The organism is Streptomyces sp. NPDC031445, assembly GCF_055581365.1.
On the sequence record NZ_JBVIJO010000005.1, the window covers coordinates 1 to 56,027 of the forward strand.

The 56,027-nt window shown below is 72.3% G+C and carries 51 protein-coding genes, 1 tRNA gene and 1 pseudogene (1 of these 53 running past the window's edge); 25 read left to right on the forward strand and 28 right to left on the reverse strand.

Features of this window, described 5'->3' with window-relative positions:
• Positions 1–234 precede the first annotated feature (234 nt).
• From ACZ5DC_RS15140 to ACZ5DC_RS15150, 3 genes are all read left to right on the forward strand, one after another.
• Entirely contained in the window at positions 235–1,422 is a 1,188-nt protein-coding gene (locus ACZ5DC_RS15140) for an LCP family protein (protein ID WP_468652826.1), read from the forward strand.
• A 252-nt stretch (positions 1,423–1,674) separates the two neighbouring features.
• On the forward strand, positions 1,675–3,432 hold the full coding sequence (locus ACZ5DC_RS15145; RefSeq protein WP_468652828.1) for an LCP family protein: 1,758 nt from the start codon (positions 1,675–1,677) through the stop codon (positions 3,430–3,432).
• Between the two features lie 82 nt (positions 3,433–3,514).
• Complete coding sequence (locus tag ACZ5DC_RS15150) at positions 3,515–5,173, forward strand: LCP family protein (protein WP_468652830.1); 1,659 nt, start codon at positions 3,515–3,517, stop codon at positions 5,171–5,173.
• Between the two features lie 58 nt (positions 5,174–5,231).
• On the opposite strand, the gene ACZ5DC_RS15155 is transcribed toward ACZ5DC_RS15150, so the two are convergent.
• The gene (locus ACZ5DC_RS15155) at positions 5,232–6,257 is read right to left on the reverse strand and encodes a glycosyltransferase family 2 protein (protein WP_468652832.1); all 1,026 of its coding nucleotides are present in this window, start codon (positions 6,255–6,257) and stop codon (positions 5,232–5,234) included.
• Positions 6,258–6,385: 128 nt separating this feature from the next.
• Between ACZ5DC_RS15155 and ACZ5DC_RS15160 the strand changes: the two genes are divergently transcribed.
• On the forward strand, positions 6,386–7,906 hold the full coding sequence (locus tag ACZ5DC_RS15160; RefSeq protein ID WP_468652834.1) for an LCP family protein: 1,521 nt from the start codon (positions 6,386–6,388) through the stop codon (positions 7,904–7,906).
• A gap of 82 nt (positions 7,907–7,988) precedes the next feature.
• Here ACZ5DC_RS15160 and ACZ5DC_RS15165 read toward each other — a convergent pair whose 3' ends face one another.
• On the reverse strand, positions 7,989–8,549 hold the full coding sequence (locus tag ACZ5DC_RS15165; protein ID WP_468652836.1) for an acyl-CoA thioesterase: 561 nt from the start codon (positions 8,547–8,549) through the stop codon (positions 7,989–7,991).
• Positions 8,550–8,668: 119 nt separating this feature from the next.
• On the opposite strand from ACZ5DC_RS15165, the gene ACZ5DC_RS15170 reads away from it, so the two are divergent.
• Positions 8,669–9,994: an LCP family protein gene (locus ACZ5DC_RS15170; protein ID WP_468652838.1), complete on the forward strand. Its 1,326-nt coding sequence runs from the start codon at positions 8,669–8,671 to the stop codon at positions 9,992–9,994.
• A gap of 61 nt (positions 9,995–10,055) precedes the next feature.
• Here ACZ5DC_RS15170 and ACZ5DC_RS15175 read toward each other — a convergent pair whose 3' ends face one another.
• A complete protein-coding gene (locus ACZ5DC_RS15175; protein WP_468652840.1) occupies positions 10,056–10,430 on the reverse strand; it encodes a four-helix bundle copper-binding protein in 375 nt (124 codons plus the stop codon).
• Positions 10,431–10,515: 85 nt separating this feature from the next.
• Entirely contained in the window at positions 10,516–11,673 is a 1,158-nt protein-coding gene (locus tag ACZ5DC_RS15180; RefSeq protein WP_468652842.1) for an acyl-CoA dehydrogenase, read from the reverse strand.
• Between the two features lie 190 nt (positions 11,674–11,863).
• Here ACZ5DC_RS15180 and ACZ5DC_RS15185 point away from each other — a divergent pair, with 190 nt between their 5' ends.
• Complete coding sequence (locus ACZ5DC_RS15185) at positions 11,864–13,207, forward strand: UDP-glucose dehydrogenase family protein (RefSeq protein WP_468652844.1); 1,344 nt, start codon at positions 11,864–11,866, stop codon at positions 13,205–13,207.
• Positions 13,208–13,319: 112 nt separating this feature from the next.
• Here ACZ5DC_RS15185 and ACZ5DC_RS15190 read toward each other — a convergent pair whose 3' ends face one another.
• Positions 13,320–13,826 carry a CGNR zinc finger domain-containing protein gene (locus tag ACZ5DC_RS15190; RefSeq protein WP_468652846.1) on the reverse strand — a complete coding sequence of 169 codons (507 nt, stop codon included), beginning with the start codon at positions 13,824–13,826 and terminating at the stop codon, positions 13,320–13,322.
• Between the two features lie 86 nt (positions 13,827–13,912).
• Between ACZ5DC_RS15190 and ACZ5DC_RS15195 the strand changes: the two genes are divergently transcribed.
• Both ACZ5DC_RS15195 and ACZ5DC_RS15200 read left to right on the forward strand, forming a co-directional pair.
• Positions 13,913–14,281: a VOC family protein gene (locus tag ACZ5DC_RS15195; protein ID WP_468652848.1), complete on the forward strand. Its 369-nt coding sequence runs from the start codon at positions 13,913–13,915 to the stop codon at positions 14,279–14,281.
• A gap of 21 nt (positions 14,282–14,302) precedes the next feature.
• Positions 14,303–14,698 (forward strand): VOC family protein, encoded by a 396-nt coding sequence (locus tag ACZ5DC_RS15200; protein ID WP_468652850.1) that lies wholly within the window; start codon positions 14,303–14,305, stop codon positions 14,696–14,698.
• Positions 14,699–14,756: 58 nt separating this feature from the next.
• On the opposite strand, the gene ACZ5DC_RS15205 is transcribed toward ACZ5DC_RS15200, so the two are convergent.
• The 3 genes from ACZ5DC_RS15205 to ACZ5DC_RS15215 are packed head-to-tail and all read right to left on the reverse strand — an operon-like array spanning position 14,757 to position 17,616.
• Entirely contained in the window at positions 14,757–15,950 is a 1,194-nt protein-coding gene (locus ACZ5DC_RS15205; protein WP_468653529.1) for a dipeptidase, read from the reverse strand.
• A 5-nt stretch (positions 15,951–15,955) separates the two neighbouring features.
• Positions 15,956–16,480: a 5-(carboxyamino)imidazole ribonucleotide mutase gene (gene purE / locus ACZ5DC_RS15210; RefSeq protein ID WP_366749618.1), complete on the reverse strand. Its 525-nt coding sequence runs from the start codon at positions 16,478–16,480 to the stop codon at positions 15,956–15,958.
• Complete coding sequence (locus ACZ5DC_RS15215; protein ID WP_366749619.1) at positions 16,477–17,616, reverse strand: 5-(carboxyamino)imidazole ribonucleotide synthase; 1,140 nt, start codon at positions 17,614–17,616, stop codon at positions 16,477–16,479. The genes purE and ACZ5DC_RS15215 overlap by 4 nt, the downstream gene beginning before the upstream one ends.
• A gap of 182 nt (positions 17,617–17,798) precedes the next feature.
• Between ACZ5DC_RS15215 and ACZ5DC_RS15220 the strand changes: the two genes are divergently transcribed.
• Complete coding sequence (locus ACZ5DC_RS15220; protein ID WP_468652853.1) at positions 17,799–18,302, forward strand: GtrA family protein; 504 nt, start codon at positions 17,799–17,801, stop codon at positions 18,300–18,302.
• Between the two features lie 13 nt (positions 18,303–18,315).
• On the opposite strand, the gene ACZ5DC_RS15225 is transcribed toward ACZ5DC_RS15220, so the two are convergent.
• Together ACZ5DC_RS15225 and ACZ5DC_RS15230 are read right to left on the reverse strand one after the other, a co-directional pair.
• Positions 18,316–19,587: an ATP-binding protein gene (locus ACZ5DC_RS15225; RefSeq protein WP_468652855.1), complete on the reverse strand. Its 1,272-nt coding sequence runs from the start codon at positions 19,585–19,587 to the stop codon at positions 18,316–18,318.
• Positions 19,588–19,762: 175 nt separating this feature from the next.
• On the reverse strand, positions 19,763–20,440 hold the full coding sequence (locus ACZ5DC_RS15230; RefSeq protein WP_030653180.1) for a response regulator transcription factor: 678 nt from the start codon (positions 20,438–20,440) through the stop codon (positions 19,763–19,765).
• Positions 20,441–20,931: 491 nt separating this feature from the next.
• Here ACZ5DC_RS15230 and ACZ5DC_RS15235 point away from each other — a divergent pair, with 491 nt between their 5' ends.
• A complete protein-coding gene (locus tag ACZ5DC_RS15235; protein ID WP_468652857.1) occupies positions 20,932–22,437 on the forward strand; it encodes a peptide MFS transporter in 1,506 nt (501 codons plus the stop codon).
• Between the two features lie 547 nt (positions 22,438–22,984).
• On the opposite strand, the gene ACZ5DC_RS15240 is transcribed toward ACZ5DC_RS15235, so the two are convergent.
• Complete coding sequence (locus tag ACZ5DC_RS15240; RefSeq protein ID WP_468652859.1) at positions 22,985–23,563, reverse strand: ATP-binding protein; 579 nt, start codon at positions 23,561–23,563, stop codon at positions 22,985–22,987.
• Positions 23,564–23,942: 379 nt separating this feature from the next.
• Positions 23,943–24,320: an STAS domain-containing protein gene (locus ACZ5DC_RS15245; RefSeq protein WP_171155630.1), complete on the reverse strand. Its 378-nt coding sequence runs from the start codon at positions 24,318–24,320 to the stop codon at positions 23,943–23,945.
• Between the two features lie 248 nt (positions 24,321–24,568).
• Here ACZ5DC_RS15245 and ACZ5DC_RS15250 point away from each other — a divergent pair, with 248 nt between their 5' ends.
• Positions 24,569–25,465, forward strand: coding sequence for an RNA polymerase sigma factor SigF (locus tag ACZ5DC_RS15250; RefSeq protein ID WP_468652862.1), 897 nt, complete (start codon positions 24,569–24,571; stop codon positions 25,463–25,465).
• Between the two features lie 224 nt (positions 25,466–25,689).
• The gene (locus ACZ5DC_RS15255; protein WP_468652864.1) at positions 25,690–27,225 is read left to right on the forward strand and encodes a ricin-type beta-trefoil lectin domain protein; all 1,536 of its coding nucleotides are present in this window, start codon (positions 25,690–25,692) and stop codon (positions 27,223–27,225) included.
• 13 nt (positions 27,226–27,238) lie between these two features.
• Here the strand turns inward: ACZ5DC_RS15255 and hutI are convergent, their stop codons facing one another.
• Genes hutI through hutU form a run of 4 tightly spaced genes read right to left on the reverse strand, consistent with a single transcriptional unit; the run spans position 27,239 to position 32,719 of the window.
• Complete coding sequence (hutI, locus tag ACZ5DC_RS15260) at positions 27,239–28,411, reverse strand: imidazolonepropionase (protein WP_468652865.1); 1,173 nt, start codon at positions 28,409–28,411, stop codon at positions 27,239–27,241.
• 29 nt (positions 28,412–28,440) lie between these two features.
• On the reverse strand, positions 28,441–29,778 hold the full coding sequence (locus ACZ5DC_RS15265) for a formimidoylglutamate deiminase (RefSeq protein WP_468652867.1): 1,338 nt from the start codon (positions 29,776–29,778) through the stop codon (positions 28,441–28,443).
• Positions 29,775–31,058 (reverse strand): allantoate amidohydrolase, encoded by a 1,284-nt coding sequence (locus ACZ5DC_RS15270; RefSeq protein ID WP_468652869.1) that lies wholly within the window; start codon positions 31,056–31,058, stop codon positions 29,775–29,777. Before ACZ5DC_RS15270 ends, ACZ5DC_RS15265 begins: the two co-directional genes overlap by 4 nt.
• Positions 31,055–32,719: a urocanate hydratase gene (gene hutU, locus ACZ5DC_RS15275; RefSeq protein WP_468652871.1), complete on the reverse strand. Its 1,665-nt coding sequence runs from the start codon at positions 32,717–32,719 to the stop codon at positions 31,055–31,057. The genes ACZ5DC_RS15270 and hutU overlap by 4 nt, the downstream gene beginning before the upstream one ends.
• Here hutU and ACZ5DC_RS15280 point away from each other — a divergent pair.
• The 5 genes from ACZ5DC_RS15280 to ACZ5DC_RS15300 all read left to right on the forward strand — a co-directional run bounded on the left by ACZ5DC_RS15280 (position 32,692) and on the right by ACZ5DC_RS15300 (position 36,456).
• Positions 32,692–34,239: a type III PLP-dependent enzyme domain-containing protein gene (locus ACZ5DC_RS15280; RefSeq protein ID WP_468652873.1), complete on the forward strand. Its 1,548-nt coding sequence runs from the start codon at positions 32,692–32,694 to the stop codon at positions 34,237–34,239. The two genes, hutU and ACZ5DC_RS15280, sit on opposite strands and share 28 nt — an antisense overlap.
• 149 nt (positions 34,240–34,388) lie before the next feature.
• Positions 34,389–34,769 (forward strand): hypothetical protein, encoded by a 381-nt coding sequence (locus ACZ5DC_RS15285; protein WP_468652875.1) that lies wholly within the window; start codon positions 34,389–34,391, stop codon positions 34,767–34,769.
• Complete coding sequence (locus ACZ5DC_RS15290) at positions 34,766–35,560, forward strand: transcriptional regulator (protein ID WP_468652877.1); 795 nt, start codon at positions 34,766–34,768, stop codon at positions 35,558–35,560. The genes ACZ5DC_RS15285 and ACZ5DC_RS15290 overlap by 4 nt, the downstream gene beginning before the upstream one ends.
• A 31-nt stretch (positions 35,561–35,591) precedes the next feature.
• On the forward strand, positions 35,592–36,071 hold the full coding sequence (locus ACZ5DC_RS15295) for a roadblock/LC7 domain-containing protein (RefSeq protein ID WP_171155610.1): 480 nt from the start codon (positions 35,592–35,594) through the stop codon (positions 36,069–36,071).
• 10 nt (positions 36,072–36,081) lie between these two features.
• Complete coding sequence (locus ACZ5DC_RS15300; RefSeq protein ID WP_468652879.1) at positions 36,082–36,456, forward strand: roadblock/LC7 domain-containing protein; 375 nt, start codon at positions 36,082–36,084, stop codon at positions 36,454–36,456.
• 7 nt (positions 36,457–36,463) lie between these two features.
• Here ACZ5DC_RS15300 and ACZ5DC_RS15305 read toward each other — a convergent pair whose 3' ends face one another.
• Positions 36,464–37,048, reverse strand: a complete 585-nt coding sequence (locus ACZ5DC_RS15305) for a hypothetical protein (protein ID WP_468652881.1) — start codon at positions 37,046–37,048, stop codon at positions 36,464–36,466.
• Between the two features lie 92 nt (positions 37,049–37,140).
• Positions 37,141–37,983: a MurR/RpiR family transcriptional regulator gene (locus ACZ5DC_RS15310; protein ID WP_468652883.1), complete on the reverse strand. Its 843-nt coding sequence runs from the start codon at positions 37,981–37,983 to the stop codon at positions 37,141–37,143.
• 238 nt (positions 37,984–38,221) lie between these two features.
• Between ACZ5DC_RS15310 and ACZ5DC_RS15315 the strand changes: the two genes are divergently transcribed.
• Positions 38,222–38,671, forward strand: a complete 450-nt coding sequence (locus ACZ5DC_RS15315; RefSeq protein ID WP_468652885.1) for a hypothetical protein — start codon at positions 38,222–38,224, stop codon at positions 38,669–38,671.
• Between the two features lie 307 nt (positions 38,672–38,978).
• Here the strand turns inward: ACZ5DC_RS15315 and ACZ5DC_RS15320 are convergent, their stop codons facing one another.
• Complete coding sequence (locus tag ACZ5DC_RS15320) at positions 38,979–39,740, reverse strand: SDR family oxidoreductase (RefSeq protein WP_468652887.1); 762 nt, start codon at positions 39,738–39,740, stop codon at positions 38,979–38,981.
• 148 nt (positions 39,741–39,888) lie between these two features.
• On the opposite strand from ACZ5DC_RS15320, the gene ACZ5DC_RS15325 reads away from it, so the two are divergent.
• Positions 39,889–40,743, forward strand: coding sequence for a helix-turn-helix transcriptional regulator (locus ACZ5DC_RS15325; protein ID WP_468652889.1), 855 nt, complete (start codon positions 39,889–39,891; stop codon positions 40,741–40,743).
• A 343-nt stretch (positions 40,744–41,086) separates the two neighbouring features.
• On the opposite strand, the gene ACZ5DC_RS15330 is transcribed toward ACZ5DC_RS15325, so the two are convergent.
• Positions 41,087–42,478 (reverse strand): cystathionine beta-synthase, encoded by a 1,392-nt coding sequence (locus ACZ5DC_RS15330; protein ID WP_468652891.1) that lies wholly within the window; start codon positions 42,476–42,478, stop codon positions 41,087–41,089.
• A 157-nt stretch (positions 42,479–42,635) separates the two neighbouring features.
• Between ACZ5DC_RS15330 and ACZ5DC_RS15335 the strand changes: the two genes are divergently transcribed.
• From ACZ5DC_RS15335 to ACZ5DC_RS15345, 3 genes are all read left to right on the forward strand, one after another.
• Positions 42,636–43,652, forward strand: coding sequence for an SGNH/GDSL hydrolase family protein (locus ACZ5DC_RS15335; RefSeq protein WP_468652893.1), 1,017 nt, complete (start codon positions 42,636–42,638; stop codon positions 43,650–43,652).
• A gap of 144 nt (positions 43,653–43,796) precedes the next feature.
• Positions 43,797–45,017 carry an acetyl-CoA C-acetyltransferase gene (locus ACZ5DC_RS15340; RefSeq protein ID WP_468652895.1) on the forward strand — a complete coding sequence of 407 codons (1,221 nt, stop codon included), beginning with the start codon at positions 43,797–43,799 and terminating at the stop codon, positions 45,015–45,017.
• A gap of 319 nt (positions 45,018–45,336) precedes the next feature.
• Positions 45,337–46,119 carry a hypothetical protein gene (locus tag ACZ5DC_RS15345; protein ID WP_468653531.1) on the forward strand — a complete coding sequence of 261 codons (783 nt, stop codon included), beginning with the start codon at positions 45,337–45,339 and terminating at the stop codon, positions 46,117–46,119.
• Positions 46,120–46,140: 21 nt separating this feature from the next.
• Here the strand turns inward: ACZ5DC_RS15345 and ACZ5DC_RS15350 are convergent, their stop codons facing one another.
• The gene (locus ACZ5DC_RS15350; protein WP_468652897.1) at positions 46,141–46,452 is read right to left on the reverse strand and encodes a hypothetical protein; all 312 of its coding nucleotides are present in this window, start codon (positions 46,450–46,452) and stop codon (positions 46,141–46,143) included.
• 99 nt (positions 46,453–46,551) lie between these two features.
• On the opposite strand from ACZ5DC_RS15350, the gene ACZ5DC_RS15355 reads away from it, so the two are divergent.
• A complete protein-coding gene (locus tag ACZ5DC_RS15355) occupies positions 46,552–46,782 on the forward strand; it encodes a DUF4287 domain-containing protein (RefSeq protein ID WP_189814252.1) in 231 nt (76 codons plus the stop codon).
• A 56-nt stretch (positions 46,783–46,838) separates the two neighbouring features.
• Here ACZ5DC_RS15355 and ACZ5DC_RS15360 read toward each other — a convergent pair whose 3' ends face one another.
• From ACZ5DC_RS15360 to ACZ5DC_RS15380, 5 genes and pseudogenes are all read right to left on the reverse strand, one after another.
• Complete coding sequence (locus ACZ5DC_RS15360) at positions 46,839–47,693, reverse strand: Bax inhibitor-1/YccA family protein (RefSeq protein ID WP_468652899.1); 855 nt, start codon at positions 47,691–47,693, stop codon at positions 46,839–46,841.
• A gap of 148 nt (positions 47,694–47,841) precedes the next feature.
• Positions 47,842–49,017, reverse strand: a complete 1,176-nt coding sequence (locus ACZ5DC_RS15365; protein ID WP_468652901.1) for a 4-hydroxybenzoate 3-monooxygenase — start codon at positions 49,015–49,017, stop codon at positions 47,842–47,844.
• Positions 49,018–49,359: 342 nt separating this feature from the next.
• Positions 49,360–50,493: a hypothetical protein gene (locus tag ACZ5DC_RS15370; protein WP_468652903.1), complete on the reverse strand. Its 1,134-nt coding sequence runs from the start codon at positions 50,491–50,493 to the stop codon at positions 49,360–49,362.
• A gap of 337 nt (positions 50,494–50,830) precedes the next feature.
• Positions 50,831–51,418 (reverse strand): annotated as a pseudogene (locus tag ACZ5DC_RS15375) (lactate/malate family dehydrogenase); the annotation flags it as partial.
• The gene (locus ACZ5DC_RS15380) at positions 51,415–52,635 is read right to left on the reverse strand and encodes a phosphotransferase (protein ID WP_468652905.1); all 1,221 of its coding nucleotides are present in this window, start codon (positions 52,633–52,635) and stop codon (positions 51,415–51,417) included. The gene ACZ5DC_RS15380 and the pseudogene ACZ5DC_RS15375, both read right to left, overlap by 4 nt.
• 609 nt (positions 52,636–53,244) lie before the next feature.
• Between ACZ5DC_RS15380 and ACZ5DC_RS15385 the strand changes: the two genes are divergently transcribed.
• Positions 53,245–54,546 (forward strand): helix-turn-helix domain-containing protein, encoded by a 1,302-nt coding sequence (locus tag ACZ5DC_RS15385; protein WP_468652907.1) that lies wholly within the window; start codon positions 53,245–53,247, stop codon positions 54,544–54,546.
• On the opposite strand, the gene cutA is transcribed toward ACZ5DC_RS15385, so the two are convergent.
• The gene (gene cutA / locus ACZ5DC_RS15390) at positions 54,543–54,872 is read right to left on the reverse strand and encodes a divalent-cation tolerance protein CutA (RefSeq protein WP_468652909.1); all 330 of its coding nucleotides are present in this window, start codon (positions 54,870–54,872) and stop codon (positions 54,543–54,545) included. The two genes, ACZ5DC_RS15385 and cutA, sit on opposite strands and share 4 nt — an antisense overlap.
• 593 nt (positions 54,873–55,465) lie before the next feature.
• A tRNA-Leu gene (locus tag ACZ5DC_RS15395) sits at positions 55,466–55,549 on the reverse strand.
• 427 nt (positions 55,550–55,976) lie between these two features.
• Between ACZ5DC_RS15395 and ACZ5DC_RS15400 the strand changes: the two genes are divergently transcribed.
• Positions 55,977–56,027, forward strand: the beginning of a protein-coding gene (locus ACZ5DC_RS15400) for an ABC transporter ATP-binding protein (RefSeq protein ID WP_468652911.1). The gene runs 720 nt beyond the window's last position; only the first 51 of its 771 coding nucleotides appear in the window; it begins with the start codon at positions 55,977–55,979; its stop codon lies beyond the right edge, outside the window.

Consider the following 56,027-nt stretch of genomic DNA (forward strand, 5'->3'; position numbering starts at 1 on the left):
GACCTGCTGAGGTGCTGGACCGGCACCTGCACCACCTGCGGCCAACCCCTCACCACCAACAGAACCAGACCCAGAACCTAACGAAGCACTACTAGGGCGCTCCGGCGTCTCCCGTCCTGCGGGCGGTCGGCGTCACCCGGGTGGAGCAGCAAAGGGCGCCTCCGCCTCCCCCTCCCCGCCATCGTCGTAAGTGCAGGACGCGACGCTCGTACGCCATGAGGGGATGGCCCTACCGTGACCGACACCGCAGGCAAGCCCGTCGGTCCCGGTCCCGGGGCGGGGGCCTCCGCGACGGGGGAGGGGCTGGTGCGGCGCCGACGGCGGCGGTGGGGGCGGAACTCCACGCTGGGGGCGGCCGTACTCCTCGTCGTGGCCGCCGGTGCCGGGTGGGCCGTCTACGCCAGGCTCAGCGCCAACATCACCGCCGACGAGGCCGCCGCGGCCGAACTGGCCCGGTACGAGCGGGAGCGGCCCACCGCGCTGGTGCGGGACGCCCAGAACATCCTGCTGATCGGGTCCGACACCCGGGCCGGCGACGGCAACGGCAAGTACGGCAAGGACGCCGGCACCGAGCGGTCGGACACGACGATCCTGCTGCACCTGGCCGCCGACCGGCGCAGCGCCACCGCCGTCTCACTGCCCCGGGACCTGATGGTGGACATCCCCGCCTGCGGGGAGAAGGACGGCAGGCGCAGCGATCCGGTGTTCGCGATGTTCAACCACGCCTTCCAGGTGGGCGGTTCGGCGTGCACGATCCGGACCGTCGAGAAGCTGACCGGCATCCGGATCGACCACCACATGGTCCTGGACTTCAGCGGGTTCAAGGAGATGGTGGACGCCGTCGACGGCGTGACGGTGTGCCTGAAGGAGCCCGTGGACGACAAGGCGGCGAAGCTGAGGCTGCCCGCGGGGAAGGTCAGGCTGGACGGGGAGCAGGCGCTCGGGTTCGTGCGCGCCCGCAAGTCGCTGGGGAACGGCAGCGACACCGAGCGCATGGAGCGGCAGCAGCGGTTCCTCGGCGCGCTCGTCAACAAGGTGCGGGGCAGTGACGTCCTGCTGAACCCGGCGAAGCTGTATCCGGTGCTGGACGCGGCGACCTCCTCGCTGACCACCGATCCGGAACTGGCGAGTCTGCGCGGTTTGTACCAGTTAGTCCGCGGGCTGCGTGACATCCCCACCGAACGTGTCCAGTTCCTGACGGTGCCGAGGGAGTCGTACGTCTACGACGCCAACCGTGACCAGCTCGTGGAGCCGGAGGCCGAGAGGCTGTTCGCCCGGCTGCGGGCCGACCAGCCGGTGGTGGTGACACAGGAGGACGCCCAGGAAATTCCTGGCCAGGACACGGGGCCGGGCGCGACGGACGGCCCTTCGCCCGCCCCGACGTTCCGCGGGAGGACAGCCGCCGAACAGACCTGTGAGTGAGCCGCGCACCGGGGTGGTGAACCGTCGTTCGGAAAATCCGTTCAGAAAATGAGGGGGATTGCCCGGTTGTAGGCATGTCGAATTTGTCACCAGCCTCGCTCGACGCTGAACTGGGCGGATAGTGTGAGCGATCCGGTGTACCTGGCCGCGAGGTCCGACGGGCTTTGTCGGGGCCGTGCACTGTTTCAGCGAGACCCGAGCGCCTTGCAGGGGGAAGGCGCCGCGTGGCCCCGACGGAGGATTCGGACAACCGTGGACGCGCAAGGCCGTGGGCGGGCGGACAACATCGACCCCGCAGACCAGTGGGTGCTCAATCCGAACACCGGCGAATACGAACTGCGACTGAGCCCTTCCGCAGCGCAGCCACCGGTTCCCGGGCCGCGCAGACCGTCGCCCGGGGACGGCGGTGACGCGACGGGCGGCCGTACGCGGCAGACGGGCGACCAGACCCCGCGGGCGCCCCGGACGCGCGGCACCGAGGTGCCCGCGCCGCGCTCGGCCCGGCGCCGGGGAGCCGAGCCGGAGGCGCCGCAGGGCAGGCGCGCCTCCCGGCGGCCGGTGAAGAAGAAGTCGACGGCGAAGAAGGTGCTGCTGTGGACCGGCGGGTCCATGGCCTTCGTGCTGGTCGCCGTGTCGGCCGCCGGCTACCTCTACATCAAGCACCTGAACGACAACATCACCTCCGTGTCCGACGACGGCGCCAGCACCGGCGGCTTCCGCAAGGACGAGGCGATCAACATCCTGCTGATCGGCACGGACAAGCGCACGGGCGCGGGCAACGAGGGCTACGGCGACTCGGGCAGCGTCGGGCACGCCGACACCACGATCCTGCTGCACGTCTCCAAGGACCGCTCCAACGCCACCGCGCTGAGCATCCCGCGCGACCTGATCGTGAACGTCCCGGACTGCCCGACCGAGCAGGAGGACGGCACCGAGAAGGTCATCCCGGGCTCGCAGGGCGTCCGCTTCAACACGAGCCTCGGCCAGGACGACCGTACGCCCAGCTGCACCATGCGCACGGTGACCGAGCTGACCGGGATCAAGCCGGACGACTTCATGGTCGCCGACTTCAACGCGGTCAAGACGCTGACCGAGGCGGTCGACGGTGTCGACGTCTGCCTGGCCAAGGACATCGACGACCCGAAGTCGCACCTGAAGCTGTCCAAGGGCACGCACAAGATCTCCGGCGAGCAGGCGCTGGCGTTCGTGCGCACCCGGCACTCCGTCGGCTTCGGCGGCGACCTCAGCCGGATCGGGCTCCAGCAGCAGTTCCTGGGCGCGCTGATGCGCAAGCTGAAGGGCAACGACACGCTCACCAGCCCCACGAAGATGGTGAAGCTGGCGGAGGCGGGCACCAAGGCCCTCACCGTCGACGACAAGCTCAAGGACATCGGCAAGCTGAAGGACCTGGGTCTGGAGCTGGGCAAGCTCAACCCGAAGAACCTGGCCTTCACCACGGTGCCGGTCGTGGACAACCCGGCGGAGAAGGTCCACGCCACGGTCGTCCTCAACGACGCCAAGGCCCCGGCGGTCTTCGACGCCATCAGGAACGACGTCTCCTTCACCGACGTGAAGAAGAAGGAGAAGGCGACGAAGGACGCGCAGGCCGCCCGGCTCAAGGGCACCAAGGCGCCCGCCTCCGAGGTGCGGGTGCGCATCCTCAACGGCGGGGCCCAGGCCGGCAGCGCCCAGGCGGTGCTCAACTGGCTGCAGAACGACGAGGGCGTGAGCAAGTCGGAGAACGCGGGCAACGCGCCGGACCAGTCGGCCAAGACCACACTGGAGTACGCGCCCGACCAGGCGGCCCAGGCACGGCGGCTGGCCGCGATCATGGGCCTGTCCGGTGCCGCGCTGAAGCCGGGCGAGAGCGTGACCAACTCCCAGGGGCTGCCGGCGATGACGCTGACCCTGGGCAAGGACTTCAAGGGAGCGGGGGTCTCCCTCACGGCGCCGACGAAGGCGCCGGACGTCGACAAGTCGACGGCAGACAAGGTGAAGTGCGCCGCGTAGGTAACCCTATGGGCCCGTCAAGCGTCTAACCGGACGCGGGACGGGCCCGTTGCTTGGCGCAAGGGTGGGGAGGGCAGGGAGTTTGGCGCAGAGCGAGGTGCGCGGGGAGGCTCCGGCGGTCGAGGAAACGACGTCGCTCGCGTCGAAGAACTCGGACGCGCGGGTGCGTTCCGGCCGGCACGGCGGCGGGCGCGGCGGCGGACGGCGGGCGGGCGGTTCCAAGACCGAGCGGCGGCGCAGACGGCGCGTGCTGCGCTGGTCGGCCACCGTGCTGGCGGTGGTGATACTCGGCACGGCCGGTGCCGGATACCTCTACTACCAGCATCTGAACGGCAACATCCAGAAGGGCAAGCGGGCCAACGGCGACGACTCCAAGGCGCACCGGACCCGCCCGAACGCGGCCGGCCAGACCCCGCTGAACATCCTGCTGATCGGCTCCGACAGCCGGGGCTCCAAGGAGAACCTGAAGCTCGGCGGCAGCAAGGACCACGCCAGCGACCCGCCGCTCGGTGACGTGCAGATGCTCATCCACCTCTCGGCGGACCGCAAGAGCGCCGCCATGGTGAGCATCCCGCGGGACACCCGGGTGGACATCCCCGAGTGCACGGACCCCAAGACCGACCGCGTCTATCCGGCGACGAACGACATCATCAACGTCAGCCTGGCCCGCGGTGGGGCCGGCTGCACCCTGCTCACCTGGGAGAACCTCACCGGGGTCTACATCGACCACTGGATGACGATCGACTTCGCCGGCGTGGTGCGGATGGCGGACGCCATCGGGGGCGTCGAGGTGTGCGTCAACCAGAACGTCTGGGACCACTCGACACCCCGTCAGCGCGGCGGCTCCGGCCTGAAGCTGAGGAAGGGCTCGCACAAGGTGAAGGGCGAGCAGGCACTCCAGTGGCTGCGCACCCGGCACGCCTGGGGCAGCGACCTGATGCGGGCCCGCGCCCAGCACATGTACCTGAACTCGATGGTCCGCACGCTGAAGCAGCAGAACGTGTTCACCGACACCGGCCGGCTGATGGACCTGGCCGACGCGGCCACCAAGTCCCTGAAGGTGTCGGAGGAGATCGGCACGGTCAAGAAGCTGTACGACCTGGGCATGGAGATGAAGTCGGTGCCGACCGACCGCGTCACCAGCCTGACGATGCCCAACATCCCCGACCCGCACGACCCGGACAACCACGTCGTACCGGACGGCGACAAGGCCGCCACGGTGTGGCGGATGCTCCAGGACGACGTGCCGCTCGACAAGAACGGCGGGGAGTCCGGGCCGAAGAAGGACACGGGCAAGGACGAGCCGGCCAAGAAGCCCTCGCTCGACGCGAGCCGGCTCGGGGTGCTGGTGCAGAACGCCACCCGGACCGACACCGAGGCCCCGGTGCAGCAGCGGGCGTCGGCGATCGGCCAGGTGCTCGTGCAGAAGGGGTACACGCGGGCGCAGGCCGACACCTCGGGGAGCCTGGCCGAGGACAAGACGGTCGTGCGGTACCCGAGCGCGGACCTGGAGGGTGACGCGCAGGCGGTGGCCAAGGCGCTGGGCATCCCGATGAGCGCGGTCAAGAAGTCGACCGACGTGTCGGGGGTCACCGTCGTCGTCGGCGCGGACTGGCGCTCGGGCAGCGCCTACCCCAAGCAGTCCGAACCGGAGGCCGGCGACCTGCCCGAGGGCACCGACGCCGTCAACGCCGCGGACAAGGGGGACTGCATGAACGTGTACGGCCCCTACCAGTGGTAGGACGCCCCGGCGCACGAAGGGGCCCCTCCCGCGCGGGAGGGGCCCCTTCGTGCGCGCGTCAGGCGGCGGCGACCGCGGGCCGCCGGGAGGCGATGACCCTCTTCGCCAGGGACTTCGGGCTGGTCAAAAAGCCCCAGCCCCACGACATGTGCATGGTGGCGAGGGCCACCGGTATCTGGAGCCGGGCCTTCAGCGGCAGCCCCTTGCCGGCCGGGAGGGAGCCCGCGACGATCGCGGCCAGGTAGCCGCCGGGGACCACGAGGCCCCACGGGGTCAGCGCCGCGCCGACGACCAGGCCCGCGGCTATCGCGCACACCGCCGTCGGCGGCGCCAGGTAGCGCAGGTTGATGGAGCCGGAGTGGTAGCGGGCGACGACGTGCCGCCACCGGCCGTAGTCCTTGTACTGCTTGGCCAGCGCCCGCACCGACGGCCGCGGCCGGTACGACACCCTCAGCTCGGGCGAGAACCAGATGAGCCCGCCCGCCTCACGGATGCGGAAGTTCAGCTCCCAGTCCTGGGCGCGGATGAACTCCTCGTTGTAGCCGCCCTGCTGCTCCAGCGCCTCACGGCGGAAGACGCCGAGGTAGACCGTCTCGGCGGGGCCGGCCTGGCCGCCGGTGTGGAACGCCGCGTTGCCGACGCCGATCTTCGAGGTCATCGCGGCGGCCACCGCGTGCTCCCAGTCGGTCTCGCCCTCGGCGTGCATGATGCCGCCGACGTTCTGCGCGCCGGTCTCCTCCAGGAGCCGCACGGCGGTCGCGATGTAGTTCGGCGAGAGCATGCCGTGGCCGTCGACGCGAACCACGATCGGGTGCCGGGAGGCCTTGATCGCCGCGTTCAGCGCCGCGGGCGTGCGGCCGGTGGGGTTCGGGACGGTGTGCACGCGCGGGTCTTCGGCGACCAGCTCGGCGGCGATCTCGTCCGTGCGGTCCATGGACGGACCGAGGGCGATCACGACCTCCAGCTCGCCGGCGTACTCCTGCGCGAGGATCGCTTGGACGGCCCCGCGCAGATGCCGTTCCTCGTTGAGGACGGGCATGATCACGGACACTGCGGGGAGCCGCACGTCGGGCTTGGCGTTCATAGGGGCCTCACGTTACCGCGAACGGGGGATACGGGTGCGCGCCGCCGGGCCTGCGGCGCGGGCTGGAGATCGTATCGGCCTACTGTGCTCACGGATTCCACGTACGGCCTCGTCCGGAGGTGTCCTCCTTGCCCAGCCCGCCCCGGTCCCCCTCCTCCACCACCAGAAGCGTGGCAGGGGCTCCCAGCCCGCAGCGCCGCCCGCGGCCGCCCCGCCGGGTGCCGCGCCCGCCCGAGCGGCGGGTACGGCCGGTCCGGCCGCCGCGGCGGCCCCGCTGGGCCATGCGGGCGGCCACCACGCTGTCGGTCGTGGTGCTCGCCTCCGCCGGGATCGGGCACGCGGTGGTCGCCAGCCTGGACGCGGGCATCGCCCGGATCGACGCCTTCAAGGACATGAAGAACCGGCCGCGGGCCGGGCACGGCATGAACGTCCTGCTGGTCGGCACCGACGGCCGCGACAAGCTCAGCGAGCGGGACCGGCGGGCCTACCGGCTGGGCGGGGCCCCGTGCCACTGCACCGACACCATGATGATCGTGCACATCGCGGAGGACCGGGAGCGGGCCACCGTGGTGAGCCTGCCGCGCGACTCCTACGCCGAGGTGCCCGCGCACGTCGACCAGAACACCGGTCAGCGGCACGGCCCGCACCCGGTCAGGCTCAACGCGGCCTACGCCGAGGGCGGCCCCCAGCTGACCATCCGCACGGTCGAGAGCATGACCCATGTGAAGATCGACCACTATCTGGAGGTCGACTTCACCAGCTTCATGAAGACCGTGGACGTGCTCGGCGGGGTCAAGGTGTGCACGCCGACGCCGCTGAAGGACCGGTACACCGGGCTCGACCTCGCGCCCGGCACCTACACCCTCCGGGGCGGGCAGGCGCTGCAGTACGTACGGGCCCGGCACGTCGACGGGGCCAGCGACCTGGGCCGGATGAAGCGGCAGCAGCGGTTCCTGGCCGCCCTGCTGGACAGGGCGACCTCCTCCGGGGTGCTGCTGAACCCGATGCGGTTCCGGGACGTGACCCGGGCGGTGCTCGGCTCGGTCCGCGCCGACGCGGGCTTCGGCACCGACGAACTGCTCGACCTCGGCCGCGCGATGCGGAACTTCTCGCCGTCGTCTTCGGAGTTCACCACCGTCCCGATCGGCCGGATGGACTACCCGGTCAAGGGCATCGGCTCGACCCTGAAGTGGGACCCCGCCAAGTCGGAGCAGTTGTTCGGGGCGCTGCGGGACGACAAGCCGCTCGCCGGGGAGCGGCCGCGCCGTGACCCGGCGCACGCTCCGGTGCCGGTGGAGGTGGCCCCGGACACGATCCGGGTGCAGGTGGCGAACGGCAGCGGCACGGTGGGGCTGGCCAAGCGGATCGACGCGGAGCTCGCGGCGACCGGCTTCGCCACCACCCGCCGGCCGGTGACCGCGCCCGCCCGGGTGGCGCGCACGCTCGTCTTCTACGACCCCCGCTGGGACCGCTCCGCCCGTTCCCTGGCCGCGGCGCTGCCGGGCAGCGAGCTGCGGGCCGTGCCGGGCCAGGGGCCGCTGCTGAAGGTGACGGCCGGACCGGAGTTCACGAACGTGCGGAAGGTGCGGTTCGAGGACCCGGCCCAGCCGGAGCAGAGTGTCGTGCGGGGCAACGAGGTGACGTGCTGAGGCGGTCTGCCCGGCCCTGGACCGGTCCTCGGGCCGGTCTCCGGAGCAGTCCCTCGGACCAGTTCGCGAATCAGTCCGCGGATCAGTCCTCGAAGCCCTCCGCGGCCCGCTTCTCGCGCAGCTCCCTGATCGCCCGGCGGCGGGCCAGGCGGTGGGTGCGGCGGATCTGGGCCTCCTGGTAGCGGCGGCGGTCGCGGTCGGTCTCGGGTACCACCGGCGGCACCCGGCGCGGCTTGCCGTCGGCGTCGACGGCCGTGAAGACCAGGTAGGCGGAGCCGACCTGGGTGGCCGGGTCCGACTCGTTCCAGCGCTCGGCGAGGACCCGGACGCCTATCTCCATCGAGGTCCGGCCGGTCCAGTTCACCTGCGCCTTGACGTGGACCAGGTCGCCGACGCGGACCGGCTCGAGGAACACCATCTCGTCCATGGAGGCGGTGACGGCGGGGCCGCCGGAGTGCCGGCCGGCCACGGCGCCCGCCGCGTCGTCGACGAGCTTCATGATCACGCCACCGTGCACGGTCCCCAGCAGGTTGGTGTCGTTGTGGGTCATGATGTGGCTGAGGGTGGTGCGCGAGGCGGACGTGGGCTTGCCCGGGATGTCCGGTTCCATCGCCGGATCCGTGTCCGTGGCCTGGTCTGTCATGCCCCCTACCTTATGCCGAAGCCTCATTCGCGGACTTTGTGTCGGGTTCGCAACAGCGAGGCCCTGATTTCCCCACATCCCTTGTCGAGCACATGGCCGCGCCCTGCACACTGGGGCGCATGAATGACTGGCCCGAGGGATGGTCCGACGACAACCGCGGCCCGCGCTACGGACGCGGCAGTGCCGGCGCACAGCCGGAGGGGGCCCGCGTGATGCGTCAGGTGCGGCGCGGCCCGGCGGTACCGCCCGGACCGCGCTCGGCGTACGGCGATTCCGGCCCGGCGGCGCCGCCGTACGGGGCCGGTGTGCCGCGGCAGCCGTCGTACGTCGACGGCCAGGGGCACGAGGAGGGCGCCGGCTACGGCGAGTACGACAGCGGCTACAACACCGGCCAGGTCTACGGCGGCGCCGGCGGCCGGGGCCCGGGCGGCACGGCGGGGGCCCCCACCCGGGCGCCGCGCCCCGCGCCGAACTGGCGGCGCCGGATCAAGTGGACGGCGATCACCCTGGCGACCGTGCTGGTCGTCACCTCGATCGCGACCTACTTCTGGGCCGACTCCAAGCTGCGCCGCGAGGTCGACCTGTCGAAGGTCATCGACCGGCCGGACGGCGGCGACGGCACGAACTACCTGATCGTCGGCTCGGACAGCCGTGAGGGCATGTCCAAGGCGGACGAGAAGAAGCTGCACACCGGCGGTGCCGAGGGCAAGCGCACGGACTCGATGATGATCCTGCACGTCGGCGGCAACGGCGACACGCTGATCTCGCTGCCGCGCGACTCGGACGTGGTGGTCCCCTCGTACCAGGGCTCGACGTCCGGGAAGACCTACCCGGCGCAGGGGCGGCACACGAAGCTGAACGCCACCTACGCCGAGGACGGGCCGACGCTGCTGGTCCGCACGATCGAGGCCAACACCGGTCTGCACATCGACCACTACGTCGAGATCGGCTTCCAGGGCTTCGCCGGCATCGTGGACGCGGTGGGCGGCGTCGACATCACCATCGACAAGGGCTTCAAGGACAAGTGGTCGGGCGCCGACTTCAAGGCCGGCAAGCAGACCCTGAACGGCCAGCAGGCGCTCGCCTTCGTCCGGACCCGGCACGCGTTCGCCGCGTCCGACCTCCAGCGCACCAAGAACCAGCAGAAGTTCCTGGCCGCCCTGGCCCACCAGGTGGCGACCCCGTCGACGATCCTCAACCCGTTCAAGTTCTACCCGACCATGGGCGCGGGCCTGAACTCCCTGATCGTCGACAAGGACATGTCGCTGTGGGACCTGGGCTCGATGTTCTGGGCGATGAAGGGCGTCAGCGGCGGTGACGGCACCTCGATGAACATGCCGATCTCCGGCTCCGTGGGCGGCAACCTCGTCTGGGACAAGGCGAAGGTGAAGACCCTGGTCGACGAGCTGAACAACGACGAGAAGGTCACCGTCTCCGGCAACTGACGCCGTCAGGCACCGGTCCGAGGGCACCCCGCGGGGTGCCCTCGGCCGTGCCGGGGTGGGCTCACATGCCGGCGCCCGCCATCGCCCGGCAGGTCTCCGCGCAGCGGCGACACGCCTCGGCGCAGCGCATCATCATCTGGTCGTCGGGCATGGACATGCACGCCTCGGCGCACATGTCACAGGCGCGCGCGCAGAAGGCGCACATCTCGCCGGCCATGGGCGAGCGCCGCATCATCATGTCGGCGCACATGCGGGTCGTCTCGGAGCAGTCCATGAGCGCGCGCATGACCTGCATCTGCGCCTGGCCGCCCTGCTGCATGCAGGAGCTCATGGCCTCCTCGCAGATGTTGTGGCAGTTCATGCAGGCCTCGATGCAGTCCTGCATCTGCTGCGTGAGGGCGGGCATCGTTCCGGGCCGGGACTGGGACTGGGTCATGGCTCCTCCACGGAGGCAGGTGGGACCCGGGGCGGGCCCCGTGTGCTTCCGTCCTACGCCGGGGAGCGGTGTCCCGCATGTCGGATTACGGCAGGTTGCGGGCCATGACGATGCGCTGGACCTGGTTCGTGCCCTCGTAGATCTGGGTGATCTTGGCGTCGCGCATCATGCGCTCCACCGGGTAGTCACGGGTGTAGCCGTAGCCGCCGAGGAGCTGGACGGCGTCGGTGGTGACCTCCATGGCGACGTCGGAGGCGAAGCACTTGGCGGCGGCACCCAGGTAGGTGAGGTCGGCGTCCCCGCGCTCGGAGGCGGCGGCGGCCTGGTAGGTCAGGGCGCGGGCCGCCGAGATCTTCATCGACATGTCGGCGAGCATGAACTGGATGCCCTGGAAGTCGGCGATCGGCTTGCCGAACTGCTTGCGCTCCTGGACGTAGCCCTTGGCGTAGTCGAAGGCGCCCTGCGCGACACCGAGGGCCTGGGCGGCGATGGTGATGCGGGTGTGGTCCAGGGTCTTCATGGCCGTCAGGAAGCCGGTGCCCTCCTCGCCGATCATGCGGTCGGCGGGGATGCGGACGTTGTCGAAGTAGACCTCGCGGGTCGGGGAGCCCTTGATGCCGAGCTTCTTCTCCGGGGCGCCGAAGGAGACGCCCTCGTCCGACTTCTCCACGACGAACGCGGAGATGCCCTTCGAGCGCTTCGAGGGGTCCGTCACGGCCATCACCGTGTAGTACTCGGAGACGCCCGCGTTGGTGATCCAGCGCTTCACGCCGTTGAGGACCCAGTGGTCGCCGTCGCGGACCGCCTTGGTCTTCATGCCGGCCGCGTCCGAGCCTGCCTCCGGCTCGGAGAGGCAGTACGAGAACATGGCGTCGCCCTTGGCGAGCGGCGTCAGGTACCTCTTCTTCAGCTCCTCGCCGCCGGAGAGGATCACCGGGAGCGAGCCCAGCTTGTTCACGGCCGGGATGAGGGAGGAGGAGACGCAGGCGCGGGCCACCTCCTCGATCACGATGACCGTGGCGAGCGCGTCGGCGCCGGCGCCGCCGTACTCCTCGGGGACGTGCACGGCGTGCAGGTCGTTGGCTACCAGGGCGTCGAGGGCCTCCTGGGGGAAGCGGGCCTCCTCGTCCACCGCGGCGGCGTACGGCGCGATCTTCGCCTCGACCAGGGAGCGGACGGCGTCCCGGAGCATGTCGTGCTCCTCGGACGGGCGGTACAGGTCGAAGTCAGCCGATCCGGCCACGGTCTCTCACGCTCCAAAGACGCAGTGATACTGACGCTAATTACCGTTAAGTAACCGAATTTTAGAGCCCCCGTGTGCACCCGCCTACGTGAGCTTGGCGACAGCGGGGAAATTGCCCGCGGGGCGGCCCGACTATGCTCAGGCACCGCATGACCGAGCAGGACGACGGACCGGAGCTGGAGCGCACCCCATGAGCCTGAAGATCACCGTGATCGGCACCGGCTACCTCGGCGCCACACACGCCGCGGCCATGGCCGAACTGGGCTTCGAGGTGCTGGGCCTGGACGTCGTACCGGAGAAGATCGCCATGCTGGAGCGCGGCGAGACCCCGATGTACGAGCCGGGGCTGGAAGAACTGCTGCGCCGGCACGTGGCCGGGATCGAGGGGTCCACCGGGCGGCTGCGGTTCACCACGGACTGGGCCGAGGCCGGCGCCTTCGGCGATGTGCACTTCGTGTGCGTGAACACCCCGCAGAAGCACGGCGAGTACGCCTGCGACATGAGCTACGTCGACTCCGCCGTGGCCTCCCTCGCCCCGCACCTGCGCGGCCCCGCTCTGGTCGTCGGCAAGTCGACCGTGCCGGTGGGCTCCGCCGACCGGCTGGCCGCCTACCTGGCCGAGCACGCCCCGGCGGGCGGCGACGCCGAGCTGGCCTGGAACCCGGAGTTCCTGCGCGAGGGCTTCGCCGTCCAGGACACCCTGCACCCGGACCGGATCGTCGTCGGCGTGCGCAGCGAGCGCGCGGAGAAGCTGCTGCGCGAGGTGTACGCCGGCCCGGTCGGCGAGGGCGCCCCGTTCGTGGTCACCGACTTCCCGACCGCCGAACTGGTGAAGACGGCCGCGAACTCCTTCCTCGCGACCAAGATCTCGTTCATCAACGCGATGGCGGAGGTGTGCGAGGCCGCCGGCGGTGACGTGGCGAAGCTCGCGGAGGCCATCGGCCACGACGACCGGATCGGCCGCAAGTTCCTGCGCGCCGGCATCGGCTTCGGCGGCGGCTGCCTGCCCAAGGACATCCGGGCGTTCATGGCCCGGGCGGGTGAGCTGGGCGCCGACCAGGCGCTGACGTTCCTGCGCGAGATCGACTCCATCAACATGCGCCGGCGCGGCCAGATGGTGGAGATGACCCGGGAGGCGCTGGGCGGCGGCTCCTTCCTCGGCAAGCGGGTCGCGGTGCTCGGCGCCACCTTCAAGCCGGACTCGGACGACGTCCGCGACTCGCCCGCGCTGAACGTGGCCGGCCAGATCCACCTCCAGGGCGGCCAGGTGACCGTGTACGACCCGAAGGGCATGGCGAACGCCCGCAAGGTCTTCCCGACCCTGGGCTACGCCGGTTCCGCGCTGGAGGCCGCCCGGGGCGCCGACGTCGTCCTGCACCTGACCGAATGGCAGGAGTTCCGCGAGCTGGACCCGGTGGCGCTCGGCGAGGCGGCGGCGGCCCGGGTGATCCTCGACGGCCGCAACACCCTCGACCCCGAGCTGTGGCGCCGGGCCGGCTGGACGTACCGCGCGATGGGCCGCCCCAAGGCGTAGGCGCCCTCCGGGCCCAGGGCCCGCGCCGGGACCCGGGTGGCGACGCCGGTTCGGCCGAGGCTCAGTCGGCCGAACCGGCGTCTGTCCGCATTGTGCACCAAATCGTCGCCGCTCACGCGCCCTTCGCCCGGTAGCGGCGCATCTTCGCGCGCGCCCCGCACACCCGCATAGAGCACCAGCGCCCGCGTCCGGCGGGGCTGCGGTCGTAGAAGGCCCAGTGGCAGGTGTCGGCCTCGCACGCCTTGAGCCGGGTCCAGGTGCCCGCGACGAGTGCCTCGGCGACGGCGGCGGCGACCCGGGACAGCAGCGGCTCGGCGTCGGCCGGGGCGAGGCGGGCCGAGCCGTCGCGGTCGTCGACGGCGACGTACAGCGGGGCCCGGGCCAGCAGGGTGCCCAGCGGGGTCACCGGGCGGTGCGGCGGGTGCCCGGCGTGCGCGAGCAGCGCGGCCCGCAGCGACTCGCGCAGCTCCCGGGCCCCGTCCAGTCCGTCCCGCGTGACGCCGAGGCGGGCGCGGCCCTCCGGCGTGTCCAGCCCGTCCGTGCCCGCCTCGATGTCCAGGGTGTTCACCAGGGACTCGACCAGGGCCAGGCCGCCGGGGGCCGCCGATCTCTCGCTCATGCGTGTGACGTTACCCCCTATGGGGGAGCATGCGGTAACCGTTACTGGTTACCCGTCCTTACAGGTAACGTCACGAGGAGGTAGTCATGGCTCTCGCCAAGCTCGACATCGTCGTCCTGGACTGTCCCGACCCGCACGCGCTGGCCGGTTTCTACGCCGGTGTGCTGGGCGGCACGGCGGAGGAGGACCCCGAGGACAGCGGGTGGGTGGACCTGAAGGTGCCCGGCGGGACGGCGCTGGCCTTCCAGCGGGCGCCGGGGTTCGTGCCGCCGGAGTGGCCCGCGGCGGACCGGTCGCAGCAGTTCCACCTGGATCTGGCGGTGGAGGACCTGGACGCGGCCGAGAAGGGCGTGCTGGAGCTGGGCGCCAGGCCGCTGGACACGCAGGACCGCGAGCGGACCTTCCGTGTCTACGCCGACCCGGCAGGGCACCCGTTCTGTCTCTGCGCCTGCTGACCCGTCCCGGAGGAGGATTCCATGGCGTCCGTGGCCCGTTTCCGCAACGTCGTTCTCGACTGCCCCGATCCGCACGCGCTGGCCGCCTTCTACGCGGCACTCGCCGGGGGGACCCCACACCCCGAGGACGACGACTGGGTCGTGCTCCAGGTGCCGGACGGGCCGCGGATCGCCTTCCAGCGGGCCGAGGGGCACACCCCGCCGGAGTGGCCGCGCGCGGACCGCAACGGCCAGCAGCTCCACCTCGACTTCGACGCGGGCCCGACCTGGGCGGACCTCGACGCGGCGCACGAGCGGGTGCTGGCGCTCGGCGCCCGCCCGCTGGACCTGGAGGACCGCGAGACGAAGGACTACCAGGTGTACGCCGACCCGGCCGGGCATCCGTTCTGCCTGTGCCGGATCGACGAACGGTCGTGACGTCCGGGGCACGCCCGGCCCGGTGATCCGGATCTCCGCCGGGCCGGGCGTACCCTGGTCAGCTCCCGTCGCGCGTGCCGTCCAGCGACTCGATCGTGGCGAGGGACGGCGCGCGGGTGGCCTGGAGGTCCCGGGCGACGTCCTCCGCCGCGCCGAGCACGCGTACCGCGTTCTGCCAGGTCAGCTTGGCCAGGTCGGCCTTGGACCAGCCGCGGTCCAGCAGTTCCGCGAGCAGGTTCGGGTAGCCGGAGACGTCGTTCAGGCCGTCCGGCGTGAAGGCGGTGCCGTCGTAGTCGCCGCCGATGCCCAGGTGGTCGATGCCGGCGACCTCGCGCATGTGGTCCAGGTGGTCGGCGACCGTGGACACCGTGGCGACCGGGCGCGGGTTGCGCTCCTCGAAGGCCCGGTGGATCTTCATGGCCTCGGGGCTGGTGTCCAGGGAGTGCAGACCGTGGGCGCGCAGGTTCTCGCCGGCGGCGGCCGTCCAGTCGACGGCGGCCTGGAGCACGAACTTGGGCACGAACGTCACCATCGCCACGCCGCCGTTGGCGGGCAGGCGTTCCAGGACGTCGTCGGGGATGTTGCGGGGGTGGTCGCACACCGCGCGCGAGGAGGAGTGGGAGAAGATCACCGGCGCGGACGTGGCGTCCAGCGCGTCCCGCATCGTCGTCGCCGCCACGTGGGACAGGTCGACGAGCATGCCGAGGCGGTTCATCTCCGCCACGACCTCGCGGCCGAAGGCGGACAGCCCGCCCGCCCGCGGCTCGTCGGTCGCGGAGTCGGCCCAGTCCACGTTGTCGTTGTGGGTGAGCGTCATGTAGCGCACGCCGAGCGCGTACAGGCCGCGCAGGGTGCCCATCGAGTTGGCGATGGAGTGGCCGCCCTCGGCGCCCATGAGCGAGGCGATACGGCCCTGCCCGCGCGCCTCCTCCATGTCGGCGGCGGTCAGCGCGGGCGCCAGCTCGGCCGGGTAGCGGGCCAGCAGCCGCCGGACGCAGTCGATCTGCTCCAGCGTCGCCGCGACCGGGTCCGGCTGCTCGCACGGCACGTACACCGACCAGTACTGGGCGCCGACCCCGCCCGCGCGCAGCCGCGGCAGGTCGGTGTGCAGCCGCTCGCGCCGGTCACCGGCGATGTCCAGGGCGTCCAGGTCGTATCCGGCCTGCTCGCGCAGCGCCCAGGGCAGGTCGTTGTGCCCGTCGACCACGGGGAACTCGCGCAGCAGCGCGCGTGCTTCGTCCAGGGCGGCCACGGCGGTCACTTCCCGAAGCCGAAGCCGCTGCCCGCGCCCTCGACCTTGGAGCGCAGCCGCTTGCCCTTCTCGGTGGCCTGGTCGTTGAGGTCCTGCTGGAAGTCGCGCATGCGGTGCAGCAGCTCCTCGTCGTGCGTGGCGAGGATGCGGGCGGCCAGGAGGCCGGCGTTGCGGGCACCGGCGACGGAGACCGTGGCGACCGGGACACCGGCCGGCATCTGCACGATGGAGAGCAGGGAGTCCATGCCGTCCAGGTACTTCAGCGGCACGGGCACGCCGACGACCGGCAGCGGGGTCACGGAGGCGAGCATGCCGGGCAGGTGGGCGGCGCCGCCCGCACCCGCGATGATCACCTTCAGGCCGCGGTCGGCGGCCTGCTCGCCGTACGTGACCATCTCGCGGGGCATGCGGTGCGCGGAGACGACGTCGACCTCGTAGGGGATCTCGAACTCGTCCAGGGCCTTGGCGGCGGCTTCCATGACGGGCCAGTCGGAGTCCGACCCCATGACGATGCCAACAACGGGGCTCATTCGGTGATGGTGCCTCTCAGGTAGCCGGCTGCGTGACGGGCGCGCTCCAGCACGTCGTCCAGGTCGTCGCCGTAGGTGTTGACGTGTCCGACCTTGCGGCCCGGCTTCACGTCCTTGCCGTACATGTGGATCTTGAGCTTGGGGTCGCGGGCCATGCAGTGCAAGTACGCCGAGTACATGTCCGGGAAGTCGCCACCCAGGACGTTGACCATCACGGTCCACTTGGCGCGCGGGCGCGGGTCGCCCAGCGGCAGGTCCAGGACCGCGCGGACGTGGTTGGCGAACTGCGAGGTGATCGCGCCGTCCATGCTCCAGTGGCCGGAGTTGTGCGGGCGCATGGCCAGCTCGTTGACGAGGATGCGCCCGTCGCGGGTCTGGAACAGCTCGACGGCGAGGTGCCCGACGACGCCGAGTTCCTTGGCGATGGTCAGCGCCAGCCGCTCGGCGTGCAGCGCCAGGTCCTCGTCCAGGTCGGGCGCGGGGGCTATGACCGTGTCGCAGACGCCGTTGACCTGCTGCGACTCCACCACCGGGTAGGCGACGGCCTGGCCGTGCGGGGAGCGTACGACGTTGGCGGCCAGCTCGCGGACGTAGTCGACCTTCTCCTCGGCGAGGACGGGCACGCCGGCGCGGAACGGCTCGGCCGCCTCCTCGGCGTTGTCCACGACCCACACGCCCTTGCCGTCGTAGCCGCCGCGGACCGTCTTGAGGACGACCGGGAAGCCGTCGCCCTCCTCGGCGAACCGGACCACGTCTTCCGGGTCGCTCACGATCCGGTGCCGCGGGCACGGGATGCCGATCGCGTCGAGCTTCGCACGCATCACCCCCTTGTCCTGGGCGTGCACCAGCGCGTCCGGCCCCGGGCGCACGGGGATGCCGTCCGCCTCCAGGGCACGCAGGTGCTCGGTGGGCACGTGCTCGTGATCGAAGGTGATCACGTCGCAGCCGCGCGCGAACTCGCGGAGCGTGTCGAGGTCGCGATAGTCGCCGACGACGACATCGTTCACGACCTGCGCCGCGGAATCCTGAGGAGTGTCACTGAGAAGCTTGAACCTGATGCCCAACGGGATGCCCGCCTCGTGCGTCATACGCGCGAGCTGCCCCCCGCCGACCATGCCGACTACCGGGAACGTCACACCCCTAGCGTATCGGCCACGCGGCGGATGCCGGATCGCGTCCCTCTCACGGGCTCTTACCCGGTGCTTCCCCACCTCTTCCCGACCTGTTTCCACAGCGTGGGCCGGTCCACGGGCACCGGCGACCCCGCCCGGCTAGCATGGCGGGGTTGAGGAAACCTACCGACGGGAGCTGCACAGCCATGGAACCTCGTTCCTCGGGGCTGCAACGGCTCGTCCGCGAGGTGGCCAAGTTCGGTGCCGTGGGCGGCGCCGGCGTCCTCGTCAATCTCGGTGTGTTCAACCTGGTCCGGCACGTCTCGGACCTGCCGGTGGTGCGGGCCAGCATCGTCGCGACCGTCGTGGCCATCGTCTTCAACTACGTCGGCTTCCGCTACTGGACGTACCGGGACCGCGACAAGGGCGGGCGCACCAAGGAACTGACGCTGTTCCTGCTGTTCAGCGCGATCGGCCTGGTGATCGAGAACGGCGTGCTGTACCTGGCGACCTACGGCTTCGGCTGGGACAGCCCGCTGCAGAGCAACGTCTTCAAGTTCGTCGGCATCGGCGTCGCGACCCTGTTCCGGTTCTGGTCGTACCGCACCTGGGTGTTCCGGGCGCTGCCCGCCCGGGAGACCGTGGCGAGCGCGGAACCGGTCGCGGGGCGGGACCCGGCGAAGCGGGCGCCCAGGCAGCGCGTGCCGTAGCGGCGCGGGGCGGCTAGCGGACCGTCGGCTGGTCGTCGTCCGGGGTGCGCGCCGGAGGCGTGCGCGAGAGGAACAGGCCGAAGACCGGGGGCTGCGCCTGGAGCAGTTCGAGCCGTCCGCCGTCGGCCTCGGCGAGGTCACGGGCGACGGCCAGGCCGATTCCCGTGGAGTTCCGCCCGCTGATCGTGCGCTCGAAGATCCGCGCGCCGAGGTCGGCCGGCACGCCCGGCCCCTCGTCGGTGACCTCGATCACGGCCTGGTTGCCGGTGACCCGGGTGCGCAGGGCGACGGTGCCGCCGCCGTGCATCAGCGAGTTCTCGATCAGCGCGGCCAGCACCTGGGCGACCGCGCCCGGGGTGCCGACCGCCTGGAGGTGCCGCTTGCCGGAGCTGACGATGGCCCGGCCGGCGCTGCGGTAGGCGGGCCGCCACTCGGCGAGCTGCTGCTGGATGACCTCGTCCAGGTCGAAGGTGACGGCGGAGCCGGTCCGCGGGTCCCGTGAGTTCGTCAGCAGCCGCTGCACGACGTCCGTCAGCCGCTCGACCTGCGTCAGCGCGATGGTCGCCTCCTCCTTCACCGTGTCCGGGTCGTCGGTGAGGGTGATCTCCTCCAGCCGCATGGACAGCGCGGTCAGCGGGGTACGGAGCTGGTGCGAGGCGTCGGCCGCGAGCCGCCGCTCGGCCGTCAGCATGCGCCCGATCCGCTCGGCGGAGGCGTCCAGCACGTCCGCGACCCGGTCCAGCTCGGGGACGCCGTACCGCTTGTGCCGGGGGCGCGGGTCGCCGGAGCCGAGGCGTTCGGCGGTCTCGGCGAGGTCGGTCAGCGGGGAGGCGAGCCGGTTGGCCTGCCGTACGGCCAGCAGCACCGCCGCCACCACGGCGAGCAGCGCGACCAGCCCGATGATCAGCAGGGTCCGGCCGACCTCGCGGGTCACCGCGGAGCGCGGCTCCTGCACGGTGACCGTCTCGCCCTCCTCGCCGAGCTGCGTGGAGTGGATGGTGTCGCCCTCGGGCCTGTCGCCGATCTCGATGGGCGGCTTGCCGGGCATCCGGATGACCGCGTACTGGTCCTTGCTGACGGGGTTGCGCAGCACGTCCGCGTTGACGTTCTCGGCGGCGAGGATGCGGCTGTCCACGATGCTGGCCAGCCGCACCGCCTCCGACTCCACCCGTTCCTGGGCGCTGTTGCTGATCGTCCGTGTCTCGACGATCACCAGGGACACGCCGAAGACCGCGATCACCACGAGGACGACGGCGAGGGTGGACTGGATGAGACGTCGGCGCACGGGGATCTCCGGGGGGCTTTGTCAGTACCTTCGGGGGCAACGTCCCGAAGGGGCACGGGGAACCGAGCGGCCGGCCACGGCGGACCGGCGGCCGGACGTCCGCCGAGCCCTCTTCGGCACGACCCGTCATGTCGGCCGAGCCCCAGCGGCTGGGGGTACCCCCCTCCGGGGGAGCTCAGCTCTTCTCGAACCGGAAGCCCACGCCACGCACCGTCGCGATGTACCGGGGGTTCGCCGCGTCGTCGCCCAGCTTCTTGCGCAGCCAGGAGATGTGCATGTCCAGGGTCTTGGTGGACGACCACCACGTGGTGTCCCAGACCTCCCGCATCAGCTGGTCCCGGGTCACCACCCGGCCCGCGTCCCGCACCAGCACCCGCAGCAGGTCGAACTCCTTGGCGGTCAGCTGGAGTTCCTCGTCGCCCATCCAGGCCCGGTGCGACTCGACGTCGATCCGCACCCCGTGCGTGGCCGGCGGCTGCTGCGGTTCGGCGGCGCCGCGCCGCAGCAGGGCCCGCACCCGGGCGAGCAGTTCGGCGAGCCGGAACGGCTTGGTGACGTAGTCGTCGGCGCCCGCGTCCAGACCGACGACGGTGTCCACCTCGTCGGCCCGCGCGGTCAGGATGAGGATCGGCACGGTGTGACCGTCGGCGCGCAACCGGCGGGCGACCTCCAGGCCGTCCATGCCGGGCAGCCCCAGGTCCAGCACGACCAGGTCCACGCCGCCCTGCATTCCGGCGTCGAGCGCGGCGGGTCCGTCCTCGCGCACCTCGACCTCGTAACCTTCCCGGCGCAGGGCGCGGGCCAGCGGCTCCGAGATGGACGCGTCGTCCTCGGCGAGCAGTACACGGGTCATGAGGTGATGGTAGACCGCCCGCGTGCGGTGCCGGGGTGTGATCGGCACCCGGGCCTCTTACCTTCGTATGCTGCTGGTACGAACCATTGACCTGGGGATGCGATCGTAGGAGAGACCTTCGAATCAGGTTCCGTGGTTCCCGCGACACCTGTGATCCGTGTCTCAAGTCCTTCCATATCCGGCGGTGTCCTGCCGTATGGTGACCTGAACGCCTGTAGTACACCGGGGACCTTTGGCGCGGCATGTGACGCCGAGGGTCTTCTTTGTGTGCGGGCTGGCCGAGGCCAGCCTTGAAAGGAATGACCTCTGGCCGGGCTCCGGACGCAGCGACGCGTCGGGGGCGTGGATCCCGGTGGTCGCCGTCCGCCGCTCCGCGATCCGGGGCGGACCCCCCTGGGCGTGGGGGCGGGCGGCCGACCCCGCCGGTGCCGGCCGACACCCCCACCGGGCGCGCACGGCTCCACGCGCGTCCCGACCAGCAAGGAACGACCATGGCGTCCAGCCTGACGAAGGACTCGGTCCGACCGGGCACCCCCGGTTCCGAGAAGACCTTCTTCGGCCACCCCCGCGGCCTGGCCACTCTCTTCATGACCGAGATGTGGGAGCGCTTCTCCTACTACGGCATGAGGGCCCTTCTCCCGCTGTACCTGGTGGCCCCGGGCGGCCTGCACCTGAGCGCCGGCACGGCGACGGCGATCTACTCCGTGTACCTGTCGCTCGTGTACCTGCTCGCCCTGCCCGGCGGCTGGTTCGCCGACCGCGTCCTCGGCCCCCGCAAGACGGTCGCCGTCGCGGGCCTGGTCATCATGCTCGGTCACCTGTGCCTCGCACTGCCCGCCGCCGCGAGCTTCTTCGTCGGCCTGGTCCTCGTCGCCATCGGCTCCGGTCTGCTGAAGGCCAACATCTCCACGATGGTCGGCCACCTCTACAACGGCCCGCAGGACCCGCGCCGGGACGGTGGCTTCACGCTCTTCTACATCGGCATCAACCTCGGTGCCTTCGTCGCCCCGCTGGTCATCGGCACCGTCGGCGAGAACGTCAACTGGCACCTGGGCTTCGCGCTGGCCGCGCTCGGCATGGCGCTGGGCCTCGCCCAGTACCTGCTCGGCGGCCGCCACCTGAACGCCAAGAGCAGCGAGGTCCCGACCCCGCTGACGCCCGCCGAGAAGGCGTCCACCCTGCGCAAGGGCCTGATCTGGCTGGCGATCGCCGCGGTCTTCTACGGCGTCGTCGGCGGCACCGGCCACTTCACCCTCAACTGGGCGCTGATCCCGCTCACCCTCATCGGCCTGATCGTGCCGATCCTGGTCATCTCCCGGATTCTGCGCGACAAGGACCTGGAGCCGGCCGAGCGCTCCAAGGTGTCCGCGTACATCTGGTTCTTCGTGGCCGCCGCCGTCTTCTGGATGATCTACGACCAGGGCGGCTCCACCCTCTCGCTGTTCGCCGAGAAGAGCGCCGACAACACCATCTTCGGCTGGGAGTTCCCGGTCTCCTGGTACCAGTCGGTCAACCCGGTCATGATCATGGCCCTCGCGCCGGTCTTCGCCTGGCTGTGGCTGTGGCTGAACAAGCGCGGCAAGGAGCCGAGCACGATCGTGAAGTTCTCCTCCGGTCTGGTGCTGGTCGGCGCGTCCTTCTTCGTCTTCCTCGCCCCGCTGTCGATCGCCGAGGGCGGTCACAAGGCGGCGGCGCTGTGGCTGGTCGCGATCTACTTCGCGCAGACCGTCGGTGAGCTGACGCTGTCGCCGGTGGGTCTGTCGGTGACGACGAAGATGGCGCCGAAGAAGTACGCCTCGCAGATGATGGGCGTCTGGTTCCTCGCGGTGACCGCGGGCGACTCCGTCACCGCCCTGCTGTCGAACCCGGCCGTCGGCGGCGTCAACCTCGACAAGATGGGCTTCGTCGCCCTGGAGGCCGTGCTCGCCGTTCTCGCGGGCGTCGCGGTGTGGATGTACCGCGGCAAGGTGAAGAAGATGATGGGCAACGTGCACTAGCCACGGTGACCTGCACGAAGAGGGCCGCCGCACCCGGGTGGGTGCGGCGGCCCTCTTCGTGTGGGCGCTGAACGCCGGATCGCCGTGCCCGCGACCGGTCCCGGGGCCTTCGGGGCGCACGCCGTGGTCGCCGGTGCCGCCCGCCGCGCCGCCCGGCTGCCCGTCGCGTCCAGGGTGAGGGGGACGGCCGTCCTCACCGCGGTGCGGGCCGTGGTCGTACCGAGCGCCGTGACCGTGAGGATGCCCGGGGACAGCGTCGAGGTGCCGCCGGCGCCGGGTTCGTGGGTGCCGGTGCGGTCGGGAATCCGTACGGGGCCGCCGGACCCGACGGGGCTCGCGTTCGTCGGCCCCTTGCCCGGTTCGGCCGGGCTGGAGGAGAAGCCCCTCCGCCTGGACCCGGTGATCTCGCAGCCGAGCCGGCCAGGGCCGCGGCGGACGCGAGCGCGGCGGTACGTCCCGGGTACGGCACACGCCGGTGCCGCGGCGATCCGGCGTGCGCCCGGCGGTGCCGGGGGGAGGCGGGGGCCGGGGTGGCCTCCGCCGGCGTTCAGGCGGGAGCGCCCAGCTCCGCCCAGACCGTCTTGCCCGGCGTGCCGGGGGTGCGGACCACGCCCCAGTCCAGGCACAGCCGCTGCACGATGAACATGCCGTGCCCGCCGGGCCGGCCGGCGCGGTGCGGGGTGCGCGGGGCCGGCTGGCCGGCGCCCCGGTCGGAGACCTCCAGCCGGATCACCTTGTTGTCGCAGGTGAGGAGCAGTTCGTCGGGGCCCTCGGCGTGCAGGCAGGCATTGGTCACCAGTTCGGAGACCACGAGCAGTACGTCCTCGGCGGCGGCCCGCTGGTCGGCGGTGGCGGCGGGCAGCCAGCCCCACGCGTACAGCGCCTGGCGGGTGAAGTCGCGGGCGAGCGGGACGACCCCGCTCTCGCCTTCCAGGCGCAGCCTGCGGACCTGCCGGCCCCGGGTCTGCGCAGTGCCGTCGGCCGGGCCCGGCGGCCCGGACGACACGGACGGCGCGGCTGCCCCCGTGGCCGCGCCGACGGTCGACGCAGCCCCCTCGGACGCCCCGGAAGCGCCGCTGGGCTCCGGGCCGCGGTCGCCCGGCGAGTAAGGCCGGGTGGTGCTCATCAGCGCTTCACCTCACCGATTCACCAGTTCAAGATTCAATAGTCCGGTCATTGGTCCGGCCGGCGGTCTCCAGCCGGTCAGTCCTGTCGAAGGCCTGGCCTCCGTCGGCACCCCGGGCGCCGTCTCGTCGGGAGGTGGTCCGCACGCCGTACGAACGCCGTCCGGTGGTCGTCCGAACGCCGCCCGGCCGGGAATCCGTACCCGCCCGTCCGCCGGACGCACGCCCCGTCCCGGGCGCCGGTGGCCGGCGGAACGCCTCCCGCTTTCTTCTGCCCACTCCTGCCCGACCGATCCGGCGGAACACCCCCCGTTTCGGGCAGGAAGTGTGTAACTCCCACGGGAATCCGCGACGGACCGGACCGGGCACCGGGGCGCCGGGTCAGTCGGCACCGTCGGCCAGGGCCGCCTCCAGGGAGTCGTGGACGGTGAAGACCGCCTCGGCCCCGGTGATCTCGAACACGCGGGCGACCACCGGCAGCATTCCTGCCAGATGGACCCCACCCCCGGCGGCCTCCGCCTTCAGGCGGGCGCCGAGCAGGACGTTCAGCCCTGTGGAGTCGCAGAACTCCAGGCGTGAGCAGTCCACGACAAGCCGCGTGAAGCCCTTGTCCAAGAGGTCGTCGAGGGGCTCACGCAAAAGATCGGCGGTGTGGTGATCGAGCTCACCGGCCGGCGTCACAACGGCGCTGGAGCCCTCTTCCCGCACCTCCACCAGAAGCCGGCCCGACTGTGCGCTGCCGACCGTCCCGTGGTCCATGCCGTCTCTCTCTCCCGAGGTCGTGGCTGCTGATGCCCTCGAACATTACGCCTTCCATGCGCACTCCGACACCCGAAGTTCCGCACAGAAACGGACATATCGCTACAGAACGCACTTGCGACTCGCTCGCTGCACCGGGTAGGGCTAGTAAGGACACACGCACCTACACGCCGGCTTCGGAGGCGCCGCACACCGCAGTGCACGTACTGGCTTCGGCAGCCATATGCCGAGAACGATGGAGGACACCCATGTCACCCCGGCTCGACGCATCGCCTACCCCGACTGCGACGTCGACACCCCCACCGGAACAACTGGATCATCCCATCGGCCCCCTCGACCCCTTCGAGGGACTCCCGGAGATCCCCCCGTACGACGAGATCGCCCCGGTCGACGCGCGGGCGCTGTCCAAGACCCTCTTCGAGCGCCTGGAGTCGCTGGAGGAGGGGACGCACGAGCACGCGTACGTCCGCCACACCCTCGTCGAGCTCAACCTCGCGCTCGTCAAGTTCGCCGCCTCCCGCTTCCGCTCCCGCAGCGAGCCGATGGAGGACATCATCCAGGTCGGCACCATCGGCCTGATCAAGGCGATCGACCGATTCGAACTCTCCCGCGGCGTCGAGTTCCCCACCTTCGCGATGCCGACCATCATCGGCGAGATCAAGCGGTTCTTCCGTGACACCTCGTGGTCCGTGCGCGTCCCGCGCCGGCTCCAGGAGCTGCGGCTGGACCTGGCCAAGGCCGGCGACGAGCTGGCGCAGCAGCTGGACCGCGCCCCCACCGTCGCGGAACTGGCCGAGCGGCTCGGCATCTCCCGGGACGAGGTCGTCGAGGGCATGGCCGCCTCGAACGCCTACACCGCCTCCTCGCTGGACGCCCAGCCGGAGGAGGACGAGTCCGAGGGTGCCCTCGCGGACCGCATCGGGTACGAGGACCACGGTCTCGAAGGCATCGAGTACATCGAGTCGCTCAAGCCGCTGATCGCCGAGCTCGCGCCCCGGGACCGCAAGATCCTCTCCCTGCGGTTCGTGGCGAACATGACCCAGTCGGAGATCGGCGAGGAACTCGGCATCTCCCAGATGCACGTGTCCCGGCTGCTGTCGCGCACGCTGGTACGGCTGCGCAAGGGGCTGACGCTGGAGGAGTGACCCTCCGCGCGCGACTTCCCCGCACTGCGGTGAGCGGCCCGGCCACAACGCCGGGCCGCTCCGCCGTCCCCGTCACCCACCTCGCCGTCGTGCCGGGTGCCCGGCGGTCCAACCGTTATGCGGTTCCTCACGGAAACCTCTTCCCGCGACCGCCACCGTCCACCACCATGGGTCCCCAAACTGGCTGGTATGTCAGCGGCCTTCTCGGGACGGAGGGGTGTTGCATGGCTGAGGGGGACCACGCCACGGCGGGGGACCACGGCGACGCGCCGGACGCACGGCTGACCGAACTGCTGCGCTCCCCCACGCCCACGGCCTACCCGGCGTTGCGGGAGCTGCGCCGCCGGCACCACCCGGCGGTCCTCGCCTACGCCCGGCTGTGCGCGGCGAGCGAGTCCGCGGCCCGCCGGCTGGCGGCGGAGGCGTTCACCACGGCGGCCCGCGAGACGGCCCGGGGTGTCGAACCGCCCCTCCCCCTGCGCCACCGGCTGCTGCTTCTCACCGTGCGGCTGGCGGCCGGCTGGGCACGAGACGAACGCTCCGCCGGCGTCGACCCCGGCCTGCTGCTGGTGCTGACCACGGCAGGCCACCCCGGGGGCCCGACCCCGCCCCTGCTCCCGGCCTTCCGGTCGCTGCCGTCCCGCGCCCAGGGACTGCTCTGGTACGGCGTCCTGGAAGCGGAACCCGAAGAGCGCACCGCCGCCTTCCTCGGCCTCGGCCGCACGGACGTCTCCCACGACACCCCGCGGGCCCTCACCGCCCTGGCCCAGGCCTGTCTGCGGCACCGGCTGGCCGCCTCCGACGACCCGCGCTGCGCGGACTTCCGGCGGCTGATCGAGGAGGCGGTACGGCCGGACGCACCGCGCCGCGGCGCCGACCTGGACACCCACATGGCGCGCTGCCCTCACTGCGCGGCCGCGTTCGAGGAGCTGCGGGCGCTGCGGGACGCGCCCCGGCAGACCCTGGCCGAGGGCCTGCTGCCGTGGCGCGGAACGGCGTACCCGCGCGGGGACGAGCACCCCGCACCGGCCGCTGTGCCCCCGGCCGCGCCCACGCCGGGCCGGCCGCCCCGGGGCCGCGTCCTGCTGGGCTCGGCGGCCCTGGGGGTGGCGTTGACCCCGCTGCTGGTCTTCCTGTTCGGCCCCGCGCACCCCGCCGACCGCCGCCCGGCGGCGGCGACCCCCGCACCCTCCCCGGTGACCGTGACCGCAACGGTCTCGCTGCCCCCTCGCCCTTCCTCTCCCCCGTCCCCGTCCCCCACGTCCGCGCCCGCGTCCCCCTCCCCGGCGTCGCACCGCCCGACGTCCGCCCCGCCCCGCCGCGAGACCCCGAGCCCGACGCCCCCGCCCGCCCCGCCGGGCGCCGCCTACGCCCAGGTGGTCAACCTCGGCACGGGCCGCTGCCTGGACATCCGCGACGGCGACCTGGCGAAGGGCACCGACGTCGTCACGGCCCCCTGCGGCTCCTCCGCGACCCAGCGCTGGAGCGTCGACGCCTCCCTGGGCGTGCTGCGCTCGGCGGCCGACGACGGCTTCTGCCTGGACAGCCGGGGCTCGGCCGACCGGGGCGTGGGCATCTGGGAGTGCGACTCGGTCCACGGCCGCAACGGCGAGAACCTCCGCTTCACCGTCGCCCCCGACGGCACGATCCGCCCCGCCATCGCCACCGGGACGGCGGTGACCCCGTACGACGGCGACGCCGTGATCCTGCGCACCCTGTCGGGCGGCCGCGGGCAGCGGTGGCGGGCGGGGGCGCGGTGAGCGTGCCCCGCGCTCAGACCACCCGCACCCCGCGTCGCCACACGCCGCTGACCAGGGGTACGCCCGGGCGGTAGGCCAGGTGTACGTGGCTGGGGGCGTTCAGGAGGGTCAGGTCGGCGTAGGCGCCGGGGGTGAGCCGGCCGATGTCCGTGCGGCGCAGGGCCGCCGCTCCGCCCGCCGTGGCCGACCAGACCGCCTCGTCGGGGGTCATCCGCATGTCGCGGACGGCCAGGGCGATGCAGAAGGGGAGGGAGGAGGTGAAGGAGGAGCCGGGGTTGCAGTCGGTGGAGAGGGCGACCGTCACGCCCGCGTCCAGCAGACGGCGGGCGTCCGGCCACTCGGCCCGGGTGGAGAACTCGGCGCCGGGGAGCAGGGTGGCGACCGTCGAGCCGTTGGCCAGGGCGTCCACGTCCGCGTCCGTGAGGTGGGTGCAGTGGTCGGCGCTGGCCGCGTCCAGTTCCACGGCGAGCTGGACGCCGGGACCGTGGGAGAGCTGGTTGGCGTGGATGCGCGGGTGCAGGCCCCTGGCCTTGCCGGCCGTGAGGATCGCGCGGGCCTGGTCGCCGTCGAAGGCGCCCTTCTCGCAGAAGACGTCGATCCAGCGGGCGTGCGGCGCGCACGCGTCCAGCATCTCGCCGGTGACCAGGGCGACGTAGGCCGCCGGGTCGTCGGCGTAGTCCGGGGAGACGATGTGCGCGCCGAGGTACGTGACCTCGTCGGTGTGCCGCGCCGCGAGGCGCAGGGCGCGGGACTCGTCCTCGACGGTGAGGCCGTAGCCCGACTTGGTCTCGAAGGTGGTGGTGCCCTGGCGGAGGGCCTCTCCGAGGTAGCGGGTGAGGTTCGCCTCCAGTTCCGCGTCGCTCGCGGCCCGGGTGGCCGCGACGGTGGTGCGGATGCCGCCGGCCGTGTAGGAGCGGCCGGACATGCGGGCGTTGAACTCCTCGGTCCGGTCGCCCGCGAAGACCAGGTGGGAGTGGGAGTCCACGAAGCCCGGAAGCACCGCCCGGCCGCCCGCGTCGACCCGGTTGTCAGTGGCGGGTGCTTTGCTTGACTCACCGGTCCACGCGATGCGGTCGCCGTCGATGACGACGGCCGCGTCCTGGACCAGACCGAGGGGGGACCCCCGTCCGAGGGAGGGGTCGTTGGTGACCAGCGTGGCGATGTTGGTGATGACGGTGCTGCTCATGGTGTCGTCCTCGTGGGGGTCGGCGTTGCTCAGCCGCGCAGGGCTTCGACGGCGGCGGCCAGCGCCTGCGGCACATGGGGTACGAGCGTGTGCACGCCGTCGCGTACGACGTGCCGGCCGCCCACGACCGTATGGCGTACGTCCGCCGCGCCCGCCGCGAATACGGCCGTCTCGGCGCCCAGTCTGGGCAGTGTCCCGGCCGTCCTGACCGAGTCCAGGGCGATCGTCGTCAGGTCGGCGAGCGCGCCCGGCTCGATGGTGCCGGCGTCGTCCCAGCCGAGGGCGGCGTGGCCGTCGGCGGTGGCGGCCCGCAGCAGGGCGGCGGCCGTCCAGTGGCCCCGGGTGCGGCTGCGCAGCCGCTCGTTCAGCTCCATGGCGCGTGCCTCTTCGAGCAGGTCGATGACGGCGTGGCTGTCGGAGCCGAGGGAGAGCGGGGAGCCGGCCCGCTGGAGGGCGACGGCCGGGCCGATGCCGTCGGCCAGGTCCCGTTCGGTCGTCGGGCACATGCAGGTGCCGGTGCCCGAGTCGCCGAGCAGGGCGATGTCCCCGTCGGTGAGGTGGGTGTTGTGCACCCCGGTGGTGCGCGGCCCGAGGACGCCGTGGTCGGCGAGCAGCCGGGTGGGCGTGCGGCCGTGGGCGGCGAGGCAGGCGTCGTTCTCGGCGGTCTGCTCCGACAGGTGCACGTGCAGCGGGGCACGCCGCTCCCCGGCCCAGCGTGCCACGGTCGCCAGCTGTCCGGCGGGCACCGCCCGTACGGAGTGGATCGCCGCCCCGATCCGCGCGTGGTCCCGTTCCTTGAGAACTGAACAGCGTTCGGCCCAGGCCTCCGCGCTGCCGTCGGAGAAGCGCAGCTGGTGGGCGGTGGGCGGCTCGCCGAAGCCGGAGGAGAGGTAGCAGGTGTCGAGGAGGGTGATGCGGACGCCGGCCTCGGCGGCGGCGGCGATCAGCGCCTCCCCCATGGCGTTGGGGTCGGCGTAGGCGGTGCCGCCGGGGGCGTGGTGCACGTAGTGGAACTCGCCGACACAGGTGATGCCGGCGAGGGCCATCTCGGCGTACACCGCGCGGGCCAGGGCGTGGTAGGTCTCCGGGGTCAGCCGGTCGGCGACGGAGTACATCACCTCGCGCCAGGTCCAGAAGGTCCCGGAGCCGACCTGGACGGTGCCGCGCAGCGCCCGGTGGAAGGCGTGGCTGTGGGCGTTGGCGAGCCCGGGCAGGGTGAGCCCGCGCAGCACCTCGGCGCCGGGCGGCGGAGTGGGCGTCCCGGTGCGGACGGCACCGATCCGGCCGTCCGTCACCTCCACCGTGACCCCGGGCTCGACACAGGTGCCGAGCCAGGCGTGCTCCAGCCAGTAGGTCCCCTTGGTCACCTGCGGACCAGTCCTTCCAGTACGTCGGCGAGTGCGCGCACCCCGGCCACGCAGTCGTCCTCGGCGGCGGACTCGGCCGGGGAGTGCGAGACACCGGTGGGGTTGCGCACGAACAGCATGGCGGTCGGGACGCTCCCGGACAGGATCCCGGCGTCGTGTCCCGCACCGGTGCCGAGGACGGGCACCTTCAGGCCGGTGTCCTTGCCCAGGATGCGGCCGAGTTCGTCGCGCAGGGCGTGGTCGAACTCCACGACCGGGGTGAAGGACTCCCGGACGACGCCGAGGTCGATGCCGTGGGCGTCGGCGTACTCCCGGGCCGCCTTCTCGATGCCGCCCACCACCGTGTCCAGGGTGTCCTGGTCGGCGGCGCGGGAGTCGAGCCACCCGCGCACGAGGGACGGGATCGCGTTCACCCCGTTGGGCTCGACGGCGATCTTCCCGAAGGTGGCGACGGCACCGGCGAGTTCGGCCTCGCGGCGGGCGGCGAGCACGGTCTCGGCGTACGACAGCATCGGGTCGCGGCGGTCCACGAGCCGGGTGGTTCCGGCGTGGTTGGCCTCGCCCCGGAAGTCGAACCGCCACCGCCCGTGCGGCCAGATGGCACTGGCGACGCCGACCCGGTCGCCGGACAGGTCCAGCGCGCGGCCCTGTTCGACGTGCAGTTCCACGAAGGCGCCGATCCGGGCCAGCCGCCCGGGGTCGGCCCCGATGGCGTCGGGGTCGTACCCGGCCGCCTCCATGGCCCGGGGCAGGCTGACCCCGTCCCCGTCGGTGAGCCGGTGGGCCTGCTCCACGGTGAGCTGCCCGGCGGTGAGCCGGGAGCCGACGCAGGCGAGCCCGAACCGGGCGCCCTCCTCGTCCCCGAAGTTGACGATGGCGAGCGGCTTGGCGAACTCGACGCCCCGGCCGCGCAGTTCGTCCAGGGCGGCGAAGGCGGACACGACCCCGAGGGGGCCGTCGAAGGCCCCGCCGTCCGGCACGGAGTCCAGGTGCGATCCGGTGACGACGGCGTCACCGGCGGCCGGGTCCCCCAGCCAGGCCCACTGGTTCCCATTGCGGTCGACCTCGTAGGCGAGCCCGCGGTCCTCGGCCTGCTGCCGGAACCAGGCCCGGCACTCGGCGTCCGCCCCGGTCCAGGCGTAGCGCCGGTAGCCGCCGGAGCCGGGGTGCCGGCCGACGGGGAGCAGCTCGCGCCACATCTCCTGGAAAGAAGTCCCGGGCCGCGGGCTGTCGTTCCGCCGGGCGGCAGGGGCGCCGTGCCCGGCCTCGCCGACCGTCACGCCTCGTCACCCTCGCGCATGGGCACCCGGACCCCCCGCTCGGCCGCGACCGACTCCGCGCTGTCGTACCCGGCGTCCACGTGCCGGATGACGCCCATCCCGGGGTCGTTGGTGAGGACGCGCCGGATCTTCTCGCCGCCGAGCTTGGTGCCGTCGGCCACGGTGACCTGGCCGGCGTGGATGGACCGCCCCATGCCGACGCCGCCACCGTGGTGGATGGAGACCCAGGAGGCGCCCGAGGCCACGTTGACCATCGCGTTCAGCAGCGGCCAGTCGGCGATCGCGTCGGACCCGTCGAGCATGGCCTCGGTCTCCCGGTACGGCGAGGCGACGGAACCGCAGTCGAGGTGGTCGCGGCCGATGGCCAGCGGCGCGGCCAGCTCGCCGCTCGCGACCATGTCGTTGAACCGCTCGCCCGCCTTGTCGCGCTCGCCGTAGCCGAGCCAGCAGATGCGGGCGGGCAGGCCCTGGAAGTGGACGCGCTCACCGGCCAGCTTGATCCAGCGGGCCAGGGACTCGTTCTCGGGGAACAGCTCCAGGATCGCCTTGTCGGTCTTGGCGATGTCGGCCGGGTCGCCGGACAGGGCCGCCCAGCGGAAGGGGCCCTTGCCCTCGCAGAACAGCGGGCGGATGTAGGCGGGGACGAAGCCGGGGAAGGCGAACGCCCGGTCGTAGCCGGCGAGCCGGGCCTCGCCGCGGATGGAGTTGCCGTAGTCGAAGACCTCGGCGCCGGCGTCCATGAAGCCGACCATGGCCTCCACGTGCCGCGCCATGGACTCGCGGGCGCGGGTGGTGAAGCCGGCCGGGTCCTTGGCCGCCTCGGCGGCCATGTCCTCGAAGGCCATGCCCACCGGGAGGTACGACAGCGGGTCGTGGGCGGAGGTCTGGTCGGTGACGATGTCGACGGGGGCGTTCATCGCGAGGAGCTGCGGGACCAGTTCGGCCGCGTTGCCGAGGACGCCGATGGACAGCGGACGCCGGGCGTCCCGCGCCTCGGTGGCCAGCTGGAGCGCGTGGTCGAGGGAGTCGGCCCTGACGTCGAGGTAGCGGTGCTCGATGCGGCGCTCGATGGCGCGCGGGTCGCAGTCGACGCAGATCGCGACGCCGTCGTTCATGGTGACGGCGAGCGGCTGGGCGCCGCCCATGCCGCCGAGGCCGGCGGTCAGGGTGATGGTGCCGGCCAGGGTGCCGCCGAACTTCTTGGCGGCGACGGCGGCGAAGGTCTCGTAGGTGCCCTGGAGGATGCCCTGGGTGCCGATGTAGATCCAGGAGCCCGCGGTCATCTGGCCGTACATGGTCAGGCCGAGGGCCTCCAGGCGGCGGAACTCCTCCCAGTTGGCCCAGTCGCCGACCAGGTTGGAGTTGGCGATGAGGACGCGCGGGGCCCACTCGTGGGTCTGCATCACGCCGACCGGCCGGCCGGACTGGACCAGCATGGTCTCGTCCTGCTTGAGGGTCCTCAGGGTGCGGACCATGGCGTCGAAGGAGCGCCAGTCGCGGGCGGCCTTGCCGGTGCCGCCGTAGACGACGAGCTTGTCGGGGTGCTCGGCGACCTCGGGGTCGAGGTTGTTCTGCAGCATGCGCAGGGCGGCTTCCTGCTGCCATCCCAGGGCGCTCAGTTCCGTGCCGCGCGGTGCTCGTACGGGGCGGGGTCCCGACATCGTCTGCCTCCTCCTGTGCCTACGTCTATTCACATCCTGTAGGTCTGAATAGAGCTAGTCAATACATCGGGACGGCCCCGTCCGCGCGCGGCGGGTGTTTGGCTGGAAGCACCGGTAGCCGGGAGCAGGACGGAGGAGCCGTGGCGGAGATCGAGACGGTCGGGGACGTCGGGAGCGAGGCGCGGGGGCGGGCGGCCCGCCGGGACGGGGCCGTGCGGGCCGCCGTCGAGCGGGGACTGCTGGGCCCGGACGCGGCCGTGGTGGGCCTGCTGGACGTCGTCGGCATCCGGGAGTCGGCGGCGGCGCTGCGGGCGGCGTTCGACGCGGTCGTGCCGCCCGGCACACCCGTGCTGCACGCCTTCGCGGTGAAGGCGACCCCGCTGGTGCCGGTGGTGCGGCTGCTGCACGAGGCGGGCATCGGCGCGGAGGTGGCGAGCCCCGGCGAGCTGGCGCTGGCCCGCGCCGCCGGGGTGCCGCCCGAGCGGACGGTGCTGGACTCGCCGGCCAAGACCCCGGCCGAGCTGCGCGAGGCGCTGGCCCTGGGCATCGCCGTGAACGCGGACAACGCGCAGGAGCTGGACCGGCTCGACGCCCTCGTGCACGCCACGCCGACCCGGTCCCCGCTCGGGCTCCGGGTCAACCCGCAGATCGGCGGCGGCACCATCGGGGCGACCTCCACGGCGACGCGGACCTCGAAGTTCGGGGTGGCGCTCAGGGACGAGGGGGCGCGCGACTGGGTCGTCCGGGCGTACGCGCAGCGGCCGTGGCTGACCCGGCTGCACGCGCACACCGGCTCGCAGGGCATCCCGCTGCCGCTGCTGGCGCGGGGCGCGGCGGAGGTCTACGCGCTCGCGGAGGAGATCAACGCGGCCGCCGGGCGGCGGCAGGTCGACACGATCGACATCGGCGGCGGGCTGCCGGTGAACCTCGCGTCGGAGGAGACGACGCCGTCGTACGCCGCCTACGCGCGGCTGCTGGCCGAGCGGGTGCCGGGGCTGTTCGACGGGCGGTACGGGCTGGTGACCGAGTTCGGGCGGTCGCTGCTGGCCAAGTACGGGACGGTGGTGGCCCGGGTGGAGTACGCCAAGAGCGCGGGCGGACGGCGGATCGCGGTGACGCACGCGGGCGTGCAGGTGGCGGCGCGGACGGTGTACGTGCCGGGGGCGTGGCCGCTGCGGATCGCCGCGTACGACGCCGGGGGGCGGCCGAAGACGGGGCCGGAGGTGGTGCAGGACGTGGCCGGGCCGGCCTGCTTCTCGGGCGACCTGCTCGCCGAGGGGCGCGCGCTGCCGCTGCTGGAGCAGGGCGACTACGCGGCGGCGCTGGACACGGGCGCGTACTACTTCGCCCACCACTACGCGTACAACTCCCTCGCCCGGCCGGGCGTCTACGGCTACGCGCCGGACGGCGAGGGGGGCGTCGCCTTCGCCACGGTACGGGAACCGCAGACCGTCGCGGAGGTGGTGGCGGAGTCGGGAGGGGCGCACGCGTCCGCGCTGACCGGCCTCTCGCCCCGGTGATCAACTCCCGTGCGGCACAGGCCAGTTGACCCACACTAGTACGCCCGGCGCATGTTCCAACGGAAAATGCCAAACGCCTCACCTCTCGCACACACGTTGCGTAGTGTCGGCGTCACTCAACCGGAGTCCCAGGCGGGAGGGGAGCCACGGTGCCCGGAATCGACGAGTGCCTGCTGGAAGCGATGCGGTTGCCCGGTGCCCGGGGAGCCGCGCTGGTGGACTGGACGAGCGGACTGGCCCTCGGCACGGTCGGGGAGGCGCCCGGCGGCGACCACGAGACGACCGCCGCCGAGGCCGCCGAACTCGCCCGGATGGCCGCCGAGCACGGCACCTTCGCGGCGGGCGGCGACCTGCCGCCCGTGGAGGACGTGATCATCAGCAACGGCGACAGCTACCACCTGCTGCGCTTCGTGGACACGTCGTTCGACAGCAGCGTGTTCCTGCACCTGTGGCTCGGCCGCGGGGAGGGCAACCTCGCGCTCGCCCGGATCCGGCTCGGTGAGATGGCCGCCCGGCTGGTGCTGGGATGACCGTGGTCGGCACCCCGCAGCCGGCCCTCCCGGTCCGGGACAAGGAGGCCGGGCGCGCCCTGTCCCCGATGCTCACCCGGCTCGCCGAGGAGCGCGCCACCGGCGTCCTGGTCCGCGAGCACGGCGTCCTGCACCTCGCCGAGGGCCGGGTGGTGCACGCCGAGAGCCCCCTCGCCCCCGGTCTCGACGTGCTCCTCACGGCCCACGGCACCCTCGCCGCCACCGCCTGGCAGCAGGCGGCGGCACGGACCACGGGCCCCCTGCACGCGGCCGAACTCCTGCTGCGCTCGGGGGTGCTGCCCACCGGCGCGCTGGAGCTGTGCCACCTGGACGCGGTGTACGACGCCGGGTACTTCGCACTGGCGCCGAGCAGCACGCCGGGACGGTTCCGGTACGACTCCGCGCCCCGGCTCGGCCCGCTGCCCTCGGTGCCGGTGGTCGCGCTGGAACGCGAGACGCTGCGCCGCCGGCTGCTGCTGCACCGGCTGTGGCCCGACCCGGCCGCCGACACCGCCCCGCTGATCCGCGCGGACCCGGCCGGCCCGGTGACGCCCCGGCAGCGGGCCGTGCTGGACCGCGTGGACGGGGTGCGCACGGCCGCCGACATCGCCCGGAACCTGGGCCGGCAGGCGTTCCACACGCTGGTCGACGTGCGCCGGCTGACGGCGGCCGGGCAGATCGCACCCGCGCCCACGGCACCCGCCACGCCGCCGCCGCTGCCCTACCAGGTCACCACCGACCCCGACATCGCGCTGCTGAAGAGGCTCAGGGATGCGCTGGAGGCGCTTTGAACGGCAACGCCCCGCCGAGAGGAGAGACCTGATGGTGGCCGAAGAGGACCTGCGGACCGTCCTGGAGGAGCTGCTGCGGCTGCGCACCCGGGTACCGCAGCTCACCGGCGCCCTCGCGGCCGGCGTCGACGGCCTCGTCGTCGCCCACGACACCCCCGGCGTCGACCCGGAGGGCCTGGCCGCGCTCACCGCCGCCGCGCTCGGCGTCGCCGTGCGGGTCGCCGACGCCACCGGGCACGGCGGCTTCCGGGAGCTGCTGGTGCGCGGCGAGCGCGGCTACATCGCCACCTACGCGGCCGGCCGCACCGCCGTCCTGACCCTGCTCGCGCAGGACCGGGTCAACGTCGGCCGGCTGCACCTGGAGGGCCGCCGGGCCGGCGCCCGCATCGGGGAGCTGCTGGACGCCGCCGAGGCCGTACGCCCGCTCCCGAGGACCACCCCCGCACGGACCCGCACTCCCCGCGCGCCCCGCACCACGGCCGCCGAGGCGCGCACCGCAACCGACAGCTGAAAGGACCACCATGGCCAACACCGAGACCGCACTGAAGGAAGCCCTCACCTCCATAGAGGGAGCGACCGGTGTCGCGCTCGTCGACTACACCAGCGGGATGGCGCTGGGCACGATGGGCGGCAGCAAGGATTTCGACCTGAACGTGGCCGCCGCCGGCAACACGGACGTCATCCGCGCCAAGATGCGCACGATGGAGATGCTCGGCCTCAAGGCCGGCATCGAGGACATCCTGATCACCCTGTCCGACCAGTACCACCTGATCCGCCTGCTCAGCAGCCGCGGCGGCAACGGGCTGTTCCTGTACCTGGTCCTCGACTCCAACCGGGCCAACCTGGCGATGGCCCGGCACCAGCTGAAACGGATCGAGGAGGAGCTGGAGGTCTGACGAGGGCTCAGACCAGTGCGGCGGTACGGCGGCGGGCCCCGCCCGGGGCCGCGTCGCCGGCCGCGACGCCCGTACCGCGCAGGCCCTTGACGGCCTTGCCCGCGGGGCGCCCGCCGCGCCGGTCGAGCCAGTCGACGCGCACCCACAGCAGCGTCTGGCGGGTCCGCTCCAGCCGCCCGAGCCACGCGGCCTTCAGCCGCAGCCCGGCGCCGAGCCCGGCCAGCAGCATGCCGCCGGCCGCGGGCACGGCGAAGGCGGAGCCGAGGGCGGCCGCCCAGCCCAGCAGCAGCCACCAGCGGTGACCCCGGCGCCAGACGCGCACGGTCACCGCCCGGTCCTGCAGCACGTCGTACTTGCCCGCGCGGGCCGCCCCGCCGGCGAGGGCGGCGTACCGGCCCCGCCGGACGAGTGCCACGACGGCCGCGCCGATCAGGAACAGCGCCGTCCCCGCCAGCACGCCGATCCGCCGCCCGGTCACTCCCTGCGGCACGACCCCGATCCCCGCGGCGACCACTCCGAGCCACCACAGCGGTGCGGCCCCGGCCCGTACGACGACGGCCACCCGAGCCAGTCCCTGTCCTCCGCGCGCCACGTCAGCCTCCCGTGTCACGTGTCCACAGCGCATGTGTCCCGTAGGAGGCTAATAGCAGAACCTGAGACGAATCTGAGAGTGGCGGGACCCGGTCATTCCACGAACAGGCCGTGCGCCGCCGCCTTCGCGTCGAACTCCTCCAGGCGGGCCTGGGCGTCCGGCAGGTCGTCGCAGAGCGCCTCCAGCAGCACCCGGCCGAGCAGCATCGGCGCGCACGCGGTGTCGAAGGCGAGCCCGGTGCCGACGGCGGCGGGCAGCAGCAGGTCGGAGTGCTTGGCGACCGGCGCGAACGCGGAGTCGGCGACGGTGACCACGGTCAGGCCGGCGCCCCTGGCGTAGGCGAGGGTGTCCACGACCTCGCGCGGGTGCCGGGGCAGCGCGAAGCACAGCAGGGCGGTGGCGCCCGCGCGGACGGCGGCGTCGATGCGGTCGTGGATCATCGTGCCGCCCTCGTGGAGCAGCCGGACGTCCGGGTGCACCTTGGCGGCGAAGTAGGCGAAGCCGTACGCCTGGGAGGCGGCCGCGCGCAGCCCGAGCACCGGCAGCGGGCGGGAGGCGGCGAGGATCCGGCCGGCGCGCTGCACCGGGCGGGGGTCGGCGAGCAGCTCGGCGAGGTGCCTCAGGTTCTCGATCTCGGCCTCGACGGCCTGCTGGTACTCGTTGTAGGCGGAGGTCTCCGCGGCCGGTTCGGCCGGGACGACCTCGCGCAGGTGCTTGCGCAGGGCGGGATAGCCGTCGAAGCCGAGGGCGACCGCGAACCGGGTCACCGACGGCTGGCTGACCCCGGCCAGTTCGGCCAGTTCCACGCTGGACAGGAAGGGCACGTCGGCGGCCCGGCGCACCATGCTGTGCGCGATGCGGCGCTGGGTCGGCGTGAGCCGGTGGCCCTCGAAGAGCGCCTGCAATCGGTTGGCAGGGCTGTCGGTCCCGCTCATCACGTACTCCCCCTCCGGGTTCCTCGACGCCCCGGGAGAGTACAGCGCCGAGGCGTCGGCGAACACGGGTCTGCTATTCAGGCAGTGTGTCACTGCATACCGTTATACAGCCCCGCGTCCGGCGCCGCCGTACGCGCCGGCCGCGCGCCGGAACGCGGTGGCGGCGGTGGCCAGCCCGAACCCGGGCCGGGGGCTAACCCCAGTGCCGTCCAGCCGTCCGCTCCCTAGGCTGACCGGCATGAGCACACTCGACCCCCAGGACGCCGGCCTCCGGGCGGACCCGAACCTCCGGAAGGACCTGGACGCGACCGTGCGCGCCCGCAGGGAACTGGGCGACGACTACGACTCCGCGCTGGTGGAGTCCTTCCTGGAGAAGGTGGAGCAGCGGATCGACGGCGCGGTGGACCGCCGGGTGCGGCGGCAGCTGGCCGAGCGGCAGATGGCGACGGCCCGGGAGAGCCGGCGGCCGAAACCGGCCGACTCCTGGGGCGAGCGGTACGGCTTCGCCCTGGTCACGCTGGTCCTGGCGATCCCGCTGTCCGCCATCGCGGGTGCGGTCGCCGGCCTGTCCGGGATGGTGGTCACCTGGCTCGGCATCGTGGGCGTCAACGCGGTCCAGGCCGTACGCCTCAACCCGGACCTCCTCCCGGGCCGCCCCGACCCCGACGGCCCTGCGGGGGACGGGTGACCGGCCGGGGTCAGTGACCTAGTGGCCGGCCGAGCGCCGAGGCGCGGCGACACCCGGCGCACGGCGAGTGCCCGGCGCCGCACCACCCCCCCACCGAGGCGCCCCCTCGGCACCGGCCGCCCGCCCGGCAGCGGACGAGTCACCGGCACCAGCCACCCCCCGGCGCGACAACCCTCGGCACCGGCCGACCCCCGGCAGCCGACGAGTCACCGAACTACGGCAGCCCCCGGCAACGGACGAGCCACCGGAATCCGGCGGACCGGCAACGGACACGTCCCCTGCGCCCCCCCCCCCGCCCGGCGGCGGGTTACGCCTGGCGGGTCGGGAGGACCATGATCTGGCGCAGGTTGACGTGCCGGGGGCGGCTGGTGGCGTAGGCGACGACGTCGGCGACCTCCGCCGCGGCCAGTCCCCCGATCGACCCGAACATCTCGTCCAGCTGCCCCGACAGCTCCGCGCTGCCCACGTGCGACACCAGTTCGGTCTCCGTCAGTCCCGGCTCGATGTTGGTGACCCGGACGTCGCGCGGGCCCAGTTCGCCGCGCAGGCTCTGCGACAGGTAGGTGACGGCCGCCTTGGTCGCGCCGTACACCGCGTAGTTCGGGAAGGTCACGTGCGCGCCGATGGAGGAGATGTTCACCAGGTCGGCGGTGCGCCCTCCGGCCGCGGCGGCCAGCAGGTCGGCGGTGAAGGCGCGGATGATCCGCAGCACGCCGGTGACGTTGGTGTCCAGCATCCGCTGCCACTCGTCCAGCCGGCCCTCCTCGACGGGGTTCGGCAGCATGACACCGGCGTTGTTGACGACGAGGTCGACGGCGCCGAACGCCTCGTGGACCCGGTCCCGGGCGGCGGCCACGGACGCGTCGTCGGTGACGTCGGCGGCCACCGCGAGGGCCCGGCCGCCCTGTGCCCGGATCTTCTCCACCAGCGCGTCCAGCCGGTCCGCGCGCCGGGCGAGCAGCGCCACCGCGGCCCCCTCGGCGGCCAGGTGCAGGGCGACGGCCTCGCCGATGCCGCTGGCGGCTCCGGTGACCACGGCGGTGCGGCCGGACAGGTTCTCGTACGACATGGGTGCTCCCTCGTGGATCGCCGGGCGGCGGGCTGCTCCCGGCGGCGGGCACCACTCTCGTCGCGTCCGGCGGCCCTACCCAGGGATGCGCTTTTCCTGGGTCTGCCAGTACCAGGAACGGCGGGCGCCTCTCCCCTACGATCGGGTCATGGACGGGGACTGGACCGAAGCAGAGGTGGGCGACTTCCTGCGCTCGCGCCGCGCCCGCATCAGGCCGGAGGAGGTCGGGCTGCCCGCGCACGGGCGGCGCCGGGTGCCGGGCCTGCGCCGCGAGGAGGTGGCCCAGCTCGCGGGTGTGAGCGTCGACTACTACGTCCGGCTGGAGCAGGGCCGGGGCACCAGCGTCAGCGACGCCGTGCTGGACGCGGTCGCGCGGGTGCTGCGCCTGGACGAGACGGAACACGCGTACCTGCGCACGGTGGCGCGCCCCCAGCGGCGGCGGTCGAAGCCGGCCGGTGCGCCCCGCGTGCGGCCCGGCGTGCAGCTCCTCCTCGACGGCATGGAACGCAGCCCGGCGTTCGTGCTGGGCCGCCGCATGGACGTGCTGGCCTGGAACGCGCTCGGTGACGCGGTGGGCGGCTTCAGCCGTCTGGCGCCGGCCGAACGGAACGTCCCCCGGCTGGTCTTCCTCGACCCGGCCTCCCGGGAGCTGTACCCGGAGTGGGCGGCGGTGGCCGCGCAGACGGTGGCGCAGTTGCGGCTGCTGGCGGGCCGGTACGCCGACGACCCCGGACTGTGCGCGCTGGTCGGCGAACTGACCCTGAAGAGCGAGGACTTCCGCCGGCTGTGGACGGACCACGAGGTGCGCGAGTGCGCGTTCGGCGTGAAGAAGGTGCGGCACCCGGTCGCGGGTCTGCTGACCCTGCCGTACGAGACGCTGACCGTCCCGGCGGACCCGGAGCAGACGATCGTGGTGTACACGCCGGAGCCGGGCTCGGAGACGGCGGAACGGCTGGCCATGCTGGGCAGCTGGAACGCGGCGCCGGCCGCGGCCGGCGACTGAGGAGCCGCGACGGCGGGCGCTCCCGTCCGCGGGAGCGGCGCCGGCCGAGGCGGGAAAGGCTGCGCGGGGACCGCCGCACCCCCGTTTCCGGGGGGCGGGACGACGGCGGTCCCCGCGGGGGACGCGGGCCGGGTCAGGGCCGGGCCTACGCGTCCATGGCGTCCATGGAGGTCCGGGAGCCGCTCCGGAGGTTCCTTGGCGCCGTTCGGCGCCGGCCAGGGCGGGGAGCCGCTCCCACCCCTGCCGACGCCCCCTACTCTGCCGGAGCCGTGTTAAGCGGGTGCTGCGCGCACATGACGCCCTCGTTCCACTTCCGCGAACCCGGGCCCCCGGCCCGGGCGGGCTACCTGGTGCCGCCCTTGGCGAGGAAGGCCAGCAGGTCCTGCCGGCTGACGACGCCGGTCGGCTTGCCCTCGACCAGCACGATCGCGGCGTCCGCCGAGCCCAGCACCTGCATCAGGTCGCCGACCGGCTCGCCGGAGCCGACCTGGGGCAGCGGGGCGCACATGTGCTTCTCCAGCGGGTCCTCCAGCGAGGCCCGCTTGCTGAACAGGGCGTCGAGCAGCTCCCGTTCCACGACCGAGCCGACGACCTCGGCGGCCATCACGTCCGGGTGACCGGCGCCCGGCTTGACGACGGGCATCTGCGAGACGCCGTACTCGCGCAGCACCTCGATGGCCTGGCCGACGGTCTCCTCCGGGTGCATGTGCACCAGGGACGGGATGGAGCCGCCCGCCTTGTCGCTGAGGACGTCGCCGACGCGGGCGCTGGGGCCCTCGTCCTCCAGGAAGCCGTAGTCGGCCATCCACTCGTCGTTGAAGATCTTGCTGAGGTAGCCGCGGCCGCTGTCGGGCAGCAGCACCACCACGACGTCGTCGGGGCCGAGCCGCTCGGCGACCTTCAGCGCGGCCACGACGGCCATGCCGCAGGAGCCGCCCACCAGCAGGCCCTCCTCCTTGGCCAGCCGGCGGGTCATCTGGAAGGAGTCCTTGTCGGAGACGGCGACGATCTCGTCCGCGACGCCACGGTCGTAGGCGGTCGGCCAGAAGTCCTCGCCGACGCCCTCGACCAGGTACGGCCGCCCGGAGCCGCCCGAGTACACGGAGCCCTCGGGGTCGGCGCCGATGACCTTGACCGCGCCCTGGCTGGCCTCCTTCAGGTAGCGGCCGGTGCCGGAGATGGTGCCGCCGGTGCCGACGCCCGCCACGAAGTGGGTGATCCTCCCCTCGGTCTGCTCCCACAGCTCGGGTCCGGTCGAGTGGTAGTGCGAGAGCGGGTTGTTGGGGTTGGAGTACTGGTCGGGCTTCCAGGCGCCGGGCGTCTCGCGCACCAGCCGGTCGGAGACGTTGTAGTACGAGTCCGGGTGCTCCGGGGCCACGGCGGTCGGGCACACGACGACCTCGGCGCCGTACGCGCGCAGCACGTTGATCTTGTCGGTGCTCACCTTGTCCGGGCACACGAAGATGCACTTGTAGCCCTTCTGCTGGGCCACGATGGCGAGTCCCACGCCGGTGTTGCCGCTGGTCGGCTCGACGATCGTGCCGCCCGGCTTCAGCTCCCCGCTCTGCTCCGCGGCCTCGATCATGCGCAGGGCGATGCGGTCCTTCACGGAACCGCCCGGGTTGAAGTACTCCACCTTGGCCAGGACGGTCGCCTGGATGCCCTTGGTCACGTTGTTGAGCCGCACCAGCGGGGTGTCGCCGACGAGGCTGATCATCGAGTCGTGGTATCGCACCGTTGTCTCCGGTCGCTGCAAAAGAACTGTTCGTAGTGGTGCCGCCAGCCTAAGGCCAGCGGTGTGGCGGGCGCGGTCCTTCACTCCCCGTCGAGATTGGCGCACGGTCCGTACGGGGCAAGGAGTGGGTACGGCTACGAGGAGGTGGCGGCGACGCATGACGAGGACGTCGAGGGCACGGGTGGCCCGGCGCATCGCGGCCGGGGCGGCGTACGGCGGGGGCGGGGCAGGGCTCATCGGCGCGGCCGTCGTCGGTCTGGTGCTGGCGGAGGTGCGACTGGCGCGGCGCCATGTGGGCAACGGCGGCGCGGGGCGGGTGCCGGTGGCCGACGGCGTGTACGGGCACGCGTACGACACCCCCGGCGAACCACCGCTGCGGCTGACGATGCTCGGTGACTCGACGGCGGCGGGGCAGGGCGTGCACCGGGCGGGCCAGACCCCGGGGGCGCTGCTGGCCTCCGGGCTGGCGGCGGTGGCGGAACGCCCGGTGGAGCTGCGGAACGTGGCGGTGCCGGGCGCCCGGTCCGACGACCTGGACCGCCAGGTCGGGCTGGTGCTGTCCGCGCCCTGTCCCGTCCCGGACATCTGCGTGATCATGGTCGGCGCGAACGACGTGACCCACCGGATGCACCCGACCCGCTCGGTACGGCACCTGTCGGCGGCGGTACGGCGGCTGCGCACGGCGGGCGCCGAGGTGGTGGTCGGCACCTGTCCCGACCTCGGCACGATCGAGCCGGTGCAGCAGCCGCTGCGCTGGCTGGCCCGGCGGGCGTCCCGGCAGCTGGCGGCGGCCCAGACGATCGGGGTGGTGGAGCAGGGCGGGCGGACGGTGTCGCTGGGCGATCTGCTCGGGCCCGAGTTCGAGGCGAACCCGCGGGAGCTGTTCGGGCCGGACAACTACCACCCGTCGGCCGAGGGCTACGCCACCGCGGCCATGGCCGTCCTGCCGACGGTGTGCGCGGCGCTGGGCCTGTGGCCGGAGGAGGAGCGGCCGGACGTGTCGCGCCGCGAGGGTTTCCTGCCGGTGGCCCGCGCGGCGGCCGAGGCCGCGGCGGAGGCCGGCACCGAGGTGACGGCGGCCATGCCGGCGGGGCCGCGAGGACCGTGGGCGTTGCTCAAGCGCAGGCGCCGGCGGCGGGTACCCGAGGCGGAGCCGGCGAGCCGGCCTCTCTGACCGCCTCCGTCCGGACCCGCGCAGAGCAAAGCAAGCGCTTAGACAATTGCGGCCAGTGTCACACCGCGACACCGGTGACCTGGCCCATACGTACGGGTAACTTCCCACCTGGCCTGCCCGAAAAAATCCGCCAATGGAGCCGTGATGCCCGAAGCCGTGATCGTCTCGACCGCCCGCTCCCCCATCGGCCGCGCGAACAAGGGCTCCCTGAAGGACCTGCGCCCCGACGACCTCACCGCCACGATCATCCAGGCGGCGCTCGCCAAGATCCCCGAGCTGGACCCCCGGGACATCGACGACCTGATGCTCGGCTGCGGCCTGCCCGGCGGCGAGCAGGGCCACAACCTCGGCCGGATCGTCGCCGTGCAGATGGGCATGGACCACCTGCCGGGCTGCACGATCACCCGCTACTGCTCCTCCTCCCTGCAGACCTCCCGCATGGCGCTGCACGCCATCAAGGCCGGCGAGGGCGACGTCTTCATCTCGGCCGGTGTCGAGACGGTCTCCCGCTTCCGCAAGGGCAGCTCCGACGGCCTGCCGGACACGCACAACCCGCTGTTCGCCGAGGCCGAGGCCCGCACCGAGTCCGTCGCCCAGCAGGAGGGCACGACCTGGCACGACCCGCGCGAGGACGGCCTGCTGCCCGACCCCTACATCGCGATGGGCCAGACCGCGGAGAACCTGGCCCGCTGGAAGGGGGTCACCCGCCAGGAGATGGACGAGTTCGGCGTCCGCTCGCAGAACCTCGCCGAGCAGGCCATCAAGAACGGCTTCTGGGAGCGCGAGATCACCCCGGTGACCCTCCCCGACGGCACGGTGGTCAGCAAGGACGACGGCCCGCGCGCCGGTGTCACCCTGGAGGCCGTGCAGGGCCTGAAGCCGGTCTTCCGCCCGGACGGACTCGTCACGGCCGGCAACTGCTGCCCGCTGAACGACGGCGCCGCCGCACTCGTCATCATGTCCGACACCAAGGCCCGCGAGCTGGGCCTGACCCCGCTCGCCCGGATCGTGTCCACCGGTGTCTCCGGCCTCTCCCCGGAGATCATGGGCCTCGGCCCGGTGGAGGCGAGCAAGCAGGCCCTGCGGCGCGCCGGTCTGACCATCGACGACATCGACCTGGTCGAGATCAACGAGGCCTTCGCCGCCCAGGTGATCCCGTCGTACCGGGACCTCGGCATCGACATCGACAAGCTGAACGTCAACGGCGGCGCCATCGCCGTCGGCCACCCGTTCGGCATGACCGGAGCCCGCATCACCGGCACGCTCATCAACTCGCTGCAGTGGCACGACAAGCAGTTCGGCCTGGAGACGATGTGCGTCGGCGGCGGCCAGGGCATGGCGATGGTCATCGAGCGCCTGAGCTGACCCACCGTCATCGAGCGCACGGGCCGGCCCACCGTTCGTGGCGGGTCGCGCACGGCGTGTCGTGAAAGGGCCCGGAACCCGGGAAACACCGCGGTTCCGGGCCTTTCCGTGATCCAATCTCACCCAGGATGTGACCTATGTCGCCCGCCCGGCACATCGCCGCTGGTCAGCGCGGGTCGGCGTGACGCACGACACAGCCGCGCGTCCAAAGTTCTGTCCGTTTCGTGACGTTACGCACTGACAGCTGGTTAGTCCGCCCTTCAAGCTGATGTAGGAAGTCGGGGGTCGACTTTGAACCGGGAGTATGTCAGTGAGCGCCATGCCGATCGCCCTGCTGCTCACCACGGCAGCCACCGGCGCCGTGGGTGTCGCCGTCCTGCGCACCGTGCTGAAGCTGCGCCGCCAGCTCACCGATCTGGCGGCGCAGCTCGCCGACGGCCAGGCGGCCACGACGCGCGCCCTCCTGCCGAACGCCCGTACCGCCGCGGACGCCGAGGAGATACGGGCGGCCGTGGCCGAGGCGCTGGCCGAGGAGCGGGAGCGCGAGCTGGCCGAGGCGCGCGCCTTCTGGGCGGCACAGGAGGCCCGTGACGCCTCCGAGTCGCCCTCGCTGTACGGCCTGTCCGACGCCGACGTGTTCCTGCCCCGCCAGGCGGACTTCGCGGGCCTCGAGCCGCTGGAGCCGGTGGCCGAGCCGGGCGCCGACGCCGACGAGTTCGCCGGGGAGTCCCCGGAGCTGGCCGCGGCCCGCCGTCGGCACCCCTCGCACCCGGACTTCGTCCCCGTGCAGTCGCCGGCCGTGAACGACCACGAGCGCACCGTCACCACGCTGGAGAAGTTGGCCGCCGAGCGCGTCGAACTCTCCGACGTCCGTCCCGGCCCGCTCGGCACGCTCGACGTCTACGTCTTCGCCGACGGCACCACCCTGTGCATGACCCCGGGCCACCGCGAGACGGCGGAGCGCCTGGCGAGGGCCCTGGAATCCGGCGAGGCCCCGTACCTGCTGGGCGGCTCGGGCGTCTCCGGCGCGTACGCCCTGACGTTCGCGTGCGGCGAGGAGACGGTGTACATCCTGGCCGACAGGGTGATCGCCTCCCTCTGACGGGCGGTGCCGGACCCCGCGTCAGACACCCGCGCGCTGCCGCGCCTCCTCCACCAGCCGCACGGCCTCGGCGACCTGGTCCTCGCTGCGCACCACGACCGCGAGGTCGTGCGCGGCCACCAGGATCTGGTCCGCCACGGCGAACATCCCCGCGTCCGGCATCTCCCGGGGCTCGCCCTCCGGCTCCTCCATCAGCTGGGCCCGCCGGGAGAGCTCCCGGGCCAGGGCCAACGCCTCCGCCGCGGCGCTGCGTTGGAGCCGGCTCTGCGGTGCCGCCCGCAACCGGTCGGCGAAGTGATCCACTGCTTGGGTCAGGGGCGTCGTATCAACCACCCGCCGAGCGTAACGCCCCGCACTGTTGCCAATACGCGAACGCTCGGGCACGGTGACCTGAAGGACCGGCTTACATCCCCTTTGTGTACGGAGGCGCCGATGTCCCACGTCTTCTCCGAGGAGACCCACCGCAACCTGCTCGCCCGCATCCCGCACTGCACCGGTCGCGAAGTCTCCGACTGGCTGCGCACCGTCGAAGAAGGCCCGGCGCTCTTCCGCTTCGAGGAGAAGGTCAGCTGGCTCCGGCACGAGTACGACCTCGCGTACGGCCACGCGAAGGCGCTCGTGCACGAGTACGACCTGAGGAGGGCGGCGCGCAAGCTGCTCTGAACGGCACAGGGCCCCGGGCGGATCGCCCGGGGCCCTGCCGATGAGCTGTGGCCGCGCTAGTCGTTGCTGCTGAAAATCGCCACCAGTCGCAGCATCTCCACGTAGATCCACACCAGGGTCAGGGTGAGGCCGAACGCGGCGAGCCATGCCTCGTTGCGTGGGGCGCCGTAGGCGATGCCGTCCTCGATCTGCTTGAAGTCCAGGGTCAGGAAGAACGCGCCGAGCACGATCGCGATGATGCCGACGAGCGCGCCGAGCGGACCGAAGCTGCGCAGTCCGCCGTCATCGGCGACCCCGAAGGCGACCAGCAGCAGGTTGATCGCCATGACCACCAGGAACGCCATCGCGATGGCGAGGCCGATGCGGGCGTACCGGGCGGTGACGCGGATCCAGCCGGCCTTGTAGACCAGCAGCGTCGCGCCTGAGACGGCCATGGTGCCGAGCACGGCCTGGAAGGGCGCGCCGCTCCAGCGGCTGTTGTACATCTCGCTGATGACGCCGAGGAAGACGCCCTCGAAGGCGGCGTACCCGAGGATCAGCGCGGGTGACGGGGTGCGCTTGAAGCTCTGCACCATCGCCAGGACGAAGGCGATCAGCGCGGAGCCGACCGCCAGGCCGTAGCTGGTGCCCGAGACGGGCAGCAGAGCCCAGGCGAGGGCGGCGCCGACGGCGACCGTGCCGAGCGTGACGGCCGAGCGGACGACGACGTCGTCCATGGTCATCCGGTCGGTGGTGGCCGGGGCCTGGGGCGGGGCGCCGACGCCCTGCTGTGCGTAGGGGTTCTGCGCGTACGGGTTCTGCGCGTACGGGTTGCCCTGGGCGTACCCGGCCTGCGGTGCGGTGTTGAAGCCGGCGTAGCCGTTGTCGCGGCTGAACCCCCGTCGCGAGAAGACCGGGTTGCTGCTCCTCATTTCACTCCTCCATGGCTGCCGAGCGCAGCCTTGGCTCAAGAGTAATGGATTGGCAAAGGATCGACCATGATACTTGAGGAGGATCTTTCCCCTGCCGTGCTGCGCAACACGCTACGCGGACGACTGATTCCCGGCCATGGACGGACGGCTAACCGAGCGGAAACCCTGTGTACGCCTCGGCCAGGTCGGTCCCGGCCGCCCGGCAGGAGGCGATCCGCTCCAGCCGGGCCAGCTGGAGGCGGGCGTCGAAGGCGGTGGCGTCCGGGGCCGGGTGCAGCAGGGTCGTCATGTCGTAGGAGAACCGTTCGGCCTGCCAGACCCGGCGCAGACAGGTCGCGGAGTAGGCGTCGAGGAGTTCCGGGGAGCCGGTCCGCCGCTCGTGGGCGAGGGCCCGGGCGAGCGTGACGACGTCGCCGACGGCGAGGTTCAGTCCCTTGGCGCCGGTCGGCGGCACGATGTGGGCGGCGTCGCCGGCGAGGAAGAGCCGGCCGTGCCGCATCGGCTCGTGCACGAAGGAGCGCATGGGCGTGACCGACTTCTGGGTGACGGGCCCGCGCTCCAGCCGCCAGCCGTCGTCCGTCTCCAGCCGCCGCTCCAGCTCGTCCCAGACCGCCTCGTCGCCCCACACCCGGGCGTCCGTGCCCGCGGGCACCTGGAGGTAGAGCCGGGAGACGGCCGGCGACCGCATGGACAGCAGGGCGAAGCCGCGCTCGTGGCGGGCGTAGACGAGTTCGTCGTGCGAGGGCGCGACGTCGGCGAGGATGCCGAGCCAGGCGTAGGGGTACGACCGCTCGAACACCCGGGAGACCCCGGCCGGGAAGGCCCGGCGGGACACGCCCCGGAACCCGTCGCAGCCGACGACGTAGTCGCACTCCAGCACGTCCTGGCGCCCCTGGTGCCGGAAGGGCACCCGCGGCCGGTCGCTCTCCGCGCCCTCCACGGCGAGCGCCTCGGCCTCGAACAGCAGCGGCCCGCCCTCCTCCAGCCGGAGCGCGATGAGGTCCTTGCAGACCTCGGTCTGGGCGTAGACGGTCACGGACCGCCCGCCGGTGAGCGCGGGGAAGTCGACGCGGTGCCGGCGCCTGCCGAACCGCAGCTCGATCCCGTCGTGCCGCAGCCCCTCCCGGTCCATCCGCTCCCCGGCCCCGGCGGCGCGCAGCATGTCGACCGTCCCCTGCTCCAGGATCCCGGCCCGCTGCCGCTGCTCGACGTAGTCCCGGTCCCGCCCCTCCAGGACGACCGACTCGATCCCGGCACGGTGCAGCAGCCGCGCGAGCAGCAGCCCGGCCGGCCCCGCCCCGATGATCCCGACGGTGGTGCGCATCGGACGTCTCCCTCCGCCTACGGGGCGTTCGTCCGGTGAAGTTTCTTTCACCGTGTTCGGGCGTGAGTCTCCGGCCGCACGGGTCCCGCTGTCAACGGTCGTGCGGCGGTCGGGGGTGGGCTTTGCCGTACGCGAGGAACTGGCCAGTTCCTGCGCTCTCCACGGCGGCCTCGAACGGGTCAGGTAGCGGGTCGCCCGGGCGTACCGGCCCCAGGGTCGGCACGGGCACCACGGGCTCGATGCGACTCCAGTTGAAGAGCCTGGGCGCACGCTACTCACCTTCCGCACAGCCCGCGGGCCCCGGCTGATGCTGCTGCCGGGGTTCGCGGCGTGCTCGCCGGATCAGGCGCAGCCGGTGACCTTCATGAGGAACTCCGCGTTCGCCGCCACGTCGTGGCCGAGGACCACCGAGTGGTGTGGCAGCTCCGCCAGCCGGTGAGCAACCTCATGCTTGGCGTCGTGGCTGCCCCCTCCGTCGACCCTCAGCAGGCCGAAGATGTCCGGGTAGCGATCCTCGGTTTGCCCGCTCATGAAGTCCCCTTCACCCAGGCCCCGGCCGTTCTCCTCCTCGGCTGGGACCACGCCCGCCTCGATCCGTGGGAACACCAGAGCGGTGGCCTGCCCTTCGGTCGCCAGCTGCACGCCGAGCCACTGGGGGAACTGGTCGGGAAACAGTTGCGCCTTCAGCTCCTTGCCGCCCTCCCAAAGGGGTTCGCGACGGCCGGCGAGGATGGCTTCCGTGACCCGGCCGTCCTGCGTGGGATGCAGCGCTTCGCCGGCCTCCAGGCGCTCGCGGCAGATGTCGAACCAGCCGAGCGCGTCGAGCAGGCCCAGGCCGAGCGCGGCGGCCGACGGCCACGGCAGGACGTCCACCCCGCCCTGATCGTTGGGCCGGACGAACACGCGGTCGTTGGCGAGCAGGCCGCACCCATGCCGAGCGGCGAGGGCCAGAGCGGTTGTCGTCTTGCCCGCACCCTTCTTGCCGAATGTCAGGACTGTGCGGCCGTTTTTGACGACCGCCGAAGCGTGGAGCACCGCCCAGCCATCGCGCAGCAGGACTCCGCGCATCACCTCGCGGGCCAGGCGCGCCGTCGCCGTCGCGACCGGCTCGGTGTCACAGCCGAAGATCAGCAGGCTCCCCGCGTCCGGCTCGGAACGGTAGGCGAGCGCCTGCTCCGGGGACACCGCGCGGATCACCCCCGCAGCGATGTCCTGCGTGCCCAGCGTCTGGGCTTTCGCGTACACCATGCTCGTGTGTGGCGCCTGCGTCACCGCGAGTGACTCGTCCGCGTATGCGCCCGGGCTCACCTCGGCGATCACCACCGGCCCAGCACAGACGTTTTGTGGGGGCACCTCGGCCGCCTGCCACCACTGACCGAAGTGCCGGGCCGACCAGTCGGTGACGGCACGCTCGGCGGACACGACGGTCACAGCCGCCCCGGCGCTCTCCAGACGTACAGCGTGAGTAGCTTCCATGATCAATTCCTCCAGACGGAAGCGGTTGCAGAGGGATGCCGCGCACAACCTGATAGGCCGTGCGCAGCTTGGACCGGGACGCCTGCAAGTGACGGCCCTCGACGGGGTCGAGCGGAGGCACGAACGGCACAGGCTGACCTCCGGTGAAGCGCACGGGAAGGCCGAGCCAAGCGCCCTCGCTCGGGACGGACAGCTCAGTCGTGCCGTCCTCGATGCCGAGGGCCAGCCGCAGCGCGGACATCACAGCACCGGCCGGGCCGCAGCGGGTGCGGCCGATCCCCGCGTTGATTCGGCTGGGACGGCAGGTCAGCTCGTCGCGGACCTGCTGAAGGGGGACGGGCACGGGCTGCCCGTGGACAGTCGTCGACGAGACGCAGATGACAGCGCCATCCCCGTGCTCGCCGATGACGTGACCGGACACCGCGAAGGCCGGAACGTTCAGGAGCCGGGCCAGGGTGAGCCGGTAACGGGCCGTGTCGAGACTGGAGCCGATCCCGAACACGCGCTCACAGCTGGACTCGTCAGCAAAGAGCCTGGCCATCAAGTCAACGGGGTTCGTCACCACCAACACCGTGCCCGGGTAGCCGGCGAGCTGCGCGGCGAGGTACCGGATGACTGGTGTGTTCGCCTGCACGCCACCCATACGGACGTCCGTGCTGCGAAGGTTCGTGAACCGGGCGCGGATGGCGACCACCAAGGCGGCGCATTCCCGCAGGTGGGCCACCTTGGCGCCGTACGGCCGAGTAGGGGAGCCGAGTGCGGCCCGCATGTCGTCAAGGTCGTCGGCCAGGGCCGCGACCTGCCCGGCAGTGCGGGACGCGACGAGGAGGCGGTCACACAGACCGGACGTCACCAACGCCCCGCCGACGGCCTGGCCGACTGCGCCGGTCCCGATGAGGCCGATGGTGGGAACCCGGGCCGTCATACGACCGCCTCGATGATCCTGGCGAGAGTCCGCTCTCCCCGCCCCCGGCGAAGCAGCGGGTCGAGGAGATCGGCGCTCACCGCGTCGACCAGGGAACACACCGGCACTGCCCGGTCTACGAGCGCCAGGCCGAGGCCGGGCAGCGGCAGCGCGGCCGGGGCGGACAGGTAGGTCGTGACGATGTTCAGCGTGTCCATCAGCCACAGCACCAGCAGATGGCGCAGCCACTCCCGCCGTTCCTTCACTGACAGATGGCCCGCGCGGGACCGGGCGACGAGGGCGCCGCCGTCCACGATCAGGCCGGCGGTCGCCGGGTCTGGCCGACGTGCTGCCAGTAGCAGGACCGTACGGCTGAGCAGCTTCGCCACGTCGACCATCGGGTGCGCCCGTAGGATGCCGGGATCCAGGAGCACCGGACGCCCGTCCACGCCATCGGGGAACAGAACGTGCTCGGGCTTCAGATCGCCATACGCGAGGGCCGTGCCTGCGGCCGATGGCAGGGTCATCCGCAGCCCCAGCAGCCGTCGCACGCTGCGGCCGAGCAACTCCGCGATGTCCGCGCGCTGCTCGGGGCACCGCTCTGCGCCGAGCCCGTCAACGTAGACGGCACCGGCCGGGCTGTCGAACTTGCGGCGGAACGTACCGTCAATGCTCCGCTCGCCGATGGCCCCAACTGGGTCCAAGCGGCGCCCAGCACCCGGCCGGTGCAGCGGACGCAGCTCGGTGAGGGGCCGCTCCAGCAGCTCGCGGGCCTCGCCGGGCCGCGCGAGGAGGAGATCCCCCAGCGTCGGGCCGGGCACCGCCTCGGTGAAGATCACGCCGTCCCTGATACCGACGACCCCGCACACACGCGGCCCTTCCAGACCGGTGAGGACACGCAGCTGTGCCGCCTCCCGCGCGAGGAGGCCATCCTGTCGCCGGACGTACTCGCCTTGCGCCTGGCGCACGGTGGCCCACGGGCCGCAAGCGCCACGCAGCAGCGAGACCAGGGAAACGCCCAGGATCGACGTCTTGGCATACAGGGGCCGGTCCCCGACGCGGCACCGGTGCACGTAGCCGGTGACGCTGGGCACGTGACCGTCGAGAAGGACCTGCTCACCCGGCCATATGCCGGCGGCAGCCTGATGGATCTGAGCAGCGGAGTGGACGAACACCTCGGCCACTGTGGGCCGAGTACGCGACCGTTGGGTGGGAAGGGCACATGCGTCGGTGGTCACGAACGCCTCCTCTGGGCAGCTCGTTGTGCAACGGCTCCGGTCCTCGTCGCCCGGGGGGCGGACGGGTGATCGAGAGAGCAGAGAGGGAGTGCGGGCCCGGCCACACGGGCGGCCGAGGCCGCGTCCCGGGCTGTCGTCACTCCCCCACGGGGGTCAGCCGGGACGTTGGGCCCGCTCCGGCCGGGCTACCCGCTTGGGATGGGTGCGGTTGCTGGCGGCTAGGAGCCATTCGTGCCGCCATGGGCCGCCCGGAGCGGGTGTCTGGGGTGGCTCAGGTCACCAGGGAGGTCACCGTATCCACGACGAGCCCGGTGAGGAGTAGCGTCCACGCGACGGCGACGAGCGCGAGTCGCGGGCGCCGACGGCGGAGAATCCGCCAAGCGTCACGACCGGTACGGCCTCGGTAGGACAGTTGGGTACCTTGGGCACAAGCCACTCCCCAGCAGTTGGCCACGCCCCGCGGCCTCCGCCTAGTTGGCCAACGGGCGCTTTCGCGTCCAGGGTGGTCTTTCCGGGAACCGGCCGCGTCCCCGAGCCGGGTATACCCATCATGGGTACACGCACAGTTCAGGCATCCCTCAGACTGAGGCCAGCAGGAAGTGCCACCGCATGACCTACCAGCCGCCCACTGCAATGCCCCGGCAGCTCCTCCAAGAGGCTGAGGTCCAACAAGCGCTCGCTGATCACGACTTCGGTCGGGTGTTCCGCCTGGCCCGCGACCGCGCTGGGATCACCTACTCCCGGATCGCTGCCGAGTGCGACATCAAGCCCGAAAGGGTCGGCACCCTCGCACGCGGTCAGGGCCGCATCACCACGTTCAGCAAGATCGCGCAGATCGCGGACGCGCTACGGGTGCCAGGTCACATGGTGGGTCTGGCTCCCAGGCCCTGGGAGGCGGGTGGCGCTCCAGCGCCCTCGGCGATCTCAGAGATCGGAGCCAGCGTGCGGCGCCGCACCGTTCTTCAGGCAGCTACCACCACGGGCCTCGCCGCCGCACTGCCGACACTGAACCGTCCGCCAACGCCCAGAAAAGTCACGACCGAACACGTGCGACAACTCCGGGAACGCACAGCCCGGCTACGCCGCCTCGACGAGTTCCTGGGCGGAGGAGACACCTACCGCGTGTACCTCGCCGAGTACCAGAACACGAAGACATTGCTACGCACGGGCTCCTTCACCGAGCAGTCCCGGCGCCGGCTTCAGTCACTCCTCGCCGAGCAGGCCCAGCAGGCCGGATGGGCCGCCTTCGACGGCGGGCGGCACCCCGACGCGACCGCCCTGTACGAGGAGAGCAAGGGGGCGGCTCGGGAAGCCGGCAACGGTGACCTGCTGGGCAACAGCTACGCCTTCCTCGCCTACCAAACCGCCGACCGCGCCAAGGCCGTCCAGATCGCGGCGGCCAGCTGCGCCACCATCACCCCGCACACCCCTGCCACCGTGCAGGCACTCCTTCACGAGCGGATGGCATGGGCCTGCGCCGTGGCCAACCAGCCGGACGCCACCGAACGCGCCCTGGACGCCGCCCGCGCAGCGCTCGCCGCAGCCCCGCAAGGGGAGCCCCAGCCAGACTGGGCGGCATGGGTGGACCCCGTCGAGCTGGACATCATGACCGGCCGCTGCTGGACGGAACTGTCCCGGCACCTACGGGCCGTCCCCGTACTCACGGATGCGCTCAAGACGTACAGCGATCACAACGCCCGGGACAAAGCTCTGTACCTGTCCTGGCTGGCCGAGTCGTACCTCACTGCCGGCGAGGTCGAGGAAGCCGCCCGTGTCATGGGGCGCGCCCTCGACCTCGCCTCCGGTGTTGCGTCAGTACGCCCGCAGCGTCGTTTCGCCCCCGTCTTGGCGCAGATGCGTGTTCACCAGAGCGTCGCCGCAGTACACGAGGTATTGCAGAAGGCCGTCTAGGAGGCAGACGACGAGACAGAGTCCGAGATCCACTGGAGACAGCGCTCCGCCCCGTGTGTGATGGGCGTAGCGATCACCTCAGGGTTGTCCCACGGGTGACGGTCGAGGAGGAGCTTTTCCAGGGCGGGGTAGGTCTCGTTGTTCGTGCTCAGAAGCAGTCGCCACTCCTCGCCGACTCCGAATTCGCCGAGGTGCCAGAACACGGAACTGACGGGGCCGATGATCTGGGCGCCGGCGGCCAGGCGGCCTTGCACCGCTTCCTTCGCGAGTTCCACGGCCTGATCACGAGTGGGGGTGGCGGTCGACACCTGCACGTAGTCAGTCATGGCGGGAGCCTAGTGAGCAGGTCTGCGGCACTGGTACGGGGTCGAACAGCCTTACCCGTACCTGGCGGCGTACCGATCAGACGGGCAGCGAGGCTCAGGACTCCGCCTGACCCACTCGGACGCCGTCCAGCTCCGGGAGCTGCCCGCAGATCCGCAACGCCCGCGCCCGAGCCTTCACGTCCGAAAGTCTGACCTACTTCTGGTCCGTCCCCCAGGCTGCCACCGGCGTCTAGGCGGCACGGCCGGGGCACCTGCACGCGTACCAGCGTGCGGCGCCGCAGTGAAGGCTTCCTCCCACTCCCACGCCCAGACGTCGGTCAGCTCGTGCGCCCGTGGTGCGGACACCGACTTCTCTCGCCGTCCGCGCCGTAGGCGATCGGAGACCATGCCGCCCGTCAGGTTGGGCCCCACGGGCCGGCCCTTGCCACCCGCCACCGTCGGGCCGCCCTCACCGCTCCTTGGGCGTCATCTCCGCGATCTATGCCATGAAGGGGCAAGCCAGAGAGGCCGCGCGCCAGCCGTGCACCAGCGCTACGGATGAGTGACGGCACCAACCGGTCATTTCACACGGTCAGGTGCCATTAGTAGGAAAGTGCCCGGAGCCGGACTTGAACCGGCACGCCCGCGAAGGGGCAGCGAGGTTTAAGCTCGCCGTGTCTGCATTCCACCATCCGGGCAGGCCATGGGCTCCGCTTGCGAGGTTCGAGCCTATCGGGAGCCATCCCCCGAACAGTGGGTGGGTGGACCGATGTTGTCTTATTTTATTGACGTCTGAGGGTGCATCAGCCCGCGGAACGCGCCATCCGCACTTGCCAATAGCCTGTCGCGACGGCTGTACACGCGTACGCGAAATGACGGAATTTCACCGTCCGAACGAGGGTGTTCCACCTGTTCTCGACACGGCCCCCGGCGCGACGCCCGACATCGCCCCCGACACGGACGGCGTCAGGGTCGGCTGTCCTCCCCAGGTATGACGGCGGGCCGCTCCGTCCGACCCCAGTCGCCCTCCGGAACCGGAACAGCGACTGACTCCACGCGCCTTTCGCACCGAAACGATGGAGCGGTCCCCAGGAACACACGTCGTCCCGACAGGAGCGCCCTCCCGTGACCACCACACCCACCGCCGGCCGGACCACCGCCGTGGCCGCACGCGCC

Coding starts and splice junctions, on each gene's coding strand:
- ACZ5DC_RS15155 (WP_468652832.1), bottom strand. CDS start 6,257: ATGAACGCCAAGCCCGACGTGCGGCTCCCCGCAGTGTCCGTGATCATG.
- ACZ5DC_RS15165 (WP_468652836.1), bottom strand. CDS start 8,549: ATGACAGACCAGGCCACGGACACGGATCCGGCGATGGAACCGGACATC.
- ACZ5DC_RS15170 (WP_468652838.1), top strand. CDS start 8,669: ATGAATGACTGGCCCGAGGGATGGTCCGACGACAACCGCGGCCCGCGC.
- ACZ5DC_RS15175 (WP_468652840.1), bottom strand. CDS start 10,430: ATGACCCAGTCCCAGTCCCGGCCCGGAACGATGCCCGCCCTCACGCAG.
- ACZ5DC_RS15185 (WP_468652844.1), top strand. CDS start 11,864: ATGAGCCTGAAGATCACCGTGATCGGCACCGGCTACCTCGGCGCCACA.
- ACZ5DC_RS15190 (WP_468652846.1), bottom strand. CDS start 13,826: ATGAGCGAGAGATCGGCGGCCCCCGGCGGCCTGGCCCTGGTCGAGTCC.
- ACZ5DC_RS15195 (WP_468652848.1), top strand. CDS start 13,913: ATGGCTCTCGCCAAGCTCGACATCGTCGTCCTGGACTGTCCCGACCCG.
- ACZ5DC_RS15200 (WP_468652850.1), top strand. CDS start 14,303: ATGGCGTCCGTGGCCCGTTTCCGCAACGTCGTTCTCGACTGCCCCGAT.
- purE (WP_366749618.1), bottom strand. CDS start 16,480: ATGAGCCCCGTTGTTGGCATCGTCATGGGGTCGGACTCCGACTGGCCC.
- ACZ5DC_RS15220 (WP_468652853.1), top strand. CDS start 17,799: ATGGAACCTCGTTCCTCGGGGCTGCAACGGCTCGTCCGCGAGGTGGCC.
- ACZ5DC_RS15230 (WP_030653180.1), bottom strand. CDS start 20,440: ATGACCCGTGTACTGCTCGCCGAGGACGACGCGTCCATCTCGGAGCCG.
- ACZ5DC_RS15235 (WP_468652857.1), top strand. CDS start 20,932: ATGGCGTCCAGCCTGACGAAGGACTCGGTCCGACCGGGCACCCCCGGT.
- ACZ5DC_RS15240 (WP_468652859.1), bottom strand. CDS start 23,563: ATGAGCACCACCCGGCCTTACTCGCCGGGCGACCGCGGCCCGGAGCCC.
- ACZ5DC_RS15245 (WP_171155630.1), bottom strand. CDS start 24,320: ATGGACCACGGGACGGTCGGCAGCGCACAGTCGGGCCGGCTTCTGGTG.
- ACZ5DC_RS15250 (WP_468652862.1), top strand. CDS start 24,569: ATGTCACCCCGGCTCGACGCATCGCCTACCCCGACTGCGACGTCGACA.
- ACZ5DC_RS15255 (WP_468652864.1), top strand. CDS start 25,690: ATGGCTGAGGGGGACCACGCCACGGCGGGGGACCACGGCGACGCGCCG.
- hutI (WP_468652865.1), bottom strand. CDS start 28,411: ATGAGCAGCACCGTCATCACCAACATCGCCACGCTGGTCACCAACGAC.
- hutU (WP_468652871.1), bottom strand. CDS start 32,719: ATGTCGGGACCCCGCCCCGTACGAGCACCGCGCGGCACGGAACTGAGC.
- ACZ5DC_RS15290 (WP_468652877.1), top strand. CDS start 34,766: ATGACCGTGGTCGGCACCCCGCAGCCGGCCCTCCCGGTCCGGGACAAG.
- ACZ5DC_RS15295 (WP_171155610.1), top strand. CDS start 35,592: ATGGTGGCCGAAGAGGACCTGCGGACCGTCCTGGAGGAGCTGCTGCGG.
- ACZ5DC_RS15300 (WP_468652879.1), top strand. CDS start 36,082: ATGGCCAACACCGAGACCGCACTGAAGGAAGCCCTCACCTCCATAGAG.
- ACZ5DC_RS15310 (WP_468652883.1), bottom strand. CDS start 37,983: ATGAGCGGGACCGACAGCCCTGCCAACCGATTGCAGGCGCTCTTCGAG.
- ACZ5DC_RS15315 (WP_468652885.1), top strand. CDS start 38,222: ATGAGCACACTCGACCCCCAGGACGCCGGCCTCCGGGCGGACCCGAAC.
- ACZ5DC_RS15320 (WP_468652887.1), bottom strand. CDS start 39,740: ATGTCGTACGAGAACCTGTCCGGCCGCACCGCCGTGGTCACCGGAGCC.
- ACZ5DC_RS15325 (WP_468652889.1), top strand. CDS start 39,889: ATGGACGGGGACTGGACCGAAGCAGAGGTGGGCGACTTCCTGCGCTCG.
- ACZ5DC_RS15335 (WP_468652893.1), top strand. CDS start 42,636: ATGACGAGGACGTCGAGGGCACGGGTGGCCCGGCGCATCGCGGCCGGG.
- ACZ5DC_RS15340 (WP_468652895.1), top strand. CDS start 43,797: ATGCCCGAAGCCGTGATCGTCTCGACCGCCCGCTCCCCCATCGGCCGC.
- ACZ5DC_RS15345 (WP_468653531.1), top strand. CDS start 45,337: ATGCCGATCGCCCTGCTGCTCACCACGGCAGCCACCGGCGCCGTGGGT.
- ACZ5DC_RS15355 (WP_189814252.1), top strand. CDS start 46,552: ATGTCCCACGTCTTCTCCGAGGAGACCCACCGCAACCTGCTCGCCCGC.
- ACZ5DC_RS15360 (WP_468652899.1), bottom strand. CDS start 47,693: ATGAGGAGCAGCAACCCGGTCTTCTCGCGACGGGGGTTCAGCCGCGAC.
- ACZ5DC_RS15365 (WP_468652901.1), bottom strand. CDS start 49,017: ATGCGCACCACCGTCGGGATCATCGGGGCGGGGCCGGCCGGGCTGCTG.
- ACZ5DC_RS15370 (WP_468652903.1), bottom strand. CDS start 50,493: ATGGAAGCTACTCACGCTGTACGTCTGGAGAGCGCCGGGGCGGCTGTG.
- ACZ5DC_RS15385 (WP_468652907.1), top strand. CDS start 53,245: ATGACCTACCAGCCGCCCACTGCAATGCCCCGGCAGCTCCTCCAAGAG.
- cutA (WP_468652909.1), bottom strand. CDS start 54,872: ATGACTGACTACGTGCAGGTGTCGACCGCCACCCCCACTCGTGATCAG.